Source organism: Saccharomonospora sp. NB11, from assembly GCF_015910535.1.
Lineage (GTDB): Bacteria > Actinomycetota > Actinomycetes > Mycobacteriales > Pseudonocardiaceae > Saccharomonospora.
The window spans coordinates 341,718-386,842 of the sequence record NZ_JACBJG010000004.1 but is presented as its reverse complement, the minus strand read 5'-3'; the positions used below and the strand labels follow the sequence as shown (position 1 = coordinate 386,842).

Sequence of the window (45,125 nt, the reverse complement as noted above, 5' to 3'; positions counted from 1 at the left end):
CGATCACCGAGGTGTTCGACCTGCGCCCGGCCGCCATCATCCGGGACCTCGACCTGCTGCGTCCGATCTACGCGCCCACGGCCGCCTACGGGCACTTCGGCCGTACGGACATCGACCTGCCGTGGGAGCGCACCGATCGTGTCGACGAGTTGCGCGCCGCTGTCGGAGCGTAACGGTGTGCCACCCCTTCGGGGGTAACCCCAGTGGGGTGGCCTAGACTCCCGAACTCATGGTGCAGGCGCAGCAGGTCGTGGCGAGCACGGCGGCCACAACCGAGAAGCCCCAACCCCGCAAACCCCGTTACATCAGCTGGGACGCGGTTCGTGTCGTCGGCATTCTGGCCGTTCTTGCGTTCCACTCCACGCTGTTGGCCCCGTTGAACCTCCCCGGTCTCGAGCTTCCGCCCGAGCCGCTGCGGATGGACTTTCCGTTCGGGGCGTCGGTGTTGATCACCGTGTCGGGCTACTTCGCGGCGATGACGATCGGCAAGCACTCGTCGCTGCGGTGGTGGTTGCGTCGGCTCGCGCGCCTGTTGCCGGCTTTCTGGGTCGCCGTGGTGCTCATCTTCGTGGCCACCCAGCTCTTCGCTCCCGAGGGATTGCCCCGGCACACCTACCGCGACCTGGTCGGCAACCTCGCGCTGGTGCACCTGCTGGTGCCCGACATCCAGTACATCGACCTCGCGCACTGGACTGTGCCGGTGCAGGTCGCGGGCTTCACCGTGATCGCCCTGCTTGCGGCCAGCAAGCGGGTACGGGGCACCGTGGCGTCGGCGGTGATGTGGGCGGTGCTGCTGGTGCCGCTGGCGATCCGCTACCTGTTCATGGGACCGGGCGACGTCGTCCCGACGTGGCTGTCGATCGCCATGGACGGCACGGGGCTGAACCGGGCGCACCTGCTGATCGCGGGATTCGCCATCTACCGCTGGTCGAAGAATCGGATGAGCTTCACCCAGCTCTACCTGATGCTGATCGTGGTGCTGATGGCCCACAGCATGCATCCGCCCGCCAACGACGCCGTCCTGCCCTACGCGGTGGCCATGGTGCTGATCTGCGTCGCCGCCTACGCCCCGGCGTGGAACGGTCGAATCTTCACGGCCCTGGAGCGTCCGATCCGTTGGCTGGCGGGCATCTCCTACGGCGTGTACCTGATGCACTACGTCATGGGCACCATCGTCGCCCGTCACCTCGCCGATCTCGGCGTGCCCTGGTGGGGCTGGATTCCCGCCTGGTTCGCCACGGCGATCCTGCTGGGGTGGGCGTTGACGAGGCTCGTCGAACAGCCCGCGTTCGACCTGCTCAACAAGTGGATCACGCCGAAGCGGCGGACACCGCCGCCCACGGAGCCCGCCCGGCCGTCCGTGTGAGCCGGACACGCGCGGCGGGTCTGGTAAAGAAGGACGGATGAGCCCTTCGCACACCGACCCGCTGTGGGAGTTGCCGCAGCCTGCCGCGTCGGCGCACGCGGAGCCGCCGGTGCGGCGGGGCGCGGGGCCTGGGCGTGGGACGGTGACGCGAGCGAAGGGCTCGGGGTCGAGGAGCGCGAAGGGCCGGCGTCGGGCCGCCGACACCGATCCGATCGCCCGGGTGCTGGTCGACGTCCCGTTGGCCCACCTCGACCGGACCTTCGACTATCAGGTTCCGCAGGAGTTCGCCGACACCGCTGCGCCCGGCTGCCGGGTACGGGTGCGGTTCGCGGGGCAGCTCGTGGACGGCTACCTGCTGGAACGGGCGGCGACGAGCGACTACACGCGTCGACTGGCGTTCCTGGAACGCGTCGTCTCGCCCGAGCGTGTCCTGACCCCGGCCCTGCTCCGGGTGTGTCGTGCGGTCGCCCGTCGATACGGCGGCACGCTCGCCGATGTCGTGCGACTGGCCGTGCCTCCCCGGCACGCGCGGGTCGAGTCCGAACCGTCCCGTCCTCCCGCCGCACTCCCCACCGCGCCCGAGGCGTCGGCCTGGCACCGTTACCAACGGGGTCCCGCGCTGATGGCCGCCGTGCGTGAGGGCAAGGCCGCGCGGGCGGTGTGGCAGGCGCTTCCGGGGGAGGATTGGCCGCGCAGGCTGGCCGAGCTCGCCACCACGGTCGCCGCCGCAGGCCGCGGGGCGGTTCTCGTGCTGCCCGACCACCGGGACGTCGCCCGCGTCCACGCCGCCTGCGAGGAGCTGGCAGGGGAAGACACCGTCGTGGCGCTGTCGGCGGGGCTGGGACCCGCCGAACGCTACCGCCGGTGGCTGGCCGTGGTGCGTGGTGCGGCGCGCATCGTGGTGGGCACCCGCGCGGCCATGTTCGCGCCGGTCGCCGACCCGGGCCTGTACGTGGTGTGGGACGACGGCGACGACCTCCACGTCGATCCCCATGCCCCGTACCCGCAGGTCCGCGACGTGCTCCTGCTGCGCGCCCACACCGACGCCGCGGCGGTGGTGGTGGCCGGTCACTCCCGCACCGCGGAGGCGCAGTTGCTCGTGGAGACCGGGTGGGCGCACTCGGTCGTCGCCGCGCGGGAGGAGCTGCGCGCCCACGCGCCGCGGGTGACGCCGACGGGTGAGGACTTCGACGTCGCGCGCGACGAGGCGGCGCGGGCCGCCCGACTCCCCGCGGTGGCGTTCGAGGCGGCCCGCGCGAGTCTGGCCGCCGGGGCACCGGTGCTGGTCCAGGTGCCTCGGCGCGGGTACGTCCCCGGGCTGGCGTGTGCGCGGTGTCGGACGCCCGCGCGTTGTCGACGCTGTGCCGGGCCGCTGTTCCTCCCCGGCGCGCACGACGCGGGGGCGCCCCGCTGCCGCTGGTGTGGGGTGGCGGACGCGGCGTACCGCTGCCCGGCGTGTGCGTCGGGACGCCTGCGGGCCGTGGTGGTGGGTGCCGCCCGCACCGCCGAGGAACTCGGCCGCGCGTTCTCGGGTGTCGCGGTGCGGACGTCCGGGGGCGGTGACGTGCTGGACACCGTGGCTGCTCGGCCCGCGCTGGTCGTGGCCACGCCCGGAGCCGAACCCGTCGCCGAGGGCGGGTACGGCGCGGCGTTGCTGCTCGACGGGTGGGCGCTCCTGGGGCGGCAGGACCTCCGGGCCGCCGAGGAGACGCTGCGGCGGTGGATGGCCGCGGCCACCCTGGTGCGTCCGGCACGCGAGGGCGGCCGGGTGGTCGTCGGCGCCGAGGCCGGGATTCCCGTGGTGCAGGCGTTGGTGCGGTGGGATCCCGGGTGGCACGCCTCGTTGGAGCTGGCCGAGCGGGGGGAGCTCGGCTTCCCACCGCACGTGCGCATGGCGAGCGTGGAGGGCAGCCCCGAGGCGGTGGCGGCCCTGCTGGACGAGATCGCGCTGCCGTCGTCGGCCGAGGTGCTCGGGCCCGTGCCGTTGGGGGAGATCGACGAGGAGGGGCGCTCGGAGCGGGAACGCGCCCTGCTGCGGGTGCCCCGGGAGGACGGCAAGGCGCTGGCGGAGGCGGTGCACGCAGTGCGCGCGGTGCGCGACGCCCGCAAGGCCGCCGACGTGGTGCGCATCCAGCTCGACCCGCTGGCGCTCGTCTGAGGCCGGGTGATGTCGGCGTCGCTGGGTGCGGACACGCGTGCGTGAGGGGCGGACACGCGTGCGTAGGGTGCGGACACGGCGGATCGGGGTGCGGGCACCGAGCTCTAGACTGGAAACGATGTCGTTCATTCACACGTATTCGGACTGCCGATGAGGCTCGTTTTCGCGGGAACACCCGCTCCTGCCGTGCCGTCGTTGCGCGCGTTGCTCGACTCGCCGCGCCACGACGTCGTCGCCGTCGTGACTCGTCCCGACGCCCCTGCGGGCCGGGGACGCAGACTTGTGCGCTCGCCCGTCGGGGCGCTCGCCGACGAACACGGTGTCGAGGTGCTGACGCCGCAGCGCCCCGGTGACGAGGACTTCCTGGCACGGCTCACCGAGTTGGCGCCCGACGCGTGCCCCGTCGTCGCGTACGGGGCGCTGCTGCCGGAGCGCACGCTCGCGGTGCCGAAGCACGGGTGGATCAATCTCCACTTCTCCCTGCTGCCCGCGTGGCGTGGCGCCGCTCCGGTGCAGGCCGCCGTGCGGGCGGGTGACGAGATCACCGGAGCGACCACGTTCCGCATCGTGCGTGAACTGGACGCGGGACCGGTGTTCGGCACGGTCACCGAGAAGATCCGCCCGACCGACACGGCCGGGGAACTGCTGGAGCGGCTCTCGGTGTCCGGCGCCGACCTTTTGGTGTCCACCTTGGACGGCATCGAGGACGGCGAGGTGCGGGCCGTGGAGCAGCCGACCGACGGCGTCACCTACGCGCCGAAGGTGACCGTCGCCGACGCGCGGATCACCCTGACCCATCCCGCGGCGGCGATCGACCGGCACGTGCGGTCGGTGACGCCGGACCCGGGTGCGTGGGCCGAGTTCCGTGGGCAGCGGTTGAAGGTCGGGCCGGTCGAGATCGTGGCCGAGCACACCGACCTCGCTCCCGGCGAGCTGCGGGTGGAGCGTCGTCGCGTGCTCGTGGGCACCGCGACGTCGGCACTCGTCCTCGGTGAGGTGCAGGCACAGGGCAAGAAACGGATGGCCGCCACCGACTGGGCCCGCGGCAGCAGGATCGAGCAGGGGGAGCGTCTGACATGAGCGGCGACCAGCGGAGGCACCGACACGGGCAGCGTGGACACGCCGGACGGCGCCCGGCTCCCCGGAAACAGGGGCCCCGCAAGCCGCCCGCACACGACCCGGCACGCCGCGCGGCGTTCGACACGCTGCGCGCGGTCACCGAGCGCGACGCCTACGCCAACCTCGTACTCCCCGACCTGTTGCGGCAGCGCCGGGTCACCGGGCGGGACGCCGCGTTGGCCACCGAACTGACCTACGGGACGACGAGGGCCACCGGGCTGCTCGATGCGGTGCTGGCCAAGTGCGTCGACCGAGGGCTCGGCAGCGTGGACGCGGTGGCGCTGGACGCGTTGCGGCTCGGCGCCTATCAACTGCTGCGGACGCGCATTCCCCGGCACGCGGCCGTTGCCTCCACAGTGGACCTCGTGCGGGAGGACTCGGGTTCGCGCCTGGCGGGTTTCGTCAACGCGGTGCTGCGGCGAGTGTCCGAGAAGGACGAACAGCAGTGGCTCGACGAGCTGGCGGCCGACACCGCGTCCGACCCGTTGGGACAGCTCGCTCTCCGGACCTCGCATCCCCGGTGGATCGCCAGGGCCTTCGCCGAGGCGCTGGGTGACACCGGTGACGAGCTGCGGGCCGCGCTGGAGGCCGACGACGCCCGCCCGGCGGTCCATCTGCTGGCCAAGCCGGGACAGGTGAGTGCCGAGGAGCTGGCCGCCATCACGGGCGGGGACGTGGCGCCCTACTCGCCCTATGGCGTTCACCTCCCGCCCGGCGGAGGGGACCTCGCGGAGTCGGAGGTCCTCGCCGAGGGGCTCGCCGCGGTGCAGGACGAGGGCAGCCAGTTGGTGGCGGTGGCCGCGACCAACGCCCCGCTGTCCGGCGGCGGCGACGAACGGTGGCTCGATCTGTGTGCGGGCCCGGGCGGCAAGACCACGGTGCTGGGCTGCCTCGCCCAGGTGAGCGGTGCGACGGTGGACGCGGTGGAGGTGGCCGAGCACCGAGCCAAGCTCGTGCGTGAGGCCACCGACGACCTGCCCGTCGCGGTGCACGTCGCCGACGGCCGTGATCCCGGTCTCGACGGCGGGTACGACCGGGTGCTCGTCGACGCGCCGTGCAGCGGGCTCGGGGCGCTGCGACGCAGGCCGGAGGCGCGGTGGCGCAAGCAGCCGGGCGACATCGCCGAGCTGACGCGGCTGCAGAGCGAACTGCTGGCGTCGGCGTACCGCCTGGTGCGTCCGGGCGGGGTGGTGACCTACGTGGTGTGTTCGCCCCACCTGGCCGAGACCGAGGGCATCATCGGCGAGGCCGCTCGTCGCGCGGACGCCGAGGTGCTCGACGCGCGCGAGCTGTTCCCGGGTGTGCCCGCGCTGGGGGACGGTCCGTACGTGCAGCTCTGGCCACACCGGCACGGCACCGACGCGATGTTCTGCGCGGTCACGCGCAAGAGGTGAGGACGGCCGGTCGGCGGCGGTGGGGTGCTCGGCGCCACATCCCGTCGACCAGCCCGTGGGAGGGCACCGGGGGCGGCGGCGGGCCCCTCTACACTCGGCTCTGTGGTCCACGAACCGATGATCGCTCCCAGCATTCTGTCCGCCGACTTCGCGAGTCTCGGTACCGAGATCGACGCCATCGCCGGAACCGGTGACGGCCGGGCCGACTGGGTGCACGTGGACGTCATGGACAACCACTTCGTGCCCAATCTGACGATCGGGCTCCCCGTGGTCGAGGCGCTGCGCAAGCGCACGGACGTCCCGCTCGACTGCCACCTGATGATCGAGGATCCCGACCGGTGGGCTCCCGGCTACGCGGAGGCGGGCGCACACAACGTCACCGTGCACGTCGAGGCGGCGAACGACCCGGTGATGCTCGCCAAGAACCTGCGGGCGGCCGGTGCGAAGGCGGGCCTGGCGATCAAGCCGAACACTCCCCTCGAAGACCACCTCGACACCCTGCGGCACTACGACACCCTGCTGGTGATGTCGGTGGAGCCCGGCTTCGGCGGGCAGTCGTTCATCCCCGACGTGCTGGAGAAGGTCCGCACGGCGCGCAGGCTCGTCGACACCGGACACCTGACGCTGCTCGTGGAGATCGACGGCGGCATCAACCCCGACACCATCGAGCAGGCCGCCGAGGCCGGAGTCGACTGTTTCGTCGCCGGATCGGCCGTCTACGGCGCCGACGACCCGGCGCGGGCCGTCGCAGCGTTGCGCGCCAAGGCGAGGGCGGCCCGCGAGCGGTGAACACGCCGGCAGTCCCGTCGACCGACGACCCGGTGCGGGCGGCGATGGAGACCGCGCTCGCTCTCGCCGACGGAGTGCGCGGCACCACGAGCCCGAACCCGCCCGTGGGAGCGGTGATTCTCGACGCGGACGGACGCGTGGTCGGCACGGGCGCGACCCAGCCTCCGCCCGGTCCGCACGCCGAAGTGATGGCGTTGCGTGAGGCGGGGGAGCGGGCTCGTGGTGGCACGGCCGTGGTCACGTTGGAGCCGTGTTCGCACCACGGCAGGACACCTCCGTGCACGGGGGCGCTGCTCGACGCGGGCGTCTCGGCGGTGTGGTTCGCCGTGTCCGACCCCCACCCGGCCGCCTCGGGCGGCGCGGAGGTGTTGCGCGCGGCGGGCGTGGCCGTCGAGTCCGGACTCCTGGCCGACCGCGTGGCGGCGGGACCTCTGCGCGCGTGGCTGCATCGCGAGCGCACCGGGCGGCCGCACGTCACGTGGAAGTACGCCGCGAGCCTGGACGGCCGCGTCGCGGCGGTGGACGGCACCAGTCGGTGGATCTCCGGCCCCACCTCGCGGGCACAGGTGCACGGCCTCCGACAGCGCGTGGACGCCGTCGTGGTCGGAACCGGCACTGTGTTCGCCGACGATCCGTGGTTGACGGTGCGTGGTGAGGACGGACGTCTCGCGCCGCGGCAACCGTTGCGTGTGGTGGTGGGCACACGCGGCATACCCGAGGGCGCACGAGTGTTGGACAGCGCAGCGGAGACCGTGGTGTTCGCCACCCGGGATCCCGACGAGGTGATGGCCGGGCTCGCGGAGCGCGGTGTCGTCGACGTGCTGTTGGAAGGGGGTCCGACGTTGGCCGGAGCGTTCGTGCGAGCGGGCCGGGTCGACCGGATCGTGGCCTACGTCGCGCCGTCGCTGCTGGGCGCCGGACCCGCCGCGTTGGGACCGGCCGGAGTGTCGACCATCACCGAAGCACACCGCTGGCGGGTCGAAGGGGTCACCATGAGCGGTGAGGACGTGCGGATCGACGCCGTTCCGGTCACGGGCGAGGGAGGCGACTAGGTGTTCACCGGAATTGTCGAGGAGCTCGGCGAGGTCACACGGGTGGAGCCCGGCGACGGCGTCACGCGCCTCGCCGTACGAGGCCCGGTGGTCACCGAGGACGCGAAACACGGCGACTCGATCGCCGTGAACGGCGTGTGCCTCACCGTGGTCGAGATCGACGGTGACGAGTTCACGGTCGACGTGGTCCCCGAGACGCTGCGCCGGACGAGCCTCGACGGGGTGGAGCCCGGTCGCCGGGTGAACCTGGAGCGGGCGATGGCCGCCGACGGCCGGTTCTCGGGACACATCGTGCAGGGCCATGTGGACGGCACCGGCACCTTCCTGTCGCGTGACCACGACGGTCTCACCCACTTCGCGTACCCGCCGGAGTTGTCGCGCTACGTCGTCGAGAAGGGCTCGATCGCCGTGGACGGCATCTCCCTCACGGTCGCCGAGGTGACGCACGACGAGTTCGCGATCGCCCTCATTCCGACCACGTTGGCCGCCACGACTCTCGGACGCAACGAACCCGGGGACGCGGTGAATCTGGAGGTCGACGTGCTCGCGAAGTACGTCGAGAAGCTGGCCGCCGTCCACCTGCCCTCGGTGGGCAACGGCGGGGGCGAGGAGGACAGGTGACGATGATCGAGCCCGCTCCGTCGTTGGACGTCGAGTCCATCGAACGGGCCATCGAGGACATCGCGAACGGCCGCCCGGTCGTCGTGGTCGACGACGAGGACCGCGAGAACGAGGGTGACCTGATCTTCGCGGCGGAGAAGGCGACGCCCGAGCTGCTCGCCTTCATGGTGCGCTACACCTCCGGGTACGTGTGCGTCTCGCTCACGGGCGAGGACTGCGACCGGCTCGACCTTCCGCCCATGTACCACGCGAACCAGGACCGGCGCGGCACCGCCTACACGGTGACGGTCGACGCGTCCGAGGGCATCGGCACGGGTATCTCGGCGACCGACCGCAGCCACACCATCCGGCTGCTGGCCGACCCGAAGTCCCAGCCGTCCGACTTCCGCAGGCCGGGACACGTCGTGCCGCTGCGGGCGAAGGACGGCGGCGTGCTGCGCAGGCCGGGCCACACGGAGGCCGCCGTGGACCTCGCGCGCATGGCCGGGCTGGCGCCCGCCGGTGTGTTGTGCGAGATCGTGTCGCAGAAGCACGAGGGCGACATGGCTCGGCGGGACGAGCTGGAGGTGTTCGCCGCCGACCACGATCTGCAACTGATCACGATCGCCGACCTGATCGCCTACCGCAGGCGCACGGAGAAGCAGGTCGAGCGGGTCGCGGAGGCGCGCATCCCGCTGGCCGCGGGCACGTTCCGCGCCTACGGCTACGACAGCCTGCTCGACGGCATCGAGCACGTCGCGTTCGTCTACGGCGACATCGGCGACGGCGAGGACATCCTCGTGCGGGTGCACTCCGAGTGCCTGACCGGCGACGTCTTCGGGTCGCTGCGTTGCGATTGCGGTCCGCAGTTGCAGGCGGCGCTGGAAGCCGTGGCCGCCGAGGGGCGGGGGGTCGTCCTCTACGTGCGCGGCCACGAAGGCCGTGGAATCGGCCTGCTGCACAAGCTCCAGGCGTACCAGTTGCAGGACGCGGGCGCCGACACCGTGGACGCGAACCTGGCGCTGGGGGTGCCCGCCGACGCCCGCGACTACGGCACGGGCGCGCAGATCCTGCACGACCTCGGAGTGCGGTCGATGCGACTGCTCACCAACAACCCCGCCAAGCGGGTCGGGCTGGAGGGCTACGGCCTGCGGGTCGTCGGGCGGGTTCCGCTGCCGGTCTCACCCAACCCGGAGAACCTGCGGTACCTGCGTACGAAGCGTGACAGGATGGGACACGATTTGTCCCAGTTGGAACACTTCGACGAGGTCGGCGCCGTGGTCGAGGAGCTGGACCGGGACGCCTCCGGCGGCGGTACGGCAGGCTCGAACGGCGCGAGCACAGTGGCGGGTGGAGCGTGAGCGGAGAAGGTCGTCCCGACGAGGGTCGGGAACTACAGGAGTGCGAGAACCTGCGGTTGGCGATCGTCGCCACCCGCTGGCACGTGCGGATCACGGACAGCCTGTTGGAGTCCGCCCTGCGCACGGCCGGTGAGGTGAAGCTCGCCGAGGAGCCGACCGTGGTGCGGGTGGCCGGTGCGGTGGAGCTGCCGGTGGTCGCGCAGGCCCTGGCGCGCAACCACGACGCGGTCGTCGCGCTGGGCGTCGTGATCCGGGGCGACACGCCCCACTTCGACTACGTGTGCGATTCGGTGACGGCGGGGCTGACCCGCGTGTCGCTGGACGAGAGCACGCCCGTGGGCAACGGGGTGCTCACCTGCGACACCGAGGAGCAGGCGCTCGCGAGGGCGGGGCTGCCGTCCTCGAAGGAGGACAAGGGACGTGAGGCGACGGTGGCCGCGCTGACCACCGCGAACGTGCTGCGCGGGCTCCGACAGCCGTGGACGGAACGAGGTTTCGTGTGAGTCGGACGGCCGACATGGCGAAGCAGGACGCCGACGTCGTGGTCAGGCCACGGCGGGTGGTGTGGATGTCGGGAGCGCTGGCGGTGGTGCTGCTGGCCGTCTTCGTGACGGTGGCCGTGCTGCTGCGCTCCCAGGACACCGGCGTGATCTTCATGGTCAGCGACCAGATCGCGATGATCGGTGTGGGTGTTCTGCTCGCGGGCGCTGCCATGCTCTTCGCCACGCCGACGGTGCGGGCCGATGCCGACGGCGTGTACGTGCGCAACATCGGGGTGTCGCGGCGCTTCACCTGGGACGAGGTCGTCGCGGTGAGCTTCCCCGACGGGGCGTCGTTCGCGCGGCTCGAACTGCCCGACTACGAGTACTACTCGATGATGGCGATCCAGGCGGTGGACCGGGAACGCGCCGTGGAGGCGGTGCGTGCGCTGCGCCGCCTCCACTCGGCCGCCCGTCGCGCCGACGACTGAGCCGGACCGCTCACACCGACTCGCCGGCGACGGGCTCGGCGACGGGTGTCGTCGTCCGCCGCCTCCGGTAGCGGGAGACCGCCACCCCGGTGAGGCAGACCGCGCCACCCACGAGGCCGTAGGCGGTCGGAATCTCGTCGAGCAACACCCACGACATCAGCACGGACAGCGCGGGGACGGCGTAGGTGGACACCGACAGCGTCCCCGCGTCGGTGCGCTTCAGGGCGTAGGCCCAGGTGCTGAACCCGATGGCCGTGGGGAAGACGCCGAGGTAGACGGCGCCGAGCACGGCGGCCGTCGGGGCAGCGACGAGTTCGTCGACGAGTCGCGGCGTCCACGGCAGCAGCACTGCGGTCCCGATGAGGCAACCCAGCCAGGTGATGGTGGCGGCGTCGACCGTCCGCATCGCCTTCTTCTGGATGAGCACGCCCGTCGCGTACAGCACCGCGGCGGTCAGGCACAGGGCCACGCCGATCCAGTCGCCTTCGCTCTCGGTGCCCAGGCCGATGATGACGATGCCACCCATCCCGACGGCGCCGCCGAGCAGCAGCGGGCGCGGGAATCCCTCGCCGAGGAAGGCGCCGGCGCCGAAGGTGACGAGCAGCGGCGCGATGTTGACCAGCAGCGCGGCCGTGCCCGCGTCGAGGTGCAGCTCGGCGGCGTTGAGCGCCACGGTGTAGCAGCACAACCACAGCACGCCGTAGGCGCCGACGAGCAGCCAGGACGTGCGGCCACGCGGCCGGGGCGGCAGTCGGCGGCTGCCGAGGGTCACGAGCGCGGTGAGCGTCACGGAGGCCACGGCGAGCCGGAGCAGGGCGAGCGGGGCGGGGGAGAACACGTCGCCGACGGCCCGGATGCCCACGAACGCCGACGACCACAGCACCATGGTGACGAGCGCGGCGAGGGCCGCCTTCGTGCTGTCGGATCGGGGACGTCCGGTGCGGGAGAGCAGCTGTGTCACACCTGCCATCGTCACCGCCACCGACCCGACAGCACAAGCGATTAGTCATGCATCACTGTTCAGTTCCGCTGTACAGTCGAAGGATGTTGGACGTGAGCCGGTTGCGCGTGCTGCGCGCCGTGGTGGCTAAGGAGTCGATCCGGGCGGCGGCCGCCGCGCTGGACTACACGCCGTCGGCTGTGAGCCAGCAGCTCGCGGCCCTGCAACGCGAGACCGGGTTGCGGCTGGTCGACCGGGTGGGCCGTGGCATCGAGCCGACGACGGCCGGGCGCACCCTGGCCGCGGAGTCGGAGACGTTGTTCCGGGAGTTGAACCGGCTCGACGGGCTGGTGCGAGACCTGCGGGTGGGGCGCACGGGACGGCTGTCGATCGGGTACTTCGCCTCGGCGGGGGCGACGTGGTTGCCCGAGGTCGTCACGGTGCTGCAGCGGGAGTTTCCCGAGCTGCGGCTCGACCTGCACTGGACGGAGGCGCCCGGCGCCGCGCCGACGGACCTCGACGTCGACGTGTTCGTCGACCGGCGCGACGGGGCCGTGCCGCGATCGATGATCGTGCATCCGCTGGTCGACGACCCGTACGTCGTGGTGGTGCGTCGGGACGACCCGCTGGCCGCCCGCCGGAGCGTGCCGTTGGCGGAGCTAGCCGAGCGGCCGTGGATCGACAACGACATCGGGCACGGGGTGTGCCGGGAGGTGCTGCTGACCGCATGTGCCGAGGTGGGCTTCTCCCCACGGTTCTCGGTGCAGATGCGCGACTACCGCACCGCGATCCCATTCGTGGCCACCGGCATCGGCGTCACCGTGCTGCCGAGGTTGGCGTCCGGCGAGTTGCCCGAGGAGCTGATCGCGCTGCCGGTGGTGGAGCCGACGCCCGTGCGCCACATCAGCGTGGCGGTGCGGGAGTCGGTCGCCGAGCACGCGGCGGTGGCGCGCACGGTGGAGCTGCTCCGCACGGCGGTGGGAGAGCCGTCCAGCCTCACAGCGTGAGGTCGACGACCACGGGAGCGTGGTCGGAGGCGCCCTTGCCCTTGCGTTCCTCGCGGTCGACGTAGGCATCGGTCACCGCGTCGGCGAACGGGCGGGAGGCGTAGACCAGGTCGATGCGCATGCCGCGGTTCTTCGGAAAGGCGAGCTGCCGGTAGTCCCAGTAGGTGTACGGGTGGTCGTACTTCAACGGGCGCGGCACGACGTCCGACAGCCCCGCGTCGCGCAGCACGGCGAGCGCCTTGCGTTCGGGTTCGGTGACGTGGGTGGAGTCGGCGAACACCGAGATGTCCCACACGTCGTCGTCGGTGGGCGCGATGTTGAAGTCGCCGAGCACCGCGAACGGACGGTCGGGGGCGTTCTCGGCGAGCACGGTCGTGTGGAGGGCGTCCAGCCAGTGCAGCTTGTACGCGTAGTGCGGGTGGTCGGGTTCGCGGCCGTTGGGCACGTAGACCGACCACACGCGCACGCCGCCACACGTCGCGCCGAGGGCGCGGGGCTGGAGTTCGTCCTCGTAGGACGGTTCGTCGACGAGTCCGCGCGTGACGTCGGTCAGGCCGACCCTGGAGAGGACGGCGACGCCGTTCCAGCGGCCGGTGCCGTAGGTGGCGACGTCGTAGCCGAGTTCGGTGATCGCGTCGCGGGGGAACGCGTCGTCGCCGCACTTGAGTTCCTGCAAGCACACCACGTCGGGCTGCGCGCTGCTCAGCCACGCGAGCACGCGGGGCAGGCGGGCGGTGATCGAGTTGACGTTCCAGGTCGCGATGCGCATGCCGCGAGAATGGCACACCCGGTCGGACGACTGGGTCACCGGCTCGTATAACGTCCTATACGGCTCGGCTCGGCTCGGCCGTGGGTCGTGCGATCGTGCCGTGGGTGTCGAGACGCCGACGCGCCGCACGGCGACGGCAACGAGCGAGGTGGGGTGCCCGAGTTGTCCGGTGTGACGGTGTCCGGCCGCACGCACAGGGGTCGGACATCGTGTCGGACCGGAGCCATAGGGTGGATGGCGTGGCGGACCCTTCCACCTATCGACCCGCACCGGGGACGATCCCGGACTCGCCCGGTGTGTACAAGTTCCGTGACGCCGGCGGCCGGGTCATCTACGTCGGCAAGGCCAAGAGCCTGCGCAGCAGGCTGAACTCGTACTTCGCCGACCTCGCCGGACTGCATCCACGGACCCGGCAGATGGTCACCACGGCCGCGAGCGTCGAGTGGACCGTCGTGGGCACCGAGGTGGAGGCCCTGCAGCTCGAGTACTCCTGGATCAAGGAGTTCGACCCGAGGTTCAACGTGCGGTACCGGGACGACAAGTCCTACCCGGTGCTGGCCGTGACGTTGAACGAGGAGTACCCACGCCTGCACGTCTACCGCGGTCCCCGCAAGAAGGGGGTGCGCTATTTCGGCCCCTACGCGCACGCGTGGGCGATCCGCGAGACCCTCGACCTGCTGTTGCGGGTCTTCCCCGCGCGGACGTGTTCGGCGGGGGTGTTCCGTCGGCATGCGCAGATCGGGCGGCCGTGTCTGCTCGGCTACATCGACAAGTGCTCGGCGCCGTGCGTGGGCCGGGTGTCGGCGGACGAACACCGCGCCATCGTGGAGGAGTTCTGCGACTTCCTCTCCGGCCGCACGGATCTGATGATCCGCAGGCTGGAGAAGGAGATGGCCGAGGCCAGTGACGCCCTGGAGTTCGAGCGGGCGGCGCGCCTGCGCGACGACCTCGGCGCGTTGCGCCGGGCGATGGAGAAGCAGGCTGTGGTGCTGGGGGACGGCACCGACGCCGACGTCATCGCGTTCGCGCACGACGAGCTGGAAGCGGCCGTGCAGGTGTTCCACGTGCGCGGGGGCCGGGTGCGCGGCCAGCGCGGTTGGGTGATCGACAAGGTCGACGAGATGGGGGTGCCGGACCTCGTCGAGCAGTTCCTGTCGCAGTTCTACGCCGAACAGACCGAGCTGGTGGCCGAGTCCTCCGGCGACGCGGTCGTGGTGCCGCGCGAGGTCCTCGTCCCCGAACTGCCCGCCGACGCGGAGGCCATGGAGGCGTGGCTGTCCGAGCTGCGAGGGTCGAAGGTGCGACTGCGGGTGCCGCAACGCGGGGACAAGCGGGCATTGGCCGACACGGTCGCCCGCAACGCGGTGGAGGCGTTCACCCAGCACAAGCTGCGGCGGGCCGGTGACCTCACCGCGCGCTCGGCGGCGTTGTCGGAGTTGCAGGACTACCTCGGGCTGGACAGCGCGCCGCTGCGGATCGAGTGTGTGGACATCAGCCACCTCGCGGGCACCGACGTGGTCGCCTCCCTGGTGGTGTTCGAGGACGGCTTGCCCCGCAAGTCCGAGTATCGCCGGTTCGCGCTGCGCGAGGCCGCCGACGAGGGGGACGTGGCGGCGATCGCGGAGGTCGTGCGCCGTCGGTTCGCCCGGTACCTCAAGGAGACGAGCGAGGCCGCCGCGAGCGGTCCGGAGGGCGCGCTGGACCCGGAGACCGGACGGCCGCGCAAGTTCGCCTACCCGCCCAACCTGTTGGTCGTGGACGGGGCTGGTGCCCAGGCCACGGCCGCGGCGGACGTCCTGGCCGAACTCGGCGTCACCGACGTCGCCGTGGTCGGGCTCGCCAAGCGCCTCGAAGAGGTGTGGCTGCCCGCCGACAGCGCCGCCTCCGAGGCGGCCGAGCCGGTCATCCTGCCGCGCAATTCGGAGGCGCTGTACCTTCTCCAGCGAGTGAGGGACGAGGCGCACCGCTTCGCGATCACGTACCAGCGGCAGAAGCGCTCGAAGCGGGTGCAGGCCTCGGCACTGGACGGCATTCCCGGCCTCGGACAGGCCAGGAAGACCGCCCTCATCAAGCATTTCGGCTCGGTGAAGAAGCTGAGGCAGGCCACCGTGTCCGAGATCGCGCAGGTGCCGGGGTTCGGCACTCGGACGGCCGAGGCCGTGCACGCCGCGCTCGCAGGGGAGCGCACCGACAGCAGAGGGGAGTCGCAGACGTGACCGACACCGACAGCTACGCCGCGTCGTCGGCGGACGGGCGAGGTTCCGGCATGGAGGTCGCGGTGGTCACCGGCCTGTCCGGTGCGGGCCGCAGCACCGCCGCCAAGTGCCTGGAGGATCTGGGCTGGTTCGTCGTGGACAACCTGCCGCCGGAGCTGATCTCCACGATGGTGGAGCTGGGCGCTCAGGCGAGGGGCGCCATCACCAAGGTGGCCGTGGTCATGGACGTGCGGTCGCGCGCGTTCACCGACGACCTCGCCTCGGTGATCAAGGACCTCGACGCGCGGGGTTACAAGCCTCGCGTGCTGTTCCTGGAGGCCACCGACGCCGTGCTCGTCCGGCGCTTCGAGCAGGTCCGTCGAGGCCACCCCATGCAGGGTGACGGTCGCCTCGTCGACGGCATCACCGCCGAGCGGGCGCTGTTGTCGCCGCTGCGCGAGGAGGCCGACCTCATGCTGGACACGTCGGCGTTGTCCGTGCACGACCTGCGCGCCAAGATCGAGGACGCGTTCGGGTCGGAGTCGAGCACGCAGACCCGCGTCACCGTGCTCTCGTTCGGTTACAAGTACGGCCTGCCGATGGACTCCGACCTGGTGATGGACGTGCGGTTCCTGCCGAACCCGTTCTGGATCCCCGAGCTGCGCGAACACAGCGGCCTCGACGGCGACGTCCGCAACTACGTCCTCGGGCAGGAGGGCGCGGAGGAGTTCCTGGAGCAGTACCACGAGTTGCTGCGCCTCGTCGGGGCCGGGTACAAGCGGGAGGGCAAGAGGTACCTGACCCTGGCTGTCGGCTGTACGGGCGGCAAACACCGCAGCGTGGCCATCTCCGAGGAACTCGCCAAGCGGCTCTCCAAGGAGGACGGCATGGCGGTCAAGGTGGTGCACCGGGACCTGGGCAGGGAGTGAGGCCGGGGATGCGTGCCGTCGCGCTCGGCGGAGGGCATGGATTGCACGCGACGTTGTCGGCGTTGCGGCGGATCACGGCCGACGTCACTGCGGTCGTGACCGTCGCCGATGACGGCGGCTCCTCCGGACGGTTACGCCGCGAGCTGGGATTGCTGCCGCCGGGAGACCTGCGGCAGGCGCTCGCCGCACTCGCGGCGGCCGAGGACGGCGGCACGTTGTGGGCCGAGGTGTTCCAGCACCGCTTCGGCGGCAGCGGGGCGCTCACCGGTCACGCCGTGGGGAACCTGCTGCTCGCCGGGCTGTTCGAGGTGCTCGGCGATCCCGTGGCGGGCCTCGACGAGGCGGCGAAGCTGCTCGGCATCACCGGGCGCGTGCTGCCGATGTCGACCGAGCCGCTCGAGATCGAGGCGGAGGTCACGGGTCTGGAGAACGGCGCGGTCAGTCGTATCCGAGGCCAAGTGGCCGTCGCCAGCACGCCGGGGCGGGTGCGACGCATCAGCCTGCACAATCCCGGCCGTCCCCACCGACCCCCGGTGGCCTGCCGCGACGCCGTCGAGGCGGTGCTGGAGGCCGACGCCGTGTTCCTGGGGCCCGGCTCGTGGTTCACGAGTGTGCTCCCGCACCTGCTGGTGCCCGACCTGCACGACGCGCTGCTGACCACGTCCGCCACCAAGATCGTGATCCTGAACCTGATCCCGCAGCCGGGGGAGACGGCTGGCTTCTCACCGGAACGGCACCTACACGTACTCTTCGAACACGCTCCTCGGCTCAAGGTGGACGCGGTGATCGCCGATCGCGACTCCGTGCCCACCCCCGCGCGGTTGCGCCGGGCGGCCGAGGCCCTGGGAGGGCGAGCGCATCTGGCGTCGGTCGCCGCCCCCGGCGGGGCGGGCAGACATGATCCGGATGCCCTGGCCGGCTGTGTGCGAGAGGCTCTCGGCCTGACCGAGAGCGTGGAGGAGGGGCAATAGATGGCGATGACGGCAGCGGTCAAGGACGAACTGAGCCGCGTGGAGATCACCAAGACCGGCCCGCGCCGGTCCGAGGTGTCGGCGCTGTTGCGGTTCGCGGGCGGGCTGCACATCGTCGCGGGACGGGTCGTCGTGGAGGCCGAACTCGACACCGGGTCGGTGGCACGGCGGCTGCGCAAGGAGATCCACGAGCTGTACGGGCACACGTCCGACGTCCACGTGATCACCTCGGGCGGGTTGCGCAAGGGCACCCGGTACGTGGTGCGTGTCGTCAAGGACGGTGAGGGCCTGGCCCGGCAGACCGGACTCATCGACCAGCGGGGACGCCCCGTGCGCGGGTTGCCCGCGGCGGTCGTCTCGGGCGGGGTCGCCGATGCCGAGGCGGCGTGGCGCGGCGCGTTCCTCGCCCACGGGTCGTTGACCGAACCCGGCCGGTCGTCGTCGCTGGAGGTCACGTGCCCCGGTCCGGAGGCCGCGCTGGCGCTCGTGGGGGCGGCCCGACGGATGGGCATCCAGGCGAAGTCACGCGAGGTGCGTGGCGCCGACCGTGTGGTGGTGCGGGACGGCGACGCCATCGGGGCGTTGCTCACCAGGCTGGGCGCGCACTCCAGCGTGCTCGCGTGGGAGGAGCGGCGCATGCGCCGCGAGGTGCGGGCCACGGCCAACCGCCTCGCGAACTTCGACGACGCGAACCTGCGTCGGTCGGCGAGGGCGGCAGTGGCCGCGGCAGCGCGCGTGCAGCGGGCTTTGGAGATCCTGGGCGACACCGCGCCGGACCACCTGCTCGCCGCGGGCAAGCTGCGACTGACCAACCGGCAGGCCTCGTTGGAGGAACTCGGGCAACTGTCCGATCCGCCCATGACGAAGGACGCGGTGGCCGGACGCATTCGACGGCTGCTGGCCATGGCCGACAAGCGCGCCAAGGAACTCGGCGTGCCGGACACCGAGTCCGCGGTCACCCAGGAACTGCTCGAACAGACCCTCTGACGCGACGACGCGTTCGTACTCACTCCCCGTCGTGGCACGCCTGCGGCGAGGAGTGGTGCGAATTGCCGCCGGGTTCGAGGTGTGAACCGGCCGCGATACGTCCATCCGGGTGGAGAGGTCAGGTCGTCGCCGGGTCCTTCGTCGCTCGGTGGGCGACCCGCTGAACGGCCGACGCTTTCCCCCTCGTAGACCCGACGGCCGCTCTCGCACGAAAGGGGACCTCGTGGACACGACTCGCATCGGCCTGGACTCGGAGGCCGAACTGGCCCTCTCGCCCCGTGTTCGTTCCTGGTTGCGGCGGAGGTCATCACGGGCCGACGACTGGACGGCCGCCCAACTGGCGGCACTGAAGGGCGGCCGCACCGTCAGCGTCGTCATCCCCGCACGCGACGAGCAGGAGACGGTGGGACAGATCGTGCGGACCATCCGCACGACGTTGGTCGAGGAGGTTCCCCTCGTCGACGAGGTGCTGGTCGTCGACTCCCGCTCGCGGGACGCCACCGCGCGGGTGGCGGCGGACGCCGGGGCCAGGGTGGTGGCCCAGGACGACGTGTTGCGTCCGCTGCCCGGCATGCACGGCAAGGGGGAGGCCCTGTGGAAGGGGCTGGCCGCAACCGAGGGCGACCTGGTCGTCTTCGTCGACGGCGACCTCTTCGACTTCACCGCGGGCTACGTCATCGGCCTGCTCGGACCGTTGCTGACCGACGAGGCCGTGGACTACGTCAAGGGCTTCTACCACCGGCCGCTAGTGAACGGCTCCCACACGGACGTCGACGGTGGCGGTCGGGTGACCGAACTCGTGGCCCGACCGCTGTTGAACATGTACTGGCCGGATCTGGCGGGCTTCGTGCAGCCACTGGCGGGCGAGTACGCGGGCCGGCGGGAAGTGTTGGAGAGCATCCCGTTCGTCACGCACTACGGCGTGGAGGTCGGACATCTCATCGACCTGCTGCGGTGGCGGGGTCTCGATGCGCTGGCCCAGGTCGATCTCGGCATGCGCACCCATCGGCACCAGAGCACGCAGGCGTTGGGGCAGATGGCCGGGCAGATCATGCTGACCGTGATGGACCGCCTCGACCGCAGCGGACGGCTCACCGCGCAGGAGGCGCCGTCCACGCTGTTGGCGCAGTTCCGCCGAGCCGCCGAGGGCACGGCCAGGGAGCTGGTGGTGACCGACCTCGCCGTGAACGAACGCCCACCGCTGCGCACGATCCGCACTCCTACCGGGTAGGTGGAGCCGTGTACGTGATGGAGCGGTCCGAGTGGTGGGCCTTCGCCTCGGAGGGCACGCGCACGGGGAAGGTGGGCGTGGTGACTCCACGCGGGAATGCGCATGTCACGCCGGTCTGGTTCACGCTCACCGACTCCGACGGCGACGCGCTGGTGTTCACGACCGGGGCCGACAGCGTGAAGGCCCGGGCGTTGCGGCGCCGTCCCCGCCTGTCGCTCGTGGTGGACGACGAGCGCCCGCCCTACTCGTTCGTGCAGTTCACGGCCGAGGCTTCGCTGTCCGACGACCCGGACGCCCTGTATCCGTGGGCGGTGCGGGTCGCCGAACGCTACATGGGCGCCGAGCAGGCGGAGGAGTTCGGCCGACGCAACGCCGTGCCCGGTGAGCTGCTGGTGACGGCGCGGATCACGAAGGTCGTGGCCTACGCCCGGGTCGCCGAGTAGGTGCGGTGCGGGTTTGGCGCCAGGCCCGCTCGGCAACACCGCTTCCGATCGGAGGTGGGCTGTGGTCGAACGACGACGGACGGTGCGGGGACTCACCGAGGCGGTGGCGCGGCGGTGGCCGGAGCGGTGGCCGTTGCAGCCCCTTCCCCGCGAGGACTGGGCGCGACAACGGCCGACGGTGGGGCAGGCCGACGTCGCGGTGATCGACGCGGCGGTGAAACACGCGCTGGCACGGCCGTCGGGCAACTGGTTCGTCGTCGCCGACTCGCGTCACGTGCGCCCGGACCGTCCCTACGGCGTCACCGTGGCGGGCCGTGAGCTGGTCGCGTGGCGGGACGCGGACGGACGTGTCGTCGTCGGGTCCGGGGTGTGCCCGCACCTCGGGGCGCCACTGGCGGAGGGGCGCGTCGTGGACCATCGGTTGGTGTGCCGATGGCACGGGCTCGCGGTGCCCGCCTCGGGGCTGCCCGGCTGGGGCTGGTGTCCCCTTCCCTCCCACGACGACGGCGTGCTCGTGTGGGCGCGCCTCGACGACGTGGACGGCGAACCGCCCACCCCGCGCCCCGTGGTGCCCGACCGTCCCGACCTCGACACCGCCCTGGCGGCCGTGACCCGCGTCGACGGCGTGTGCGAACCCGTGGACGTCGTGGCCAACCGGCTCGACCCCTGGCACGGCTCGTGGTTCCACCCGTACTCCTTCGCGCGGCTGCGCGTCCTGGAGGCCCCCGCCGTGGACACCACCAACGGGCAGGACCGCTTCGTCGTGGCCGTCACCTTCCGTGTGGGCCCCCGCTTCGGGGTCCCGGTGGTCGCGGAGTTCACGTGCCCCGAACCGCGCACCGTGTGCATGCGCATCGTTTCGGGCGAAGGGGAGGGCAGCGTCGTGGAGACCCACGCGACGCCGCTCGGCGCCGGTCCGGACGGACGGCACCGCTCGGCGGTCATCGAGGCCGTCGTGGCGACGTCGCCGCGCACCGGGTTCCTGCTCGCCCGGCGCGTCGCACCCGCCGTGCGTCCCGTGGTGCGGGCGGCGGCCCGCCGGCTGTGGCGCGACGACCTCGCCTACGCCGAACGCCGTTACGCCTTGCGGCGACGCGACTGACGGCCCGGCGCCTGCTCCGCCTCCTCCTTCGGTGGATCGGCGGTGAGCTGCGGTCGGTCCGACTCGGGCCACACGTACGGCAGGTCGTCGGGCACGTCCGGGAAGAGCGGGCGGTAGAACTCGGGGTCCTTGCGCACCAGCGACGACTGGTGGCTGCGGTGGAAGTCCTCGTCGCCGAACCAGGGCGGCAGGTCACCGGAGGCGGCCAGGGCGTCCTGGTCGCGCACCGTCGTGATGCCCAGTGCGCCCGCGAGGTCGGCGACGAGCTTGACCGCACACGTGTCGGCACGGCCCAGGGAACTCCAGTACTCGCACATCGCGAGTCCGTACCGGGTGAGCGCTTCCTCGTATCCCGCCCACATGCGGACGGCGGGGTGCCGCCGCCAGCCGTGTCCCGGCACGGTCAACGCGCGCAGCACCTGCAGCGTCTCCACCCGCTGCTTGCCCAGCCGGCGCTGGTCGAGCACGCGGGCGGTCGCGGCGAAGTCGGGATACGGCAGGAACGTCTGCACGCGAATCTCCTCACACCGGCACGTGGGGACTGGAGACGCGGCCGTCGGGACGGGCCCCGTATCGGGAGGCCAGCGCGCGCAGCACCCGGTTGCGACCCCGCCTCGGGACGGTGACCAGGTCGTGTCCGGCCGCGCCCCATCCGGCGAGCAGGTGGTTCGCCGCGAGCCAGCCCGTGGTGGCGGCGCGTTCCATCAGGGCCACGGGCAGGTCCACCCGGATGCCGTCGCCCGCGAGGGCCAGGCCCGGCACCGGTGTCACCACGCCGGGGCGGGCGGCGTGGGAGCCGGGCGCGAACAAGGGGCAGTCGGCGCGCCACACCGACTCCTGCGCGACGACCCGCGCCGCGCGGGTCTCGGGGTACACCTCGTGCAGCCGCTGCCACAGTCGACGTTCGGTGTCGCGCCGAATCCCGGTGTCGTTGCCGCCGAGCACGGCGTAGGCGTGCAGCTCCACCACCGACCCCGCGTTGCGTCGGGCCCACGCCGCCGCGTCGACGTCGTAGCGGTCGAGCACGCTGACGTTGTCCAGCGGCGGTCTGCCGCCGGTGGCGAGGAACGCGGGCCGGGTGGCGTCCACGGGCCGGTCGAGCCAGGCGCGCAGCACGCAGAACGGCGGTGCGGTGGCGAGCCCGGCGACCCGCTCGCGCCACGGCTCGGGCCCGAGGTCGGGTGATGCCGCCACCAGTTCCCGCAGCCCGGGCACGTCCGCCGCCACCACGACCGCGTCGGCCGTGACGGTGGTGCCGCCGACGTGGATCTCGAACCCCTGTGACACGCGGTCGATCCGTTCCACGGCCACCCCGGTGCGCAGCCGGACACCGAGGCCGGACAGGTACGCGCGAAGCGGATCCCACAGGGTGTGGAACGGCCGCTCCGGGACGTCGAACACGAGCCCTTCCGCCGACCCCAGGAAGTACAGGTGGAACATCAGCGCCAGCTCGGCGGCGGAGAACGTGGTCGGCGGCGCGAAGAAGCTGCGCGAGAACACGTCGAACGCCAGGTGCCTCGCCGCCTCGGGGAACCGCACCCGGTCCAGCAGGGTCGCGGCGTCGAGGTGGTCCCACGCCGAGTAGATCTCGGGCACCCGTACGTCGGTGAGCGGCAGGGCCTCCCGGGCCGCCACCCGGCGCAGCGCGGACACCCCGAACGTCGGGCTCCGCACGGCGAAGGCGAGGGCGTTCCACGGCGGGGTGCGGGGCAGGCCACGGAACGAGTCGAGCCGCCCCTGCGCGTCCACCAGCGGGTAGTCCGCCACCGGAGTCAGGAGCGGGTCACCGGAGCGCTGCTCGGCGCGCGCCAACAACGCGCGCAGGTTGTAGTACTGGCGGAAGAACGCGTGGAAGCCGCGGCTCATGCCGGTGCGGCTGCCGTCGGGCAACGACACCGTCCAGCCGCCGACCCGACCGCCCAGGTACGGGCGGCGTTCCACGATGTCCACGGCGACGCCGCGCTCGGCCAGTCCCGTCGCGGCGGCGAGTCCGGCGATCCCGCCCCCGACCACGACGACGTGCCGTCGCGGGGACACCTGCCCCGCTCCGGGGACGGCGGGGACCGTCTCGCGACGGGGGTCGCGGGGCATGTTCACGACGTCCTCCTCGGCGACCGCGGCACCGTGGCCGTCACCGTGTGCAGGACGCCGCGTTGCCAGCCGCCGACGGTCTCGACACCGACGGGCGTGTACCCGGCGTCGAGCAGACGGCGGCGCAGCCGCGACGGCGAGTCGAACTCGCGGGCACTCCGCCACAGGTAGCGGTGCAGCGTGGTGTCCCCGCTCGTGGCCCACGCCGCCGGGATGATCACCGACCAGCACACGGCCGTCCACACGACGCGGGGGCGCAGTCGCTCGGCGAGCGTGTAGTCGTGCAGCACGAGCGTCCCTCCCGGGCGCAACAGGGTCCGCAGGGTCGCCAGCGTGGCGTCCGGGTCGGGAACGTTCCGCAGCAGGTAGGCGGCGAACACGACGTCGAACGGGCCGCCCACGACGGCCGTGGACAGCGTGTCGACGGCGGCGTGCTCCCACCGCACCGACGCCGCCCACGGCTTGCCGCGCGCGATCTCCAGCATGGCCGCCGAGGCGTCCACGGCCGTGATTTCCGGGTCGACGAGCGTGGACAGCAGGGCCCGGGTCGACGCGCCCGTGCCGCAGCCGACGTCCAGCACCCGGGCGCCCGGTCCCGCGACCCGGGCGGCACGCGCCGCGGACCGCAGGTGTGCGTGATAGCCGGGGTTGAGCCCGACCAACCGGTCGTAGTGGCGGGCAGCGCGGTCGAACGCCGCCGGGACCTCCGCGCGATCGAGCAGTGCGGCGATGCTCATGAGACGGCCTCCCGGCGTTCGCTCGCGGTCCACGCCAGCAGAGTCGCGGTCACCAGACTGAAGCCGAACAGGAAGTCCTCGACGGGGATGTCGAACGGGAACCGCACGCCGAGGACATGAGCGGGGTCGTACACGACGACCGGCGCCGACAACTTCGTCAACCAGCCGTCCACCGGCACCTGGAAGGCGAGCACGATCGCGACGGTGAGCCAGTACACCCGGTTCCGGAACAGGCCCGTGCGCAGCCACGCCAGTTCGGCGACCACCACGGCGATCACCGACAGCACCGCGGGCAGCGTGTATCCGACACCGGTCATACGGGCTCACCCACCCGGCTCAGCCTGCGCACGGTCTCGAAGGTGAGCAGCGCACACAGCGGGATCGTCACGAAGAACAACGCCTCCTCGATCGGGAACGCCGGCGCGAGGCGCACCCCCAGCGTGTAACTCGGGCTGATCTCCCAGACCCCGGCCGCCACGGCGAGCAGGTCCCAGGCCAGGAACAGCAGCGCGGGCGCCAACGCGCGCGCGAGTCGCCGTGGCCGCCGGTACACGCGGGCCCCCGCGAACTCCAGGGGCAGGGTGACGGCGAGGCAGGCCGCCAGGGCGAGCGCGTAGTGCCACTGGTCGGGAGGGAACGTCGTGGCGTCCGGGACCGCCGCCGTGGGCATCAGCACCTCCCTGCCGTCGGCTCGGCCCCGAGTGTCACGACGCGCCGTCGCAAGGGCGGCTCCCGGTGGACCCGGCCCGCCCAGGTGCGCACCATCGTGCCGGTGGCCAGGGCGACCCGCCTAGACGGCCGCACGACGGCCCGAGCGCCGAAAACGTCGTACCCGGCCTCGGCGATCACGTCGAGGATGCGCGAGTACAGCGTGAACGCGGTCGCCACGCACGGCCGGGACTCCGGCCGCAACAACAACACCCCGGGCCACGCCCGCCGGTACACCTCCCTCGTGCGCTCGACCTGCTCGGCCAGAGCGCGCCGGACTCTCGGGTCGGCGTGGCCCACCCGGCGGCACCACAGCAGCAGGTCGCGATCGACCCCGTGGGCGGCCAACTCGTCGGCGGGGAGGTAGACCCGGCCCCGGTCCAGGTCCTCGGCGACGTCCCGCAGGAAGTTGGTGAGCTGGAACGCGTAGCCGAGCGCGGCGGCGTGGGGCGCGGCTTCCTCGGGGGCGCACACGGTGCCCAGCACAGGCAGCATCTGCAGCCCGATGACCTCGGCCGACCCGTGCACGTACTCCGACAGCGCGGCGCGCGTGGGGTAGTCGGTGGTCGTCAGGTCCATCCGCATCGAGTGGAGGAACCGCGTGAACAGGTCGGGCTCGATGCCGTAGCGCGCGACCGTGTCCGCCAACGCCGCGAGCACCGCTTCGTCGCTGTGCCCGGTGGCGAGCGCAGGGCGCAGCGCGGCGTCGAGGGCGGCCAGCCGGACGTCGGCCTGCGGGAGGTCGCCGTCCACGATGTCGTCGGCGTACCGGGCGAAGCCGTACAGGGCGTGCACGGCGGGTCGCCGGGACGCGGGCAGCAGTCGGGTGGCGAGGAAGTACGTGCGACCGTGCCGAGCGTTCAGTTCCCGGCACCGCGCGTAGGCCGCCTGCAAGGTCGGCTCGACGATCCGCGCCGCCGCCAGTTCGCGGCGCACCATGGCGTTCACCGACGACGCTCCGTCGCCGGAAGGACGGGTGAGCACGGCCGGTCCTCCCGTCAGCGCGGAGTGCTCGACGGCACGGCCCGGTCGGTGGCGGTGCGCGACGCCTCACCACCGGCCACGTCCCGAGGCTCGGCCTCGTGCCCCGCCTGCCCGGGGGTGCGGCGTGTGCGCTTCAGCTCCGCCTCGTACGCGTGCCGCTGCCCTGGTGTGAACCGGCGCGCCTCGTCGACGAACTGCCGGAAGACGCCGTAGTAGGTGTCCTCGTAGTCCTCGACGATCTGGTAGGTCCACCGGCCGGGCAGCACGTTGCGACCGAGCAGTTCCCGGTCGAGCCGGTCCGCGAGGTCGGCGTGCCCGGCGTCGCGCAGCATGGTGATCGCCTCTTCCAGCGTGAAGTCGGCGGTCCCGGTGAGCCGGTGGAACGCGTACAGGTGCCCCCGTGCCTCCTCCACCACCTCGAGCGCCTCGGTGAGCTTCCCCACGGCGCGCACGGTGGCGGCGTCGCCCTGCGATGTGTGCGTCATGAACGCTCGGGTACCCGGAGTGTGCACGGTTGATGCGCATTCCGACATTCGGTGCGCACACACGGCACGTCGCGAGAGGTGATGCCCGTGAGCACGGTGATGAAAGCCGTCGACGTGGACGTCCCGCTGTCCACCGCCTACAACCAGTGGACCCAGTTCGAGTCGTTCCCCGAGTTCATGCAGGGTGTCGAGCGGGTGCAGCAGCTCGACGACACCCACACGCACTGGGTGACCCAGGTCGGCGGCGTCACCCGCGAGTTCGACGCGACCATCACCGAACAGCACCCGGACGAACGGGTGGCGTGGACCTCCGACTCGGGACCGACGCACGCCGGGGTGATCACCTTCCACCGGCTCGGCCCCGACCGCACGCGGGTCACGGCGCAGATGGACATCGACCCGGACACGTTCCTGGAGAAGGTCGCCGACAAGGCGGGACTGCTCGAACGTCGGGTGGACGCCGATCTGCACCGGTTCAAGGAGTACATCGAGCGCCGGGGCCACGAGACGGGTTCGTGGCGGGGCGACGTCCCACCGGGGCCCACGTCGCGGTCGTAGCGCGCCTGACCCGGTTCGCCCGCCGGTCCTGATCGATCCGGTGATCGATTCGGTGGAGTCGCCGGGCCGTGATCACGTTCACGCCGCGGGCGTCCCGAGGCGTCACGACGACGGCACGGAACGCGCCGACGTGCCGGTGCCCTGGCGTGCTGCGACGGCCGGTTTCCCGGAGTGCGGACCGGTCGGAAACGGTGACCGAGCGCGCTGTGACCTGGATATCTTAATCGATTCGCCCAACCGGCGGGCGTGGGCCAGGTCTCGTCTCGGGGTACTCCGGTATCCGCTGGCCAGCACGCTAGGGTGGCTGGTGGAACCCGAAGAAGTGTCAGCCCGGTGACGCACCGGGCCGAACCCCCCGAGGAGAGCAGAGCAGTGACGGTTCGTGTAGGCGTCAACGGCTTCGGCCGGATCGGCCGCAACTTCTTCCGTGCCGTGCAGGCCAGCGGTCACGACATCGAGATCGTCGCCTTCAACGACCTCGGTGACGTCGCCACGATGGCGCACCTGCTCAAGTACGACAGCGTCCTGGGTCGGCTGAGCGAGGACGTCTCCGTCAGCGACGAGGGCATCGTCGTCGGTGGCAAGACGATCAAGGCGCTCGCCGAGAAGGACCCGGCCAAGCTGCCGTGGGGCGACCTCGGTGTCGACGTGGTCGTGGAGTCCACCGGCTTCTTCACCAAGGCCGAGGCCGCGAAGGCGCACATCGACGGTGGCGCCAAGAAGGTCATCATCTCCGCGCCCGCCAAGGGCGAGGACCTCACGGTCGTCCTCGGTGTGAACGACTCCGAGTACGACGGCTCGCAGACCATCATCTCCAACGCCTCGTGCACCACGAACTGCCTCGCGCCGCTGGCGAAGGTGCTGCACGACGAGTTCGGCATCAAGCAGGGCCTCATGACCACCGTCCACGCCTACACGCAGGACCAGAACTTGCAGGACGGCCCGCACAAGGACCTGCGTCGTGCCCGCGCCGCCGCGCTGAACGTCGTGCCGACCTCCACCGGCGCCGCCAAGGCGATCGGCCTCGTGCTGCCCGAGCTGAACGGCAAGCTCGACGGCTACGCGCTGCGCGTCCCGGTGCCCACCGGCTCGGCCACCGACCTCACCGTGACGCTGGAGAAGAGCGCCACGGCGGAGGAGATCAACGCCGCGTACAAGGCTGCCGCCGAGGGTCCGCTGAAGGGCATCCTCCGCTACAGCGACGAGCCCATCGTCTCCTCCGACATCGTCACCGACCCCGCGTCCTGCATCTACGACGCGCCGCTGACCAAGGTCATCGACAATCAGGTGAAGGTCGTCGGCTGGTACGACAACGAGTGGGGCTACTCCAACCGCCTCGCGGACCTGGTGAAGCTCGTCGGCTCGAAGCTGTCCTGACGACATGGCGGTGAAGACTCTCGACGACCTGCTCGGCGAGGGCGTTCGGGGTCGGCGCGTGCTGGTGCGCGCCGACCTGAACGTCCCGCTCGACGGGGACAGGATCACGGACGACGGTCGGGTCCGCGCCGCGCTGCCCACCATCCGCTCGCTCTCCGAGGCCGGAGCGCGGGTCGTCGTGGCGGCCCACCTCGGCAGGCCCAAGGGCACGCCCGACCCGGCGTTCTCGCTGCGGCCGGTCGCTGCCCGGCTCGGCGAGCTGCTCGGCAGCGAGGTGACGCTGGCCGGTGACGTCGTGGGCGAGCAGGCGAAGGCCGCGGTCGACTCGCTCGGCGACGGCGGTGTCGTGCTGCTGGAGAACGTGCGGTTCGACGCCAGGGAGACCAGCAAGTCCGAGACCGAACGTGCGGAGCTGGCCCGTGAGCTGGCCGCGTTGACCGGCGAGAACGGCGCGTTCGTCTCCGACGGCTTCGGCGTGGTGCATCGCAAGCAGGCCTCGGTGTACGACGTGGCCCGCGTGCTGCCCGCCTACGCCGGTGGGCTCGTGCTCGCCGAGCTGGACGTGCTGCGCACCCTGACCGGTGAGCCCGACCGCCCGTACGCCGTCGTGCTCGGCGGCTCGAAGGTCAGCGACAAGCTGGCGGTCATCGAGGCGCTGCTGCCGAAGGTCGACCGGCTGCTGGTCGGCGGTGGCATGTGCTTCACCTTCCTCGCGGCTCAGGGACACGGCGTCGGGTCGTCGCTGCTGGAACGCGAGATGATCGACACCTGCAAGCGGCTGCTCGCCGAGGCGGGCGACAAGCTGTTGCTGCCCGTCGACATCGTCGTGGCGGACGCCTTCGCCGCCGATGCCCGGACCCGCACCGTGCCCGTCACCGGGATCGAGGACGGCTGGCTGGGGCTCGACATCGGGCCCGAGACGGTCGCCGCGTTCGGTGCCGCCATCCGCGACGCGCGGACGCTGTTCTGGAACGGCCCCATGGGCGTGTTCGAGATGGCGCCGTTCGCGCACGGCACCCGCGGGGTGGCGACGGCGATCACGGAGTCGGACGCGTTCAGCGTCGTGGGTGGCGGTGACTCCGCCGCCGCCGTGCGCCTGCTCGGGTTGCCCGAGGACGGGTTCTCGCACATCTCCACCGGAGGTGGCGCCTCGCTGGAGTACCTGGAGGGCAAGGAACTGCCCGGTGTCGCCGTGTTGAGTGAGGAGCGCTGATGGCCCGCAAGCCGCTGATCGCCGGCAACTGGAAGATGAACCTCAACCACCTCGAGGCCATCGCCCTGGTGCAGAAGATCGCGTTCTCGCTGCCGGAGAAGTACTACGCGAAGGTCGACGTGGCGGTGCTGCCGCCGTTCACCGACATCCGCAGCGTGCAGACCCTGGTGGACGGCGACAAGCTCCTGCTCACCTACGGCGCGCAGGACGTCTCGCCGCACGACTCCGGCGCATACACCGGCGAGATCTCGGGCCCGATGCTCGCCAAACTCGGCTGCACCTACGTGGTCGTGGGGCACTCGGAGCGCCGTGAGTACCACGGCGAGAGCGACGAGCTCGTCAACAAGAAGGTGCGCGCGGCCCTCAAGCACGGGATCAGCCCGATCCTGTGCGTGGGGGAGAAGCTCGACGTCCGGGAGGCCGGCGACCACATCCAGCACACCACCTCGCAGCTCCTCGCGGCCCTCAAGGGACTGCGGGCGGAGCAGGTCGAGAAGGTGGTCGTGGCCTACGAACCGGTCTGGGCCATCGGCACCGGCCGGGTCGCCACGCCCGCCGATGCCGAGGAGGTCTGTGCCGCGTTGCGGTCCGCCCTGACCGACAAGTACGGTGCGGAACTGGCCCAGGGGATGCGCATCCTCTACGGCGGTTCGGTGAAGTCGAGCAACGTCGCCGACCTCGTGAAGTGCGACAACGTCGACGGAGCCCTCGTCGGCGGGGCCAGTCTCGACGGCGAGGAGTTCACGAAGCTGTGCGCGCTCGCCGCGGGCGGCCCACTCCCGTGACAGAGGGCGCGTTTACGCTACCCTTGAGTTTCCCGCCACACGCTGTACACAGAGGATGACATGGAACTGTTCCTGCAAATTTTGTTGATCGTCTCCAGCGTGCTGCTCATCATCGCGGTGCTGCTGCACCGTGGTCGCGGCGGCGGGCTGTCGTCCCTGTTCGGTGGCGGTATGCAGTCGAGCCTCTCGGGGTCGAGTGTGGCCGAGAAGAACCTCGATCGGATCACGCTCGGTCTCGGGGCGGTGTGGGTGATCGCCATCGTCGGGCTCGGCCTGCTGGTGAAACTCTGATCGACGTTGGCGTGCGTGCGTCAACTTTCTGGTGGGGTGACGATTCATGGTTGGCGGTAACGCGATTCGAGGCACGCGGATCGGAGCAGGTCCCTCCGGCGAGTCGGAGCGTGGGGAGGCTGCTCCGCGTCGTCGGGTTTCCTACTGGTGCGCCAATGGACACGAGTCGCGTCCATCGTTCGCGATGGACGCGGAGGTTCCGGAGGAGTGGGACTGCCCTCGTTGCGGTCTTCCGGCGGGGCGTGACCGGGAGCGACCTCCCGCCGCGCCGCGGACGGAGCCGTACAAGTCCCACCTGGCGTACGTGAAGGAACGCCGGAGCGACGCCGACGGAGAGGCCATTCTCGCCGAGGCGCTGGAGCGACTGCGGCGCCGACGCGAGGGCTGATCAGCCCGGACGCCCCGCCCGGCAACGGGTGGGGCGACCACGCGGACGACGACAGCTCAACAGCACGACGGAACAACCACGAAGGCCACCTTTCCTACGCCAGCCGCAGGGAAAGGTGGCCTTCACTTGCGCGGGAAAAGCGGCCTTCGTGGTCAGTCGAACGGATAGGTGGCGCGGATGCGGAAGCCGCCGTCCTCGGTGCACTCGCTTTCGAACGTGCCGCCGAGCAGCTTCGCGCGTTCGGTGAGCCCCGCCAGCCCGTACCCTCCTCCGCGGGGGATCGCGGCGTTGCGTCGTGCCTGGGGCTTGTCGTTGCGCACCTCGACCGTCAGCGTGTCGCAGGTCGCGGACACCTGGACGTACGCGGTGGCGCCGGGCGCGTGCTTGCGGACGTTGGTGAGTCCTTCCTGCACCGTCCGGTAGGCGGCGGCGGAGATCGGCGCCGGGAGGTCCGCGGGCACGTTCTCCATGGTCAGCCGCACCGGAACCCCCGCGTACTGCACCAGCTCGTCGAGATCACGCAGATCCGCCTGCACGGCCATGTCGGCCCCCGACCGCAGCACACCCACGAGTCCTCGGAGTTCCTCCAGGGTGCGGGTGCTGAGGGTGCGGATCGTGTCGGCGGTCTCCTTGGCCTGGGTGTCGACCTTCGCCGCCGACAGCACTCCTGCCTGCATGGCGATGAGCGTGATGTCGTGGGACACGACGTCGTGCATCTCCCTCGCGAGCCGAGCCCGTTCCTCCGCGCGCACTGCCTGGGCGTGCAGTTGCCGTTCCCGATCGCGGCTCGCCGCGAGCTCCTCCAGCTTGGCGGCCAGTTCCCACCGCGCGGCGATCAGCAGGCCGATTGCGACGGGCATGCCCGCCACGATGACGCCGTACATCGCGTCGAGAACGTGGATGCGCCAGGTGAGGTCGAGGAAGTCGGAGACGGGCCAGAGGAAGAACCGGCAGAGCCACACCAGCGCCGCACCGACCCACGTGTGCCAGTGGAACTGCTTCCGCAGCGCGAGATAGCCCAACGCGAGCATGGCCGCCAACTGCGCCCACCCCGCGAAGAAGCCCGGAACGGCAAGCAGGACGGTGGTGAACGGCAGCCGGCGGCGGAGCAGGAGCGCCACACAGCTCGCCGCGGACAGATAGATCGGATACGACGGGGCTTCCTCAGGAATCACCAGCCACACGTCGAGTACCGCGACGGCGACGAAGAGGACATCCATCGCCACGGCGGTGAGGGCGGGATGTCTGGTCAGGATGCGCGACCGGAGTGACAGAGCGGGGGTGGTGTCCCGCGGCGGGTCGGCGGTCCCCGAGCCAGGACCGCCGACGGGGGCTCCGGCGAGGGAGACTCCCTGTGTGGTCATTGGTTGCGACCTCTCGATTGTGTGGACTCGACACTGAGAGGTTTCTGTGACTGGTCACGGAGCGCAACCCTTAGGCCGTGTGCGGTTGCAACTAAACGTGGAGAACCCACTATATCGGGTTACGTCCACGTTTCGTTTCACTCTGTGTGTGGCTTGAATCTCCTCGCCGCTGCACGATCGAGCAGCCACACGGTTCGTTGCTTGCCCCGCGCGCCCGCCACCGGGAGGCTCACCGGGTCGGCGCCCGCGAGGGCGAGGGAGACGGCCTCGGCCTTGGCCTCCCCGGCGGTCAGCAGCCACACCTCCTCGGCGGCGCGGATGGCGGGCAGCGTCAACGACAGTCGCGTCGGCGGCGGCTTCGGGCAGTCGCGGACGGGCACGACCGACGCCCGGTCCTCGCGCACCTCGGCGGTGTGCGGGAACAACGACGCCGTGTGGCCTTCTCCACCGAGCCCGAGCAGCAGCACGTCGAACGACGGCACCTGGGCGGCGCTGGTGGCCGTGTCGGCGGACCGTGCTGCCGCGGCGAGCACCTCGGCGTATCCGGCGGCCGCCGCGTCGGGATCGTCGCCGAAGGGCCCGTCCGACGCCGCCATGGCGTGCACGCGAGCCTCGTCCACGGGAACGTGGTCGAGCAAGGCCTCCCGTGCCTGCTTCTCGTTGCGCTCGGGGTCGTCGGCGGGCACGAACCGCTCGTCGCCCCAGAACACGTCGAGGGCGGACCAGTCCACGGCGTCACGGGCAGGACTGCGGCGCACCTGGTCGAGGACGGCGATGCCCGTGCCGCCACCGGTGAGCACGACGGACGCCGACCCCTTGCGCGCCTGCACGTCGGCGAGGGTGGCGATGAGTCGTGCCGCCGCGGCGGCGGCCAGCACGTCCGGGTCGGGGTGCACGACCACCGTCGGATCGGACTTCGTGGGATCGAACGCCGTGCTCATGCCTTGGCCTCCGCGTCGGTCGTGGCTTTCGCCTTCGTGGTGGCCGACGTCCGACCCGAGCGCTTGCTCGCGGCGGCCGTCTTCCTCCCCGAAGACGTCGTGCCGGTGGACTTGGCCTCGGTGGACTTGCCACTGGGGGACTTGCCTCCCGCGGACTTGCCGGCGCTCGACTTCGCCCCGGCGGCCCGGGTGGTGGTGGCCTTCGCCCTGGTGGGCTTGCGGGCTGCGGAGAATTTGGACAGCCCCCGCAACGCCGCCTCGTAGACCTCGTCCGGGTCGAGCCGGCGCAGTTCCTCGATCAGGCAGTCACGGTTGTCCCGCCGGTGCAGCGCGACGCGCCGCGTCGGCTGACCAGGCTGCGTGAGGGTGCCGGTCTTGCCGTCGGGGCGGTACAGCTCGATCGGGCCCGAGGGCCGGTCGAGCCGCACCGAAATGATGCCCTGCGCCTCGGACGTCTTGATCCGCTTCACCGGCACGTTGAGGTACTCGGCGAGCCAGCCCGCGAGCAACTCCGTCGACGGGGAGTCCGCCTCGCCCGTGACCGTCGCACCGGTGATCGGCTCGAACGGCGGGAGGTCGAGCGCCGCCACCAACTGGGCCCGCCAGTTCGTGAGCCGCGTCCACGCCAGGTCGGTGTCACCGTCCACGTAGGACTTGCTGCGGGTGGTCAGTGCGCGAATCGGGTTGGTCTCCGCCGCCGAGTCGGTGATGCGGCGTTGCGCGAGCTGGCCGAGCTGGTCCTTCGACGGTGCCTTCGGGCCCTTGCCGGGCCACCACGTGACGGTCGGGGTGTCCGGGAGCAGCAGCGGCACCACGGCACTGCGGCCCTGATTCGCGAGCGCCCCGTACAGGCGCAGCACGATGACGTCGCTCGCGCCCGCGTCCCCGCCCACGCGAATCTGTCCGTCGATCCGAGGAGCGGCGGAGCGAGCCCCCTTGGCCACCACGATCACCCGCGACGGGTGCTCCCGGCTCGCCTCGTTGGCGGCGTCGATGGCGTCCTCGAGCTGGTCGTCGTCCTCCGCGGCGATGACGAGCGTCAGCACCCGACCCAGCGCCACCGCGCCGCCGCGCTCACGGATCTCGACGAGTTTCTTGTTCAACTGCGACGTCGTGGTCGACGGCAGATCGATGATCATCGAAGTCTCCTGTGTTGATCCGCGCTCGCCGGACGGCGCACGGACATGCTCGGTGTCGTGCGGGACACCCTCCCCACTCGGGCTCGTGGTGCGAGCCGGAGCGTGGGCCTGACCAGGTCGGCGTCCGCGAGGGCCATGCCAGCCTCCCTCACGGACGCCTCCAGTTGCGTCCCGTGCGCTTCAGCATCGCCTCCGCCGACGGCGGCCCCCACGACCCCGGCTCGTACGGTTCCGGCGTGCCGAGCTTCGCCCAGTGATCCAGCACCGGGTCGAGGATCTGCCACGACAGCTCGACCTCCTCGTTGCCGGGGAACAGCGACGGTTCGCCCAGCAACACGTCGAGGATCAGCCGCTCGTAGGCCTCGGGCGAGCTCTCGGTGAACGCGTGCCCGTAGCCGAAGTCCATCGTGACGTCGCGGACCTCCATCGTGGTCCCCGGCACCTTGGAGCCGAAGCGCAACGTCACACCCTCGTCGGGCTGCACCCGGATCACCAGGGCGTTCTCGCCGAGCTCCTCGGTGGACGTCGAGTCGAACGGCAGGTGCGGGGCCCGCTTGAACACCACGGCCACCTCGGTGACCCGTCGGCCCAACCGCTTGCCCGTGCGCAGGTAGAACGGCACGCCCGCCCAACGCCGGTTGCGCACCTCCAGGGTCACGGCCGCGTAGGTCTCGGTGGTGGAGTCCTTCGAGAAACCCTGCTCCTGGTGCAGGCCCGGCACCTTCTTGCCGCCCTGCCAGCCCCCGGTGTACTGCCCGCGGGCCGTGGTCTCGTCGAACGGACCCACGGCCGTCGTCGCCCCCAGCACCTTCACCTTCTCGGCGCGCAGAGCCTTCGGGTCGAACGACACCGGCTCCTCCATCGCCGTGAGGGCGAGCAACTGCAGCAGATGGTTCTGGATGACGTCCCGCGCCGCACCGATGCCCTCGTAGTAGCCCGCACGTCCGCCGAGACCGATGTCCTCGGCCATCGTGATCTGCACGTGGTCGACGTAGTGCGCGTTCCAGATGGGCTCGAACAACTGGTTCGCGAACCGCAGCGCCAGGATGTTCTGGACCGTCTCCTTGCCGAGGTAGTGATCGATGCGGAACACCGCATCCTCGGGGAAGACGTCGTTGACGATGGCGTTCAGTTCCTTCGCACTGGCGAGGTCGTGGCCGAAGGGCTTCTCCACGACCACTCGCCGCCAGACGTCCTCACTGGACTCCGCGAGACCGCAGCGCGCGAGTTGCTTGGTCACGACGGGGAACGCCCACGGCGGTATCGAGAGGTAGAACGCGGTGTTGCCGCCGGTGCCGCGCTTCTCGCTCAACTCGGTGACGGTCGCGGCGAGCTCGTCGAACGCTGCGTCGTCGTCGAACGAGCCCTGGACGAACCGGATGCCCTCCGCCAGCCGTTCCCACACGGACTCGCGGAAGGGGGTGCGCGCGTGCTCGGCCACGGCGTCGTGCACCTGCTGGCCGAAGTCCTGGTGCTCCCACTCGCGGCGCGCGAACCCGATGAGGGAGAAGCCCGCGGGCAGCAGACCTCGGTTGGCGAGGTCGTAGATCGCGGGCATGAGCTTCTTCCGCGACAGGTCCCCGGTGACGCCGAAGATCACCAGACTCGACGGTCCGGCGATCCTCGGCAGCCGCTTGTCACGGGGATCCCGTAACGGGTTGGTCCAACCTTGCCTCATCGAGTGAGCTCCTGTACGGCTCGAACCACGTCCGCGAGACCGGCGGCCCGGTCGGTGAGGTGCAGCCGGAGCACGGGACTACCCGTGTCGGCCAGCACCTGTCCGTCCCCGAGGGCCTGGGCCAGTTGCAGCGTGCCCAGGGTGTACGGGCGGCCGGGCACCGGCAGGTCCGCCTCGACGGCACCGGTGATCTGCAGGAAGCTGCCGCCCCGGTGACCACCCTTGTGGTACTGACCAGTGGAATGCAGGAAGCGGGGGCCCCAGCCGAACGTCGTCTGTCGTCCCGAGCGCTTGGCGAGCTCACTGCGCAGCAGCGTGGCGGAGGCGTCGTCGAGCCGGTCGAGGTAGGCCTGCACGGCCAGATAACCGCCCTCGGCGACCCCGTCGACGAACTCCTGCAGCACCTGCGTGAGCGTGCCCGTGGCAGCCGTCGCGCCCACCGGCCCGTACACCTCGACCGCGCCGATCACGGCCGACGGTTCCTCGGTGCCCGAGAGGGCCTGCGGGTTGTCGAGCAGTGCGCGGGCGGCCTTCTTCGCGGCCTCCACGTCGGGCTGGTCGAACGGGTTGATGCCGAGCAGCCTGCCCACCACGGCCACCGCGTACTCCCACAGGAGGAACTGCGCGCCCAGCGGGCCGGAGGTGGCGATCGCCGCGCCTTCCACGGACGGCCCGACAGCCACGGGGGTGGCGTCGGTGCCCGCGTCGGCGAACCCGGGCGCGGTGGGCGATTCGACGACCACCGGCAGCAGGCCGGTGCCCTGCTTTCCGGTCGACTCGGCGATGAGCTGTTCGGCCCAGTCGCCGAAGCCCGCGATCCCCGAGCCCGTGTCGGCGAGCACCACCTTCTCGGCGCCACCCTCGTGTGCCGCACCGAGTGCGGCGGCCAGGCGCAGCGCCGGGTTGTCGGGCGAGTCCGAGGACAGCGCCTCGGCGGCCCCGGCGGCCTGATCGAGCAGGCGAGCGACGTCCGCGCCCGCCAGACCCGCGGGCACCAGCCCGAACGCCGTCAGCGCGGAGTAGCGGCCCCCGACGTGCGGGTCGGCCAGGAACACCTTGCGGTAGCCCTCCGCCTCGGCCAACTCCGCCAGAGGCGACCCCGGGTCGGTCACGACGACCATCCGCCGCGCCGGGTCGATCCCGGCGTCGGTGAACGCCTTCGCGAAGATGCGCCGGTGGCTGTCGGTCTCCACCGTGGTGCCGGACTTCGACGAGACCACGAGCACCGTGCGCTCCAGGTCGCCTTCGAGCGCGTCGGCGACCTGGCCCGCGTCGGTGGTGTCCAGCACGGTGAGGGCCACGCCCTCGGTTCCCGTGATCACCTCGGGGGCGAGCGATGAGCCACCCATGCCCGCGAGCACGACGCGGTCGATGCCCTCGGACCGCAGTTCCGTGCGCAGCGCCTCGATCTCGCCGATCAGCGGTCGGGAGCTCTTGTGCAGCGTGGTCCACGACAGGCGGATCGAGGCCTCCGGCTCGGCCTCGGCACCCCACAGCGTGGGGTCCTGTGCGGTGAGCGCGCTCGCCACCCGGTCGGCGACGAGCCGATCCAGCAGTGGACGTGCCGCCTCGGCGAGGGCGGCGTCGTCGAGGTCGACCGTCGTCCGTTCGGCCATCAGCCCTCCGCCTTCGCCGAGTCGAGCTGGCCGCGCACGGTGTCGAGCAGTTCGGCCCAGGACTTGTCGAACTTCTCCACGCCCTCGTCCTCCAGCGTGCGGAAGACGTCGCTGACGTCGATGCCCACGGCGGCGAGCCGGTCGAACACCTGCTGTGCTTCGGCGGCCGTGCCCGTCACGGTGTCGCCCGTGACCTCGGCGTGGTCGGCGACGGCGTCCAACGTCTTCTCCGGCATCGTGTTGACCGTGCCCGCCACGACGAGCTGGTCCACGTAGCGCGTGTCGGAGTAGTCCGGGTTCTTCACGCCGGTGGACGCCCACAGTGGACGCTGCGGCCGGGCCCCGGCCTCCTTGAGCGCCGCCCAGCGCTCGCTCGCGAACAGCTCCTCGTAGGCGGCGTAGGCGAGGCGGGCGTTGGCGATCGCGGCCTCACCGCGCAGGGCGAGGGCCTCGTCGGTGCCGATGGCCTCCAGACGCTTGTCCACCTCGGTGTCGACCCGGGAGACGAAGAACGACGCCACGGACTCGATCGCGGCCAGGTCGTGCCCGTTGGCCTTGGCCTGCTCCAGCCCGGTGAAGAACGCCTCGATGACGGCGCGGTAGCGCTCGACCGAGAAGATCAGGGTGACGTTGACGCTGATGCCGTCGGCGAGCGTGCGCGTGATCGCGGGCAGCCCCTGCTCGGTGGCCGGGATCTTGACGAAGATGTTGGGCCGGTCGACGGTCTTCCACAGTTCCTCGGCCTCGGCGACGGTCTTGTCCGTGTCGCGGGCCAGTCCCGGGTCCACCTCGATCGACACGCGGCCGTCCACCCCGCCCGTCGCGGTGTAGACGTCGCGGAAGAGGTCCGCGGCCTCGCGCACGTCGCTGGTGGTCAGCTCGCGGACGGCGGCGTGGACGTCCGCGCCGCGCGCGGCCAGTTCGCGGATCTGTTCGTCGTACGCCTCGCCCTTCGACAGGGCGCCGGCGAAGATCGTCGGGTTCGTGGTGACCCCGACGACGTGCTTGTCCCGCATGAGGTTCGCGAGGTTCCCGGAGCGCAGCCGCTCGCGCGACAGGTCGTCGAGCCAGATCGACACCCCTGCCTCGGACAGCTGGGCCAGCCTGTCGGTGTTGCCCATGACGTCATCCCTTCCCACGTATCGAGTCCTGGGGTGGAGGCGTCGCGTCGTGCCCACGACGCCCCCACCACCGGGTTGTGCGTACCGCGACGTCAGCTCTTGGCCAGCGAGCGGCGGGCCGCGGCCACCACGGCCTCGGCGGTGATCCCGAACTTCTCGTAGAGCGTCTTGTAGTCGGCCGAGGCACCGAAGTGCTCGATCGACACGATCTCGCCCGCGTCACCGACGAAGCGGTGCCACGGCTGCGCCACGCCCGCCTCCACGGCGACCCGAGCCTTCACGGTCGGCGGGATGACGGCGTCGCGGTAGGCGGCGTCCTGCTTGTCGAACCACTCGACACACGGCATCGAGACCACGCTGGTGGGCGTGCCCTCGGCCTCCAGCGTCTCGCGCGCCTCGACGGCGAGCTGCACCTCGGAACCCGTCGCGATCAGCACGACCTCGGGGGAACCGTTGGACGCCTCGGCCAGCACGTAACCGCCCTTGGCCACGCCCTCCGGGTCGGTGCCCTCCAGCACCGGCACGTTCTGGCGGGTCAGCGCGAGGCCGGTGGGGGCCTCGATGTCCTCCAGCGCTGCCTTCCACGCCGCGGCCGTCTCGTTCGCGTCGGCCGGACGCACCACGTTCAGACCGGGGATGGCACGCAGCGACGCGAGCTGCTCGATCGGCTGGTGCGTCGGGCCGTCCTCGCCGAGGCCGATGGAGTCGTGCGTCCAGACGTACACCACGGGAGCCTTCATCAGCGCGGCGAGCCGGACCGACGGCCGCATGTAGTCGCTGAAGATGAGGAAGGTCGCGCCGTAGGGGCGGGTCCCGCCGTGCAGGGCGATGCCGTTGAGGATCGCGCCCATCGCGTGCTCGCGGACACCGAAGTGCAGGTTCCGCCCGTAGGGGTGGGCGGTGAACATGCCCGTCGACGCGCTCTCCGGACCGAACGAGTCGGAGTTCTTGATGAGCGTGTTGTTGCTCTCGGCGAGGTCGGCCGAGCCGCCCCACAGCTCCGGCAGCACGTCGCCGATGGCGTTGAGCACCTCACCGGAGGCCTTGCGGGTCGCGATGCCCTTGGCGTCCGGCTCCCAGCTCGGCAGCTTCTCCTCCCAGCCCGCGGGCAGGGTCCGGGTGCGGAGGCGGTCGGCCAGCTCCTTGCGCTCCGGGTTGGCCTTCGCCCACTCGTCGAAGGCCTGCTGCCACTTCTCGCGCTCGGCCTTGGCGCGCTCGCCGACCTTGCGGGTGTGGGCCAGGACCTCGTCGTCGATGTGGAACGACACCTCGGGATCGAAGCCGAGGGCCTTCTTCACACCTGCGACCTCGTCGGCGCCGAGGGCGGCACCGTGGGCCTTGCCGGTGTTCATCTTCGTCGGCGCGGGGTAGCCGATCACGGTGCGCAGGAGGATGAACGACGGGCGCGTCGTCTCCGCCTTCGCGGCCTCGATGGCCTTCTCGAACGCGACGACGTCCTCACCGCCGTCGACCACCTGGACGTGCCAGCCGTACGCCTCGTAGCGCTTGGCGGTGTCCTCGGACAGTGCGATCGCCGTGTCGTCCTCGATGGAGATCTTGTTGTCGTCGTAGATGACGACGAGGTTGCCGAGTTCCTGCCGGCCCGCGATCGAGGACGCCTCGGAGGTGACACCCTCCTCGATGTCGCCGTCGGAGGCGATCACGTAGATGTGGTGGTCGAACGGGCTCTGCCCCTGCGGCGCGTCGGGGTCGAGCAGACCCCGCTCCCGCCGGGCCGCCATGGCCATGCCGACCGCGTTGGCGAGGCCCTGGCCCAGCGGACCGGTCGTGGTCTCCACGCCCGGCGTGTGGCGGTACTCGGGGTGTCCCGGCGTGGCCGAGCCCCACTTGCGGAGCTGCTTGATGTCCTCCATCTCCAGGCCGTAGCCGGCGAGGAAGAGCTGCAGGTACAGCGTGAGGCTGCTGTGCCCGGCGGACAGGACGAAGCGGTCCCTCGCGGGCCACTCCGGGTCGGCCGGATCGTGGCGCATGATGCGCTGGAACAGCGAGTAGGCCACCGGCGCCAGGCTCATGGCCGTGCCGGGGTGCCCGCTGCCGCAGTGTTCGACGGCGTCGGCCGCCAGAACACGGATCGTGTCCACCGCACGGGTGTCCAGATCCGACCAGTCTGCCGGGTAGTTCCGGCGCAACAGAGGGTTGTTATCCGAAGGGGCGATCTCCGACACTGACTCGGCTCCCTGAAGTCTCGCGCGTTGGTGTTCCTTGCCCGGTTACCCGATCGTCGTCGTCACAGACGATCTTAATCGATCCTGAACCCTGTGTGCTGCCATCTCACGGGACTGGCCTGCAGAAATTCGGGCATGGATCGAGGACATGTGCGACGTCGGCGGCGGTACCGGGAATACGTCGGCCAGCCTAGTCGACCGCCTCGGCGCGCCGGAGATCGTCGCCGGGCAGCGCGGGGCTCGTCGAGGCCGTGACCCTGCGGCGTCGGCGCGGGCGTGACGTGCGTCCCCCGCCCGGGTGCCGCCGGGCAGGTCGAACACGCGCTCTACTACGATCTGTCAAGGTATCGCGCCCAGCTCGGCGCGGGGACGAATTTCAAGGCACAGGGAGCGAAATGTCGTTGGTGAACGCTGCGCACGGGCGCAGTGAGCACACCAGCGCCGTGCATCCCACTGGCGAGTCGGAAGCTGGTGGCCGGCGGGGTCTGCGTGACGTCATCGGCGCGTACGCCGCGCTGGCCAAGCCCAGGGTCATCGAGCTGCTGCTCGTGACCACCATCCCCGCGATGTTCCTCGCGGGCCGCGAGATCCCGTCACCGTGGCTGGTCCTGGCCACGCTCGTCGGCGGAACGATGGCCGCGGGTAGCGCCAACGCGCTGAACTGCGTCATCGACGCCGACATCGACAAGGTGATGAACCGGACCAAGCGGCGACCGCTGGTGCGGGACTCCGTGCCGAGGCGCAACGCGCTCATCTTCGGTGTCGCGCTCGGGCTGGCGTCCTTCGGGCTGCTCTACGCGACGGTGAACCTGCTCGCCGCCGTCCTCGCGGTGGCCACGATCCTCTTCTACATCTTCGTCTACACGCTGCTGCTGAAGCGCAGGACGCCGCAGAACGTGGTCTGGGGCGGTGCGGCCGGGTGCATGCCGGTGGTCATCGGCTGGGCCGCGGTGACGGGCACGGTGGAGTGGCCCGCCTTCGTCATGTTCGGCGTGATCTTCTTCTGGACCCCGCCGCACACCTGGGCGCTCGCCATGCGGTACCGGGAGGACTACGAGCGGGCGGGCGTTCCGATGCTGCCCGTGGTGGCCACACCGAAGCACGTCGCCAAGCAGATCGTCGTGTACTCGTGGGTCATGGTGGGCTGGACGCTCCTGCTGGTGCCTGCCACCAGTTGGCTCTACACGGCCTTCGCGGTGCTCAGCGGTGCGTGGTTCCTCTTCTACGCCCACCGCCTCTACGCGGCCGTGGCCCGGGGCGAGAAGACGAAGCCCATGTCGCTGTTCCACCGGTCGAACACCTATCTGATGATCGTGTTCGTCGCCTTGGCCGTCGACTCGGCCATCGGGCTGCCGGTCATCGGACTGCCCTTCTGATTCCCCTTCCGGTCCCCGGATCGGGTGGGGCCGGGAATGGTCCGCGGACCGCGTTCGTTATCTCTGGGCTGTGTGAGTCCCTCGACCGCGAAAGTGGGCTGCTTGTGTCCGTGTCCCCGCAGCATCGGGAACCCGACAACACCATGACGTTCGACCCGCAGATCGACCCGTCGTCCGCACCGTCCGACGCCAAGAACACCGAGATCGCCGCCGAGCAGGCGTACGTCTCGACGTTGTACGCGCGGCTCGACGCCGAGCGGGAGCTGGCCGACCGCAGGCTCACCGAAGCCTTGCGCAGCACGGGCGGGACGCCGCAGGCCGACGCCGAGCGGGAGGCGGCCACCGCCACCTACAGCGACCGGCTGGCGCAGCTCAAGTCCGTGGAGCAGGGGCTGTGCTTCGGCAGGCTCGACTTCGCCGACAGGGCCGACCGGACCGACGACGACCCGACGATGTACATCGGGCGGGTCGGGTTGTTCGACGAGAGCGACGACTACCGGCCCCTGCTGATCGACTGGCGGGCACCCGCCGCGCGGCCCTTCTACCTCGCCACCGCTGCCTCCCCGCAGGGAGTGCGGCGGCGCAGGCACATCCGGTCGCTCAGCCGCCGCGTCGTGGGCATCGACGACGAGGTGCTCGACCTCGGCGCCGGTGAGCACACCGACCACCTCGGGCTGGCCGGCGAAGCGGCGTTGCTGGCCGCGCTGGAGCGTCGCCGCACCGGCGAGATGTCCGACATCGTCTCGACCATCCAGGCGGAGCAGGACCGCATCATCCGCGCCGACATGAACGGCGTGCTCGTGGTGCAGGGCGGGCCCGGGACGGGCAAGACCGCCGTGGCGCTGCACCGCGCGGCCTACCTGCTCTACACCTACCGCAGGCAACTCACCACGCGTGGTGTGCTCGTGGTCGGCCCCAACAGCACCTTCCTGCGCTACATCGGCCAGGTCCTGCCCTCGCTGGGGGAGACGGGCGTCCTGCTGGCCACGGTGGGCGAGCTCTTCCCCGGGCTCGCGGCCACGGGAACGGACACCCCGGAGGTCGCCGAGGTCAAGGGCAGGCTCGTCATGGCCGAGGTGCTCGCGCAGGCCGTGCGCGACCGCCAGATCGTGCCGGAGACCGTCCTGGAGGTGCAGGTCGAAGGCGGGGAGGTCCTCACGCTCGACCGGCGCACCTGCGAGCGGGCGCGGGCGAAGGCACGTGAGACGCAGCGACCCCACAACGTGGCGCGTCGCGTGTTCGTCGACCGACTGCTCGACGCGCTGGCCGACCAGGCGGTGCGCAAGCTGGAGTCCGACGTCCTGGACGACCTGCCCGAGGTGCCGCTGGCGGACGACGAGGTCGACAGCGGCCCCATGCTCGACGCCCGTGATCTCGCGACGGTGCGCCAGGAGCTCGCCGAGGACTCCGCGGTGCAGGCGGCGTTGCAGAGCCTGTGGCCGAAGCTCACCCCGCAGGAGCTGCTGAGCGACTTGCTGACAGACGCCGACCGCCTTGCCTCGGCCGCCCGCGACCTCCTCACCGAGCGGGAATGGCGCAGTCTGCTGCGTCGCCCCGGTGCGCTGTGGACGCCCGCCGACGTGCCCCTGCTCGACGAACTCGCCGAGCTGCTGGGGGAGGACGACACGGAGGCACGCGCCCGTCGGGAACGGCAGCGTCGTGAGGAGCGGGCCTACGCGGAGGGCGTGCTGCACGTCCTGGAACAGGACGACGAGATCATCGACGAGGAGGTCGTGCGGGTGCGCGACGTCCTCGACGCGGAGTTGCTCGCCGAACGGCAGGAGGCGCGCAGCGACCTCACTGCCGCGCAGCGCGCCGCGCTCGACCGCTCCTGGACGTTCGGTCACGTGATCGTCGACGAGGCCCAGGAGCTGTCCGAGATGGACTGGCGGCTGCTCATGCGCCGTTGCCCGAGCCGGTCGATGACGCTCGTGGGGGACGTCTCGCAGACCGGATCGGCCGCGGGCACGTCGTCGTGGGAGCGGGTGCTGCGCCCGTACGTGGGGGACCGGTGGCGGCTGCGGGAACTCACCGTGAACTACCGCACACCGGCGGAGATCATGGAACTCGCCTCCCGCGTGCTGGCCGAACTCGACACCGGCCTGTCCGCGCCCACGTCGGTCCGGGAGTCCGGGACGCGTCCCTGGCGGCGGTCCAGTTCCGACGACTCGCTCACGGCCGACTTGCGGCGCTGGGTCGCCGAGGAGTTGGAGGAACTCACCGCCGACCGGGGCGGCGGCACTCTGGCCGTGTTGTGTCCGGAGTCGAAGGAAGCCGAGCTGGAGGCGGATCTCGCCGAGATCCAGCAGGCAGCGGGCACGGACGACACCGGTGACAACCCGCGCGTGTCGGTGCTCACGGTGAGCCGGTCGAAGGGCCTGGAGTTCGACTCGGTGATCGTGGTCGACCCCGAGGGCGTCGTGGCCGAGTCGCCCCGGGGACTCAACGACGTCTACGTGGCGCTGACGCGTGCCACGCAGCGGCTCGGCATCGTCCACACGACGACGCCGATGCCCGCACTCTCAGGCGAGCAAAGCGCCTTGTCGGCGGCCGGATAGGGTGTCAACCATGCGCAACGCTGGCAAGATCATCACCGTGGCGGCCGTCGCCGCGGCGCTCGCGGCGTGTTCGCCGCCGAACGAGCAGCCCTCGGACCTGCCTCCGGGGGCCGATCCCACGCCGTCGGAGCAGGCGGCGCAGCCCA

44 protein-coding genes (1 of these 44 only partly in view) are annotated in these 45,125 nt (G+C 71.3%); 28 read left to right on the top strand and 16 right to left on the bottom strand.

What is annotated here, in order from left to right; translation table 11 throughout:
- From JAV51_RS08530 to JAV51_RS08480, 11 genes are all read left to right on the top strand, one after another.
- Window positions 1–173: methionine adenosyltransferase domain-containing protein (locus JAV51_RS08530; RefSeq protein WP_197320104.1), on the top strand; the 173-nt coding region annotated here is incomplete at its 5' end.
- Window positions 174–229: 56 nt separating this feature from the next.
- Window positions 230–1,366, top strand: coding sequence for an acyltransferase (locus tag JAV51_RS08525; RefSeq protein WP_197320103.1), 1,137 nt, complete (start codon window positions 230–232; stop codon window positions 1,364–1,366).
- A 37-nt stretch (window positions 1,367–1,403) separates the two neighbouring features.
- Window positions 1,404–3,524, top strand: a complete 2,121-nt coding sequence (locus tag JAV51_RS08520) for a primosomal protein N' (protein ID WP_197320102.1) — start codon at window positions 1,404–1,406, stop codon at window positions 3,522–3,524.
- Window positions 3,525–3,674: 150 nt separating this feature from the next.
- Window positions 3,675–4,604 carry a methionyl-tRNA formyltransferase gene (gene fmt, locus JAV51_RS08515; protein WP_197320101.1) on the top strand — a complete coding sequence of 310 codons (930 nt, stop codon included), beginning with the start codon at window positions 3,675–3,677 and terminating at the stop codon, window positions 4,602–4,604.
- On the top strand, window positions 4,601–6,037 hold the full coding sequence (locus tag JAV51_RS08510) for an RsmB/NOP family class I SAM-dependent RNA methyltransferase (RefSeq protein WP_197320100.1): 1,437 nt from the start codon (window positions 4,601–4,603) through the stop codon (window positions 6,035–6,037). The genes fmt and JAV51_RS08510 overlap by 4 nt, the downstream gene beginning before the upstream one ends.
- A 117-nt stretch (window positions 6,038–6,154) precedes the next feature.
- Window positions 6,155–6,826 (top strand): ribulose-phosphate 3-epimerase, encoded by a 672-nt coding sequence (gene rpe / locus JAV51_RS08505; protein ID WP_197320140.1) that lies wholly within the window; start codon window positions 6,155–6,157, stop codon window positions 6,824–6,826.
- A 44-nt stretch (window positions 6,827–6,870) separates the two neighbouring features.
- Window positions 6,871–7,878, top strand: coding sequence for a bifunctional diaminohydroxyphosphoribosylaminopyrimidine deaminase/5-amino-6-(5-phosphoribosylamino)uracil reductase RibD (ribD, locus tag JAV51_RS08500; protein WP_197320139.1), 1,008 nt, complete (start codon window positions 6,871–6,873; stop codon window positions 7,876–7,878).
- Entirely contained in the window at window positions 7,879–8,499 is a 621-nt protein-coding gene (locus JAV51_RS08495; protein WP_197320099.1) for a riboflavin synthase, read from the top strand. It abuts the gene before it with no gap.
- A 2-nt stretch (window positions 8,500–8,501) separates the two neighbouring features.
- Window positions 8,502–9,839 carry a bifunctional 3,4-dihydroxy-2-butanone-4-phosphate synthase/GTP cyclohydrolase II gene (locus JAV51_RS08490; protein ID WP_197320138.1) on the top strand — a complete coding sequence of 446 codons (1,338 nt, stop codon included), beginning with the start codon at window positions 8,502–8,504 and terminating at the stop codon, window positions 9,837–9,839.
- Window positions 9,836–10,342 carry a 6,7-dimethyl-8-ribityllumazine synthase gene (gene ribH, locus JAV51_RS08485; RefSeq protein WP_197320098.1) on the top strand — a complete coding sequence of 169 codons (507 nt, stop codon included), beginning with the start codon at window positions 9,836–9,838 and terminating at the stop codon, window positions 10,340–10,342. The genes JAV51_RS08490 and ribH overlap by 4 nt, the downstream gene beginning before the upstream one ends.
- A 14-nt stretch (window positions 10,343–10,356) precedes the next feature.
- A complete protein-coding gene (locus tag JAV51_RS08480) occupies window positions 10,357–10,809 on the top strand; it encodes a PH domain-containing protein (protein ID WP_197320137.1) in 453 nt (150 codons plus the stop codon).
- Window positions 10,810–10,819: 10 nt separating this feature from the next.
- On the opposite strand, the gene JAV51_RS08475 is transcribed toward JAV51_RS08480, so the two are convergent.
- Window positions 10,820–11,779 carry a DMT family transporter gene (locus JAV51_RS08475; RefSeq protein WP_197320097.1) on the bottom strand — a complete coding sequence of 320 codons (960 nt, stop codon included), beginning with the start codon at window positions 11,777–11,779 and terminating at the stop codon, window positions 10,820–10,822.
- 74 nt (window positions 11,780–11,853) lie between these two features.
- On the opposite strand from JAV51_RS08475, the gene JAV51_RS08470 reads away from it, so the two are divergent.
- Window positions 11,854–12,756: a LysR family transcriptional regulator gene (locus JAV51_RS08470; RefSeq protein ID WP_197320096.1), complete on the top strand. Its 903-nt coding sequence runs from the start codon at window positions 11,854–11,856 to the stop codon at window positions 12,754–12,756.
- Here JAV51_RS08470 and JAV51_RS08465 read toward each other — a convergent pair.
- Complete coding sequence (locus JAV51_RS08465; protein WP_197320095.1) at window positions 12,746–13,525, bottom strand: exodeoxyribonuclease III; 780 nt, start codon at window positions 13,523–13,525, stop codon at window positions 12,746–12,748. The two genes, JAV51_RS08470 and JAV51_RS08465, sit on opposite strands and share 11 nt — an antisense overlap.
- Before the next feature lie 239 nt (window positions 13,526–13,764).
- On the opposite strand from JAV51_RS08465, the gene uvrC reads away from it, so the two are divergent.
- The 7 genes from uvrC (at window position 13,765) to JAV51_RS08430 (ending at window position 21,383) form a co-directional block, all read left to right on the top strand.
- On the top strand, window positions 13,765–15,741 hold the full coding sequence (gene uvrC / locus JAV51_RS08460) for an excinuclease ABC subunit UvrC (RefSeq protein ID WP_197320094.1): 1,977 nt from the start codon (window positions 13,765–13,767) through the stop codon (window positions 15,739–15,741).
- A 50-nt stretch (window positions 15,742–15,791) separates the two neighbouring features.
- Entirely contained in the window at window positions 15,792–16,649 is an 858-nt protein-coding gene (rapZ, locus tag JAV51_RS08455; protein WP_197320136.1) for an RNase adapter RapZ, read from the top strand.
- A gap of 8 nt (window positions 16,650–16,657) precedes the next feature.
- The gene (gene yvcK, locus JAV51_RS08450) at window positions 16,658–17,620 is read left to right on the top strand and encodes a uridine diphosphate-N-acetylglucosamine-binding protein YvcK (RefSeq protein WP_197320093.1); all 963 of its coding nucleotides are present in this window, start codon (window positions 16,658–16,660) and stop codon (window positions 17,618–17,620) included.
- Window positions 17,621–18,607 carry a DNA-binding protein WhiA gene (gene whiA, locus JAV51_RS08445; protein ID WP_197320092.1) on the top strand — a complete coding sequence of 329 codons (987 nt, stop codon included), beginning with the start codon at window positions 17,621–17,623 and terminating at the stop codon, window positions 18,605–18,607. It abuts the gene before it with no gap.
- A gap of 223 nt (window positions 18,608–18,830) precedes the next feature.
- On the top strand, window positions 18,831–19,838 hold the full coding sequence (locus JAV51_RS08440) for a glucosyl-3-phosphoglycerate synthase (RefSeq protein WP_197320091.1): 1,008 nt from the start codon (window positions 18,831–18,833) through the stop codon (window positions 19,836–19,838).
- Between the two features lie 17 nt (window positions 19,839–19,855).
- Entirely contained in the window at window positions 19,856–20,281 is a 426-nt protein-coding gene (locus JAV51_RS08435; RefSeq protein ID WP_197320090.1) for a PPOX class F420-dependent oxidoreductase, read from the top strand.
- 61 nt (window positions 20,282–20,342) lie between these two features.
- On the top strand, window positions 20,343–21,383 hold the full coding sequence (locus JAV51_RS08430; protein ID WP_197320089.1) for a DUF5914 domain-containing protein: 1,041 nt from the start codon (window positions 20,343–20,345) through the stop codon (window positions 21,381–21,383).
- On the opposite strand, the gene JAV51_RS08425 is transcribed toward JAV51_RS08430, so the two are convergent.
- Genes JAV51_RS08425 through JAV51_RS08395 form a run of 7 tightly spaced genes read right to left on the bottom strand, consistent with a single transcriptional unit; the run spans window position 21,359 to window position 26,388 of the window.
- The gene (locus JAV51_RS08425) at window positions 21,359–21,895 is read right to left on the bottom strand and encodes an MSMEG_6728 family protein (RefSeq protein ID WP_197320088.1); all 537 of its coding nucleotides are present in this window, start codon (window positions 21,893–21,895) and stop codon (window positions 21,359–21,361) included. The genes JAV51_RS08430 and JAV51_RS08425 overlap by 25 nt on opposite strands.
- A 10-nt stretch (window positions 21,896–21,905) precedes the next feature.
- On the bottom strand, window positions 21,906–23,474 hold the full coding sequence (locus tag JAV51_RS08420) for an FAD-dependent oxidoreductase (protein WP_197320135.1): 1,569 nt from the start codon (window positions 23,472–23,474) through the stop codon (window positions 21,906–21,908).
- 2 nt (window positions 23,475–23,476) lie between these two features.
- Window positions 23,477–24,211: a class I SAM-dependent methyltransferase gene (locus JAV51_RS08415; RefSeq protein WP_197320087.1), complete on the bottom strand. Its 735-nt coding sequence runs from the start codon at window positions 24,209–24,211 to the stop codon at window positions 23,477–23,479.
- Complete coding sequence (locus JAV51_RS08410) at window positions 24,208–24,528, bottom strand: lycopene cyclase domain-containing protein (protein ID WP_197320086.1); 321 nt, start codon at window positions 24,526–24,528, stop codon at window positions 24,208–24,210. Before JAV51_RS08410 ends, JAV51_RS08415 begins: the two co-directional genes overlap by 4 nt.
- Window positions 24,525–24,881 (bottom strand): lycopene cyclase domain-containing protein, encoded by a 357-nt coding sequence (locus JAV51_RS08405; RefSeq protein ID WP_197320085.1) that lies wholly within the window; start codon window positions 24,879–24,881, stop codon window positions 24,525–24,527. The genes JAV51_RS08410 and JAV51_RS08405 overlap by 4 nt, the downstream gene beginning before the upstream one ends.
- The gene (locus tag JAV51_RS08400) at window positions 24,881–25,858 is read right to left on the bottom strand and encodes a phytoene/squalene synthase family protein (protein WP_197320134.1); all 978 of its coding nucleotides are present in this window, start codon (window positions 25,856–25,858) and stop codon (window positions 24,881–24,883) included. The genes JAV51_RS08405 and JAV51_RS08400 overlap by 1 nt, the downstream gene beginning before the upstream one ends.
- 59 nt (window positions 25,859–25,917) lie before the next feature.
- Entirely contained in the window at window positions 25,918–26,388 is a 471-nt protein-coding gene (locus JAV51_RS08395; protein WP_197320084.1) for a hypothetical protein, read from the bottom strand.
- 87 nt (window positions 26,389–26,475) lie between these two features.
- Here JAV51_RS08395 and JAV51_RS08390 point away from each other — a divergent pair, with 87 nt between their 5' ends.
- The 6 genes from JAV51_RS08390 (at window position 26,476) to JAV51_RS08365 (ending at window position 31,000) form a co-directional block, all read left to right on the top strand.
- Entirely contained in the window at window positions 26,476–26,946 is a 471-nt protein-coding gene (locus JAV51_RS08390; RefSeq protein ID WP_197320083.1) for an SRPBCC family protein, read from the top strand.
- A gap of 372 nt (window positions 26,947–27,318) precedes the next feature.
- Window positions 27,319–28,323 carry a type I glyceraldehyde-3-phosphate dehydrogenase gene (gene gap, locus JAV51_RS08385; RefSeq protein WP_197320082.1) on the top strand — a complete coding sequence of 335 codons (1,005 nt, stop codon included), beginning with the start codon at window positions 27,319–27,321 and terminating at the stop codon, window positions 28,321–28,323.
- Between the two features lie 10 nt (window positions 28,324–28,333).
- Window positions 28,334–29,536 carry a phosphoglycerate kinase gene (gene pgk, locus JAV51_RS08380; protein ID WP_197320133.1) on the top strand — a complete coding sequence of 401 codons (1,203 nt, stop codon included), beginning with the start codon at window positions 28,334–28,336 and terminating at the stop codon, window positions 29,534–29,536.
- Window positions 29,536–30,321 (top strand): triose-phosphate isomerase, encoded by a 786-nt coding sequence (gene tpiA, locus JAV51_RS08375; RefSeq protein ID WP_197320081.1) that lies wholly within the window; start codon window positions 29,536–29,538, stop codon window positions 30,319–30,321. Before pgk ends, tpiA begins: the two co-directional genes overlap by 1 nt.
- 60 nt (window positions 30,322–30,381) lie before the next feature.
- Window positions 30,382–30,612: a preprotein translocase subunit SecG gene (gene secG / locus JAV51_RS08370; RefSeq protein ID WP_005437548.1), complete on the top strand. Its 231-nt coding sequence runs from the start codon at window positions 30,382–30,384 to the stop codon at window positions 30,610–30,612.
- Between the two features lie 46 nt (window positions 30,613–30,658).
- Complete coding sequence (locus JAV51_RS08365) at window positions 30,659–31,000, top strand: RNA polymerase-binding protein RbpA (RefSeq protein WP_197320080.1); 342 nt, start codon at window positions 30,659–30,661, stop codon at window positions 30,998–31,000.
- Between the two features lie 152 nt (window positions 31,001–31,152).
- On the opposite strand, the gene JAV51_RS08360 is transcribed toward JAV51_RS08365, so the two are convergent.
- The 7 genes from JAV51_RS08360 to tkt form a co-directional block, all read right to left on the bottom strand.
- Entirely contained in the window at window positions 31,153–32,364 is a 1,212-nt protein-coding gene (locus JAV51_RS08360) for a sensor histidine kinase (RefSeq protein ID WP_197320079.1), read from the bottom strand.
- Between the two features lie 137 nt (window positions 32,365–32,501).
- Window positions 32,502–33,305: a 6-phosphogluconolactonase gene (gene pgl, locus JAV51_RS08355; RefSeq protein WP_197320078.1), complete on the bottom strand. Its 804-nt coding sequence runs from the start codon at window positions 33,303–33,305 to the stop codon at window positions 32,502–32,504.
- A complete protein-coding gene (gene opcA / locus JAV51_RS08350; RefSeq protein WP_197320077.1) occupies window positions 33,302–34,444 on the bottom strand; it encodes a glucose-6-phosphate dehydrogenase assembly protein OpcA in 1,143 nt (380 codons plus the stop codon). Before opcA ends, pgl begins: the two co-directional genes overlap by 4 nt.
- A 148-nt stretch (window positions 34,445–34,592) precedes the next feature.
- Window positions 34,593–36,122: a glucose-6-phosphate dehydrogenase gene (zwf, locus tag JAV51_RS08345; protein ID WP_197320076.1), complete on the bottom strand. Its 1,530-nt coding sequence runs from the start codon at window positions 36,120–36,122 to the stop codon at window positions 34,593–34,595.
- A complete protein-coding gene (locus JAV51_RS08340; RefSeq protein WP_197320075.1) occupies window positions 36,119–37,738 on the bottom strand; it encodes a glucose-6-phosphate isomerase in 1,620 nt (539 codons plus the stop codon). Before JAV51_RS08340 ends, zwf begins: the two co-directional genes overlap by 4 nt.
- A complete protein-coding gene (tal, locus tag JAV51_RS08335; protein WP_197320074.1) occupies window positions 37,738–38,859 on the bottom strand; it encodes a transaldolase in 1,122 nt (373 codons plus the stop codon). The genes JAV51_RS08340 and tal overlap by 1 nt, the downstream gene beginning before the upstream one ends.
- Window positions 38,860–38,951: 92 nt before the next feature.
- Window positions 38,952–41,045, bottom strand: a complete 2,094-nt coding sequence (gene tkt, locus JAV51_RS08330; RefSeq protein ID WP_197320073.1) for a transketolase — start codon at window positions 41,043–41,045, stop codon at window positions 38,952–38,954.
- Between the two features lie 395 nt (window positions 41,046–41,440).
- On the opposite strand from tkt, the gene JAV51_RS08325 reads away from it, so the two are divergent.
- The 3 genes from JAV51_RS08325 to JAV51_RS08315 all read left to right on the top strand — a co-directional run.
- Entirely contained in the window at window positions 41,441–42,421 is a 981-nt protein-coding gene (locus JAV51_RS08325; RefSeq protein WP_197320072.1) for a heme o synthase, read from the top strand.
- A 143-nt stretch (window positions 42,422–42,564) separates the two neighbouring features.
- Entirely contained in the window at window positions 42,565–44,979 is a 2,415-nt protein-coding gene (locus JAV51_RS08320) for an ATP-binding domain-containing protein (RefSeq protein ID WP_197320132.1), read from the top strand.
- A gap of 10 nt (window positions 44,980–44,989) precedes the next feature.
- Window positions 44,990–45,125, top strand: the start of a protein-coding gene (locus JAV51_RS08315) for an FKBP-type peptidyl-prolyl cis-trans isomerase (RefSeq protein ID WP_197320071.1). The gene runs 473 nt beyond the window's last position; the window shows 136 of its 609 coding nt (coding positions 1–136); the start codon lies at window positions 44,990–44,992; its stop codon lies beyond the right edge, outside the window.

Bases quoted from the DNA above. Each gene is read 5' to 3' on its own strand.
- yvcK (WP_197320093.1), top strand. From the start codon at position 16,658: ATGCGTGCCGTCGCGCTCGGCGGAGGGCATGGATTGCACGCGACGTTG.
- JAV51_RS08400 (WP_197320134.1), bottom strand. From the start codon at position 25,858: ATGGTGCGCCGCGAACTGGCGGCGGCGCGGATCGTCGAGCCGACCTTG.
- JAV51_RS08435 (WP_197320090.1), top strand. From the start codon at position 19,856: ATGGAGCGGTCCGAGTGGTGGGCCTTCGCCTCGGAGGGCACGCGCACG.
- JAV51_RS08325 (WP_197320072.1), top strand. From the start codon at position 41,441: ATGTCGTTGGTGAACGCTGCGCACGGGCGCAGTGAGCACACCAGCGCC.
- JAV51_RS08520 (WP_197320102.1), top strand. From the start codon at position 1,404: ATGAGCCCTTCGCACACCGACCCGCTGTGGGAGTTGCCGCAGCCTGCC.
- JAV51_RS08410 (WP_197320086.1), bottom strand. From the start codon at position 24,528: ATGACCGGTGTCGGATACACGCTGCCCGCGGTGCTGTCGGTGATCGCC.
- JAV51_RS08525 (WP_197320103.1), top strand. From the start codon at position 230: ATGGTGCAGGCGCAGCAGGTCGTGGCGAGCACGGCGGCCACAACCGAG.
- zwf (WP_197320076.1), bottom strand. From the start codon at position 36,122: ATGAGGCAAGGTTGGACCAACCCGTTACGGGATCCCCGTGACAAGCGG.
- JAV51_RS08510 (WP_197320100.1), top strand. From the start codon at position 4,601: ATGAGCGGCGACCAGCGGAGGCACCGACACGGGCAGCGTGGACACGCC.
- JAV51_RS08475 (WP_197320097.1), bottom strand. From the start codon at position 11,779: ATGGCAGGTGTGACACAGCTGCTCTCCCGCACCGGACGTCCCCGATCC.
- JAV51_RS08415 (WP_197320087.1), bottom strand. From the start codon at position 24,211: ATGAGCATCGCCGCACTGCTCGATCGCGCGGAGGTCCCGGCGGCGTTC.
- JAV51_RS08405 (WP_197320085.1), bottom strand. From the start codon at position 24,881: ATGCCCACGGCGGCGGTCCCGGACGCCACGACGTTCCCTCCCGACCAG.
- tal (WP_197320074.1), bottom strand. From the start codon at position 38,859: ATGGGCAACACCGACAGGCTGGCCCAGCTGTCCGAGGCAGGGGTGTCG.
- opcA (WP_197320077.1), bottom strand. From the start codon at position 34,444: ATGATCATCGATCTGCCGTCGACCACGACGTCGCAGTTGAACAAGAAA.
- rapZ (WP_197320136.1), top strand. From the start codon at position 15,792: ATGGAGGTCGCGGTGGTCACCGGCCTGTCCGGTGCGGGCCGCAGCACC.
- pgl (WP_197320078.1), bottom strand. From the start codon at position 33,305: ATGAGCACGGCGTTCGATCCCACGAAGTCCGATCCGACGGTGGTCGTG.
- whiA (WP_197320092.1), top strand. From the start codon at position 17,621: ATGGCGATGACGGCAGCGGTCAAGGACGAACTGAGCCGCGTGGAGATC.
- JAV51_RS08395 (WP_197320084.1), bottom strand. From the start codon at position 26,388: ATGACGCACACATCGCAGGGCGACGCCGCCACCGTGCGCGCCGTGGGG.
- JAV51_RS08490 (WP_197320138.1), top strand. From the start codon at position 8,502: ATGATCGAGCCCGCTCCGTCGTTGGACGTCGAGTCCATCGAACGGGCC.
- secG (WP_005437548.1), top strand. From the start codon at position 30,382: ATGGAACTGTTCCTGCAAATTTTGTTGATCGTCTCCAGCGTGCTGCTC.
- tpiA (WP_197320081.1), top strand. From the start codon at position 29,536: ATGGCCCGCAAGCCGCTGATCGCCGGCAACTGGAAGATGAACCTCAAC.
- JAV51_RS08365 (WP_197320080.1), top strand. From the start codon at position 30,659: ATGGTTGGCGGTAACGCGATTCGAGGCACGCGGATCGGAGCAGGTCCC.
- JAV51_RS08360 (WP_197320079.1), bottom strand. From the start codon at position 32,364: ATGACCACACAGGGAGTCTCCCTCGCCGGAGCCCCCGTCGGCGGTCCT.
- JAV51_RS08340 (WP_197320075.1), bottom strand. From the start codon at position 37,738: ATGGCCGAACGGACGACGGTCGACCTCGACGACGCCGCCCTCGCCGAG.
- fmt (WP_197320101.1), top strand. From the start codon at position 3,675: ATGAGGCTCGTTTTCGCGGGAACACCCGCTCCTGCCGTGCCGTCGTTG.
- rpe (WP_197320140.1), top strand. From the start codon at position 6,155: ATGATCGCTCCCAGCATTCTGTCCGCCGACTTCGCGAGTCTCGGTACC.
- JAV51_RS08465 (WP_197320095.1), bottom strand. From the start codon at position 13,525: ATGCGCATCGCGACCTGGAACGTCAACTCGATCACCGCCCGCCTGCCC.
- JAV51_RS08320 (WP_197320132.1), top strand. From the start codon at position 42,565: ATGACGTTCGACCCGCAGATCGACCCGTCGTCCGCACCGTCCGACGCC.
- JAV51_RS08420 (WP_197320135.1), bottom strand. From the start codon at position 23,474: ATGCCCCGCGACCCCCGTCGCGAGACGGTCCCCGCCGTCCCCGGAGCG.
- JAV51_RS08470 (WP_197320096.1), top strand. From the start codon at position 11,854: ATGTTGGACGTGAGCCGGTTGCGCGTGCTGCGCGCCGTGGTGGCTAAG.
- JAV51_RS08480 (WP_197320137.1), top strand. From the start codon at position 10,357: ATGGCGAAGCAGGACGCCGACGTCGTGGTCAGGCCACGGCGGGTGGTG.
- ribD (WP_197320139.1), top strand. From the start codon at position 6,871: ATGGAGACCGCGCTCGCTCTCGCCGACGGAGTGCGCGGCACCACGAGC.